Annotated in this window: 44 protein-coding genes and 1 pseudogene (2 of these 45 only partly in view); 13 read left to right on the top strand and 32 right to left on the bottom strand. The window is 34.0% G+C overall.

The features are described from left to right. From BN4220_RS12995 to BN4220_RS12930, 14 genes are all read right to left on the bottom strand, one after another. On the bottom strand, positions 1-92 hold the 5' portion of the coding sequence (locus BN4220_RS12995) for a glycosyl hydrolase family 8 (protein ID WP_197467936.1). It extends 1,033 nt beyond the left edge of the window; the window shows 92 of its 1,125 coding nt (coding positions 1-92); its start codon is at positions 90-92; the stop codon falls past the left edge of the window. 22 nt (positions 93-114) lie between these two features. Continuing rightward, positions 115-1,578, bottom strand: a complete 1,464-nt coding sequence (locus tag BN4220_RS12990) for an SGNH/GDSL hydrolase family protein (protein ID WP_066717027.1) — start codon at positions 1,576-1,578, stop codon at positions 115-117. Beyond that, positions 1,575-3,161, bottom strand: a complete 1,587-nt coding sequence (locus tag BN4220_RS12985; RefSeq protein ID WP_066717025.1) for a glycoside hydrolase family 43 protein — start codon at positions 3,159-3,161, stop codon at positions 1,575-1,577. Before BN4220_RS12985 ends, BN4220_RS12990 begins: the two co-directional genes overlap by 4 nt. 78 nt (positions 3,162-3,239) lie before the next feature. Beyond that, a complete protein-coding gene (locus BN4220_RS12980) occupies positions 3,240-4,898 on the bottom strand; it encodes a glycoside hydrolase family 43 protein (RefSeq protein WP_066717017.1) in 1,659 nt (552 codons plus the stop codon). Positions 4,899-5,022: 124 nt separating this feature from the next. Next, complete coding sequence (locus tag BN4220_RS12975; protein ID WP_066717015.1) at positions 5,023-6,315, bottom strand: endo-1,4-beta-xylanase; 1,293 nt, start codon at positions 6,313-6,315, stop codon at positions 5,023-5,025. A 96-nt stretch (positions 6,316-6,411) separates the two neighbouring features. Further along, positions 6,412-7,839 (bottom strand): ABC transporter substrate-binding protein, encoded by a 1,428-nt coding sequence (locus BN4220_RS12970; protein ID WP_066717013.1) that lies wholly within the window; start codon positions 7,837-7,839, stop codon positions 6,412-6,414. Positions 7,840-7,899: 60 nt separating this feature from the next. Next, positions 7,900-8,901: a carbohydrate ABC transporter permease gene (locus BN4220_RS12965; RefSeq protein WP_066717010.1), complete on the bottom strand. Its 1,002-nt coding sequence runs from the start codon at positions 8,899-8,901 to the stop codon at positions 7,900-7,902. Then, positions 8,894-9,802, bottom strand: coding sequence for a carbohydrate ABC transporter permease (locus BN4220_RS12960; RefSeq protein WP_066717008.1), 909 nt, complete (start codon positions 9,800-9,802; stop codon positions 8,894-8,896). The genes BN4220_RS12965 and BN4220_RS12960 overlap by 8 nt, the downstream gene beginning before the upstream one ends. A 4-nt stretch (positions 9,803-9,806) precedes the next feature. Beyond that, positions 9,807-12,329 carry a DUF5696 domain-containing protein gene (locus tag BN4220_RS12955; protein WP_066717006.1) on the bottom strand — a complete coding sequence of 841 codons (2,523 nt, stop codon included), beginning with the start codon at positions 12,327-12,329 and terminating at the stop codon, positions 9,807-9,809. Positions 12,330-12,343: 14 nt separating this feature from the next. Continuing rightward, positions 12,344-13,006: a Yip1 family protein gene (locus tag BN4220_RS12950; RefSeq protein ID WP_066717003.1), complete on the bottom strand. Its 663-nt coding sequence runs from the start codon at positions 13,004-13,006 to the stop codon at positions 12,344-12,346. Next, on the bottom strand, positions 13,003-14,478 hold the full coding sequence (locus BN4220_RS12945) for a hypothetical protein (RefSeq protein WP_066717001.1): 1,476 nt from the start codon (positions 14,476-14,478) through the stop codon (positions 13,003-13,005). Before BN4220_RS12945 ends, BN4220_RS12950 begins: the two co-directional genes overlap by 4 nt. Before the next feature lie 10 nt (positions 14,479-14,488). Beyond that, positions 14,489-15,355 carry a carbohydrate ABC transporter permease gene (locus BN4220_RS12940; protein WP_066716999.1) on the bottom strand — a complete coding sequence of 289 codons (867 nt, stop codon included), beginning with the start codon at positions 15,353-15,355 and terminating at the stop codon, positions 14,489-14,491. A gap of 25 nt (positions 15,356-15,380) precedes the next feature. Continuing rightward, complete coding sequence (locus tag BN4220_RS12935; protein WP_242867793.1) at positions 15,381-16,319, bottom strand: carbohydrate ABC transporter permease; 939 nt, start codon at positions 16,317-16,319, stop codon at positions 15,381-15,383. An 11-nt stretch (positions 16,320-16,330) separates the two neighbouring features. After that, the gene (locus BN4220_RS12930) at positions 16,331-19,240 is read right to left on the bottom strand and encodes an extracellular solute-binding protein (protein WP_066716996.1); all 2,910 of its coding nucleotides are present in this window, start codon (positions 19,238-19,240) and stop codon (positions 16,331-16,333) included. A gap of 451 nt (positions 19,241-19,691) precedes the next feature. Here BN4220_RS12930 and BN4220_RS12925 point away from each other — a divergent pair, with 451 nt between their 5' ends. Then, positions 19,692-20,648 (top strand): helix-turn-helix transcriptional regulator, encoded by a 957-nt coding sequence (locus BN4220_RS12925; protein ID WP_066716993.1) that lies wholly within the window; start codon positions 19,692-19,694, stop codon positions 20,646-20,648. Positions 20,649-20,785: 137 nt separating this feature from the next. Here the strand turns inward: BN4220_RS12925 and BN4220_RS12920 are convergent, their stop codons facing one another. From BN4220_RS12920 to BN4220_RS12910, 3 genes are all read right to left on the bottom strand, one after another. Further along, on the bottom strand, positions 20,786-22,525 hold the full coding sequence (locus BN4220_RS12920; RefSeq protein WP_148401741.1) for a sugar ABC transporter substrate-binding protein: 1,740 nt from the start codon (positions 22,523-22,525) through the stop codon (positions 20,786-20,788). Between the two features lie 70 nt (positions 22,526-22,595). After that, complete coding sequence (locus tag BN4220_RS12915) at positions 22,596-23,519, bottom strand: carbohydrate ABC transporter permease (RefSeq protein ID WP_197467935.1); 924 nt, start codon at positions 23,517-23,519, stop codon at positions 22,596-22,598. Between the two features lie 12 nt (positions 23,520-23,531). Then, positions 23,532-24,479, bottom strand: a complete 948-nt coding sequence (locus BN4220_RS12910; RefSeq protein ID WP_066716987.1) for an ABC transporter permease — start codon at positions 24,477-24,479, stop codon at positions 23,532-23,534. 371 nt (positions 24,480-24,850) lie between these two features. Between BN4220_RS12910 and BN4220_RS12905 the strand changes: the two genes are divergently transcribed. Further along, entirely contained in the window at positions 24,851-25,807 is a 957-nt protein-coding gene (locus BN4220_RS12905; RefSeq protein ID WP_066716977.1) for an AraC family transcriptional regulator, read from the top strand. Positions 25,808-25,927: 120 nt separating this feature from the next. On the opposite strand, the gene BN4220_RS12900 is transcribed toward BN4220_RS12905, so the two are convergent. The 3 genes from BN4220_RS12900 to BN4220_RS12890 form a co-directional block, all read right to left on the bottom strand. Next, entirely contained in the window at positions 25,928-29,506 is a 3,579-nt protein-coding gene (locus BN4220_RS12900) for a glycoside hydrolase family 2 TIM barrel-domain containing protein (RefSeq protein WP_066716974.1), read from the bottom strand. Between the two features lie 216 nt (positions 29,507-29,722). Next, positions 29,723-31,711 (bottom strand): alpha-glucuronidase, encoded by a 1,989-nt coding sequence (locus BN4220_RS12895; RefSeq protein WP_066716971.1) that lies wholly within the window; start codon positions 31,709-31,711, stop codon positions 29,723-29,725. A gap of 92 nt (positions 31,712-31,803) precedes the next feature. After that, the gene (locus BN4220_RS12890) at positions 31,804-33,954 is read right to left on the bottom strand and encodes a glycoside hydrolase family 3 C-terminal domain-containing protein (protein WP_066716968.1); all 2,151 of its coding nucleotides are present in this window, start codon (positions 33,952-33,954) and stop codon (positions 31,804-31,806) included. Positions 33,955-34,143: 189 nt separating this feature from the next. On the opposite strand from BN4220_RS12890, the pseudogene BN4220_RS20515 reads away from it, so the two are divergent. Together BN4220_RS20515 and BN4220_RS20510 are read left to right on the top strand one after the other, a co-directional pair. Then, positions 34,144-35,049: pseudogene (locus BN4220_RS20515) on the top strand (glycoside hydrolase family 43 protein); the annotation flags it as partial. Positions 35,050-35,085: 36 nt separating this feature from the next. Then, positions 35,086-35,814, top strand: coding sequence for a beta-xylosidase family glycoside hydrolase (locus BN4220_RS20510; RefSeq protein WP_242867838.1), 729 nt, complete (start codon positions 35,086-35,088; stop codon positions 35,812-35,814). 292 nt (positions 35,815-36,106) lie between these two features. On the opposite strand, the gene BN4220_RS12875 is transcribed toward BN4220_RS20510, so the two are convergent. Beyond that, entirely contained in the window at positions 36,107-36,892 is a 786-nt protein-coding gene (locus BN4220_RS12875) for a helix-turn-helix domain-containing protein (protein ID WP_066716956.1), read from the bottom strand. Between the two features lie 326 nt (positions 36,893-37,218). Here BN4220_RS12875 and BN4220_RS12870 point away from each other — a divergent pair, with 326 nt between their 5' ends. The 3 genes from BN4220_RS12870 (at position 37,219) to BN4220_RS12860 (ending at position 40,218) form a co-directional block, all read left to right on the top strand. Continuing rightward, positions 37,219-38,274, top strand: a complete 1,056-nt coding sequence (locus BN4220_RS12870; RefSeq protein ID WP_066716954.1) for a Gfo/Idh/MocA family protein — start codon at positions 37,219-37,221, stop codon at positions 38,272-38,274. A 135-nt stretch (positions 38,275-38,409) separates the two neighbouring features. Further along, positions 38,410-39,135 carry a ThuA domain-containing protein gene (locus BN4220_RS12865; protein WP_066716951.1) on the top strand — a complete coding sequence of 242 codons (726 nt, stop codon included), beginning with the start codon at positions 38,410-38,412 and terminating at the stop codon, positions 39,133-39,135. 12 nt (positions 39,136-39,147) lie between these two features. Beyond that, entirely contained in the window at positions 39,148-40,218 is a 1,071-nt protein-coding gene (locus tag BN4220_RS12860; RefSeq protein ID WP_066716948.1) for a Gfo/Idh/MocA family protein, read from the top strand. A gap of 111 nt (positions 40,219-40,329) precedes the next feature. On the opposite strand, the gene BN4220_RS12855 is transcribed toward BN4220_RS12860, so the two are convergent. Then, positions 40,330-41,103 (bottom strand): EFR1 family ferrodoxin, encoded by a 774-nt coding sequence (locus BN4220_RS12855; protein ID WP_066716945.1) that lies wholly within the window; start codon positions 41,101-41,103, stop codon positions 40,330-40,332. 437 nt (positions 41,104-41,540) lie between these two features. On the opposite strand from BN4220_RS12855, the gene BN4220_RS12850 reads away from it, so the two are divergent. From BN4220_RS12850 to BN4220_RS12835, 4 genes are all read left to right on the top strand, one after another. Continuing rightward, positions 41,541-41,996 carry a CopY/TcrY family copper transport repressor gene (locus tag BN4220_RS12850; RefSeq protein WP_066716942.1) on the top strand — a complete coding sequence of 152 codons (456 nt, stop codon included), beginning with the start codon at positions 41,541-41,543 and terminating at the stop codon, positions 41,994-41,996. Positions 41,997-42,211: 215 nt separating this feature from the next. Then, entirely contained in the window at positions 42,212-44,674 is a 2,463-nt protein-coding gene (locus BN4220_RS12845) for a heavy metal translocating P-type ATPase (RefSeq protein WP_066716939.1), read from the top strand. A gap of 40 nt (positions 44,675-44,714) precedes the next feature. Beyond that, positions 44,715-44,918 carry a heavy-metal-associated domain-containing protein gene (locus BN4220_RS12840; RefSeq protein WP_066716937.1) on the top strand — a complete coding sequence of 68 codons (204 nt, stop codon included), beginning with the start codon at positions 44,715-44,717 and terminating at the stop codon, positions 44,916-44,918. Between the two features lie 299 nt (positions 44,919-45,217). After that, entirely contained in the window at positions 45,218-45,694 is a 477-nt protein-coding gene (locus BN4220_RS12835) for a hypothetical protein (RefSeq protein ID WP_066720939.1), read from the top strand. A 170-nt stretch (positions 45,695-45,864) separates the two neighbouring features. Here BN4220_RS12835 and prs read toward each other — a convergent pair whose 3' ends face one another. The 10 genes from prs to BN4220_RS12785 all read right to left on the bottom strand — a co-directional run bounded on the left by prs (position 45,865) and on the right by BN4220_RS12785 (position 55,843). Further along, positions 45,865-46,968, bottom strand: coding sequence for a ribose-phosphate diphosphokinase (prs, locus tag BN4220_RS12830; RefSeq protein ID WP_066716934.1), 1,104 nt, complete (start codon positions 46,966-46,968; stop codon positions 45,865-45,867). 327 nt (positions 46,969-47,295) lie between these two features. Beyond that, entirely contained in the window at positions 47,296-47,556 is a 261-nt protein-coding gene (locus BN4220_RS12825) for a DUF3781 domain-containing protein (protein ID WP_066716931.1), read from the bottom strand. Beyond that, positions 47,546-49,042 (bottom strand): carboxypeptidase M32, encoded by a 1,497-nt coding sequence (locus BN4220_RS12820; RefSeq protein WP_066716928.1) that lies wholly within the window; start codon positions 49,040-49,042, stop codon positions 47,546-47,548. Before BN4220_RS12820 ends, BN4220_RS12825 begins: the two co-directional genes overlap by 11 nt. A 311-nt stretch (positions 49,043-49,353) precedes the next feature. Further along, a complete protein-coding gene (nudC, locus tag BN4220_RS12815) occupies positions 49,354-50,226 on the bottom strand; it encodes an NAD(+) diphosphatase (RefSeq protein WP_347477092.1) in 873 nt (290 codons plus the stop codon). Position 50,227: 1 nt separating this feature from the next. Continuing rightward, a complete protein-coding gene (locus BN4220_RS12810; RefSeq protein WP_066716923.1) occupies positions 50,228-50,671 on the bottom strand; it encodes a bacteriohemerythrin in 444 nt (147 codons plus the stop codon). A 65-nt stretch (positions 50,672-50,736) separates the two neighbouring features. Continuing rightward, positions 50,737-51,414: a DNA alkylation repair protein gene (locus BN4220_RS12805; RefSeq protein WP_066716921.1), complete on the bottom strand. Its 678-nt coding sequence runs from the start codon at positions 51,412-51,414 to the stop codon at positions 50,737-50,739. A gap of 69 nt (positions 51,415-51,483) precedes the next feature. Beyond that, positions 51,484-52,629: an alanyl-tRNA editing protein gene (locus tag BN4220_RS12800; protein WP_066716918.1), complete on the bottom strand. Its 1,146-nt coding sequence runs from the start codon at positions 52,627-52,629 to the stop codon at positions 51,484-51,486. Between the two features lie 471 nt (positions 52,630-53,100). After that, positions 53,101-54,588, bottom strand: coding sequence for a UxaA family hydrolase (locus BN4220_RS12795; RefSeq protein ID WP_066716915.1), 1,488 nt, complete (start codon positions 54,586-54,588; stop codon positions 53,101-53,103). Positions 54,589-54,858: 270 nt separating this feature from the next. Next, positions 54,859-55,248 (bottom strand): hypothetical protein, encoded by a 390-nt coding sequence (locus tag BN4220_RS12790; RefSeq protein WP_066716912.1) that lies wholly within the window; start codon positions 55,246-55,248, stop codon positions 54,859-54,861. A 121-nt stretch (positions 55,249-55,369) separates the two neighbouring features. Then, positions 55,370-55,843 carry an NUDIX hydrolase gene (locus tag BN4220_RS12785; protein WP_066716910.1) on the bottom strand — a complete coding sequence of 158 codons (474 nt, stop codon included), beginning with the start codon at positions 55,841-55,843 and terminating at the stop codon, positions 55,370-55,372. Between the two features lie 343 nt (positions 55,844-56,186). On the opposite strand from BN4220_RS12785, the gene BN4220_RS12780 reads away from it, so the two are divergent. Beyond that, complete coding sequence (locus BN4220_RS12780; RefSeq protein ID WP_066716906.1) at positions 56,187-56,819, top strand: TrkA C-terminal domain-containing protein; 633 nt, start codon at positions 56,187-56,189, stop codon at positions 56,817-56,819. A gap of 173 nt (positions 56,820-56,992) precedes the next feature. Next, positions 56,993-57,671: the 5' portion of an ABC transporter ATP-binding protein gene (locus tag BN4220_RS12775; protein WP_066716903.1), read on the top strand. It continues 446 nt past the right edge of the window; the window shows 679 of its 1,125 coding nt (coding positions 1-679); it begins with the start codon at positions 56,993-56,995; its stop codon lies off the right edge, out of view.

Genomic DNA, 57,671 nt, shown 5'->3' with positions numbered 1-57,671 from the left:
ACATCTTGTATTCTTTTCTCAATTTCTTCTTCCGAAATCCCAAACTCACTGATAAGATTAGGATATGTTCCAGTATAAAATGCACCATCCATCCTTTTATTACTCCTTTTTATCTTACTTTGAATAACCAAACGCTAGAATCGTAAAACTTTTATCTAAACTATCCTTTGACATTTTAATCTTGACACAATGATTATCTGCAATTTTTTCGTTTATTAAAGATACCGTGATTGGATTATTCCATCCCCCACTTTGGTAACCATCAATACTCATTACTAATTTGGAATCCACGTATATCTCTGCAGTTCCATACGAAGTATCTGAACTTGCCTTATAGACGATTAGAAGGTTTTTGCAATTTAAATTCATTATTAATTTCTCATCTTCTTGCTCCTTATCCTTCATCCAATTCTCTGGAAATGTTGGTTTATTGCCCATAAATCTTCCTATCTTTTCATCAAATGCAGAAAAACCACCAGGAATAATCTCAATCTCATCCCCTTTATAAGAACGATCAACCATTTGGATTTTTTCATAAGCTTTACCAATCTTAGCTTCCAATGGAATTGTAATATCTTCACTATGTTTCTCCATTTCATCAATTGCATTAAAGTAATTCTTTATACAATTGGCCATTATCGTATGCCCATAGGTCGTTGGGTGATATTGATCTGCAAAAAATAATGCATCCGTCATTCTCCCTTCTTCTAATTCAGGAACAACTGCATCTTTTATACTAATCATTGGAAGCTCATAATACTCCCCTACTGGAATATAAAGATTCTGCATATTCCACTTTGATTGAAACACACTAAACATTAGGACCACAGCAGGTCTGTTTTTTGATGAAAGTACTTTTCTAACCAAACTTTCATAAGCCTCACCATTCGTTGGTTCTTGATAATCATTTACTGCAAACTCAATAAAAACGATGTCTGGTTCAATGTTTCCATATTCAGTAACATCTCTATCATACCTTAAAATTCCAAGGGTAGATGGCGTACCCCCCATACCAGCATTTACAAATGAAACATTGCTACCATCGCCCTGCCCGTAGGTATCTTTAAAATATTCATATGTCTGATATGCATAACTTTTACTAGCACTGGATGCACCTGCGCCCTCGGTTATCGATCCCCCAATATATGCAATCGTAACTTTCTCTCCTTGTTTCGCTTTTTCAATTGCCGTTTTCATGCGATAAGTATTTCCCGTAGATACCAATGATCGTTTCAACATTGTATTATAAACCTCTTTTTTTTCAGTCTTCTTATTTTCATCCTTCTTACCTACTGATTGTGGTAATGCTTCCTGATTCTTATCTTTCTGTTCTAAATCTATCTGATCTATTTCTTCCTGTTTCGCTTCTTCCTGAATCGTGTCTTCCTGATCCTTGACTAACTCACTTTTTAAGTCTTTACTTTTTTCGTTTTTACCCAAATCATTCTCTACTATATTTAAATCATATTGGTTTGTCTTATCTTGTACTGTTTCACCTAACTTCCTTTTACTACACCCAGAAAAAGAAAGAATGACTAGTATAAAGCTTAAGAGTATAATTCCCCAATTATATTTCATTCCAATACCTCTAATTCATACTCGATATGAAAATCTTTAACTTCTAATGTATTTTTTGTTTTCCGCCCACATGAGCTTGCGTAAACTCCTATTGTATTACCAACAAATCCACCAGCTACTTCTGTGCTCATTTCATGAATGTCTACATCCTTTAGCACCTGATAATCCACTTGATTATATTGAAAAATAAAATCAGCCCTTTGACCGTGTCCTATTATTTTAAATCCAATGATATGATCCTGTGAATCTGTCATAAAATCGGATAATAATCGTTCCGCTAAAAGTTGCTCTTTTTCTTTTATACATTTTACAAGTTGAATCCTACAATGATTAAATTCACACTCTTCACATTGCTTTATTCGAAACAAGATGTAGTATTCATTACTCTGTAATATTGCAATCCCTGCCTCTTCCTCAGCAAGCAACCTATCTAACTCAATCGTCAGATTCGCACTATAAAAGTATTCCAGTTGACGAAATCCAAGATACGCTGGGCTTTTCAGTTCTTTTAACGTCTCAGGAAGTAATTTCATCATAATCTTATCTTTTTCCAGTGTATAAAAATCACTACTTGGATTCCGTAGCATTAGCACATCCTGCTTATTAGTTAAGGATTCTAGTAAAGATTGTTTTTTAATCTTTTCTTTTTCGTTACATGGATAAGGTAGGGAAACCCAATCTTCTAGTTTACCAATTCCTGGGTTTACCACTGGCCATCCGTCCTCCCACACTACCTTAGCAAGGAATGTTTCTCTACCCAAGCCTATGTAGCCCTCGCAACGTCTGCTTGCTAACATAACCACATACCAATTGCCATCAGCATCATCTACGAGATCTCCGTGTCCTACATATACAACAGGATAATCTTTTCCTAAGTGTCTATGTGTTAGAATTGGATTCTTCGGATTGTTTTCATATGGTCCTAAAATATGTCTACTACGTGCAACTGTAACTGCATGATCTGGTCCCGTACCACCTTCTGCATTTAATACATAATAATAACCATCTTTATGATAAATGTGGGGACCTTCCGGCCATATCACATCTTTTAATGCACCTTTCCAAATCGCGTAGCTCTCACCTACCAATTGCATGTGATTCAAATCAAGCTCTTGCACCCATATTTCCCAATCTCCATTGTATTGAACTCCAGTAGGATTTGGTCTAGTACCAACATAATAACAAGTTCCATCTTCGTCAAAGAATAAGCTAGGATCGATGCCAATCGCCTTCTCACCTAAATAATAAGGTTCTGACCATGGTCCCCTTGGATTTGTTGCTGTAACAATAAAATTACCACCACCTGAAACATTCGTTGTAATCATATAGTAGGTATTCTCATGATAACGTATTGTTGGTGCAAAAATACCACCTGAGTGCTTACTGTTTTTTAATGGAAGCTGTGATTTGCGATTTAATATATTTCCTATTTGCGTCCAATCCGCTAAGTTTTTACTATGAAAAATAGGAACACCTGGAAAATAAGCGAAGCTTGAGTGAACCAGATAAAAATCATTTTCTACTCTGCAAATCGATGGATCTGGGTAAAAACCAGATAATATTGGATTCTTTACAACGTTCATATGGATTACCTCTCTATCATACATGTAGTTTTTTCAAGAAACATTTTACATTAACTTTAAAATTTTATCCCATAATTCCTATTGATGAAATGTCCAGGAATGAATTCGATATCCAGAACCAGAAAAAACAAAATAAAGATCATGAACTCCTGTTAACTCTGCTACTGAAACCGTTACTTCCATCACCTTATCAAAGCTTCCCGTTTCACTAATCTTTGCGAAAGTTATTGCTTTGCCATTTAGTTTATCTGCGCAAACCTTCACGGCACCAGAACCTTCACTTGCAAAGCGTATGGTTAATTCTTTTGCTCCCTTATCTCCAAAATCCAGACCACTAATCTTTAACCAGTCACCACTATCAATGTCAGAAACCGTAACTTTCGTAGTTTCTTTGAAGCTTTTTTTCTTTTCTTCTGCTATAGATATTCCAGAAGAATTTGACATCGTCGTAGCTAATATTTCCTCATAAGGATTTAGTGTTGACAATTGTTTTACTCCATTTTTATCTGCTTGAACTGGACTTATTGTTCCATCTTCATTCAAAGTGACTGCATTAACACTTGTACTACGATAACCACCGGTTAGTTTTTGTGAATCTTGTAATATCTGAGTGTGATAAAATATATACCACTGACCTTTAAACTCAACCATACTATGATGATTATTTCCCCCCGTTCCAAAAAAATGTCCCGGGTTCTTTAATATAGACCCTTGATAATCCCATGGGCCAAGTGGCGATTTGCTTGTCATATAAATAATTTCACCAGCAATAGGAATATGTTCGCCCGTTGCGTTTGCCCTGCTACTAAAATTCGAACAATAGGAATAATAATAAGTATCACCTATCTTGTTAATGCCCGAGTCCTCAAATAAAAATGGGGCATCGATTACAACAGCATCACCAACCGTGCTTATCATATCCTCTCCTAATTCAATAACTCTCGCTGTTTTTGGTGACTCCTCAAGACCTTCTGGTACTCCACCTCCAAAATATAAATAGGAGCTTCCATCGTCATCATTTAATACTGCTGGATCAAACATCCATGCTACTCCTTCACAGTTTGGAGTTTCTCTCGTTATGAAAGGTTTTCCAATTGGGTCTCGAAACGGACCGATTGGACTATCTGCCGTTAATACACCAATACCCCTTGCACTATCTGCAAAATAAACAAAAAATTGTTCTTTTCCATCAATTACTTTCCAGGTTGCAGCAGGTGCCCATGAATTTTTCGCCCATGTGCTCACACCTTGTATACCACCAATATGGATCCAACCATGATCTGTCCAATTTACTAAATCAGCAGAGGATATACACCGCAAACTATTGATATTAGCATACGTGTTTTGAGAAAGATTTCCTGCAGCATCGTACATGTACACATCTTGAGTCATATATACATACACGCGGTCATTGTAAACCATTGCAAATGGATCTGCTCCATAATCCTGTGCAATCAATGGGTTATTCTCCCATAATTGTTTGATCGCCTCTTTAACTTCTACATCATGAAATAATACTTCTAAATCTTCTTGAATCATATCTTCTTTTTCCTCTCCATTATTTTCTTCCTGTGTTGTTCCGTCTTGATTAAATTCCTTTGCATCTGAATTCTCCTCTATAACCTTTATCCCTTCCGTAGTTTTTAATTCGTTTTTATTACTACATCCAATTAAAATAATTGCTATAAAAAAGCTTATGAATAAAAACGATCGTTGGAACAAATGTGAATGACTCATAATTTGTTCATGCCTACTACACAAATTATCTCTAACGTGTCGGCATGGATTTAGGCCCCCTTTGTTCATTTATTTTTAAACTGTAATGGCTATCCCGTTATCCCTATTCTGGATGAATTACCTATTAATATTTCTTAACTGATGGATCTAACAATGCACCGAAAAATGCTCTCTTAGGTTTTAAATTTTTATCAAATAGCAAAGGGTAACTAGGTTTATCCGGTTTATTAATCCAAGAACGATCGTCAGATAATCCCCATACCGTAACACCTGTTATATTTGCTTTTCCTTTATTTAAGCAATTAAGCAATATTGAAAATATAGTGCGATATCTAGTAGCTAATTTCTCCTGTGCTTCCTCCGTATCTTCCGGACATGCAATATCAAGCTCTGTAATCTGTATCTCTAAACCTAGTTCTGAATATTTATTAATTGCATACTGGTAATCAAGAGTCGTTGGATAGTCAATTTGTATGTGATCTTGCAAACCAACACCATCAATGATTCCTTTTTCTTTTAATTTATTTACTAATTCACATATTGCGAAGAGTTTACTTTTTTCATAAGTTCCATAATCGTTATAGAACAATTTCTGATTCTTATCCGTATATTTCCTAGCAAAAGTAAAGGCCTGTTCAATATAATCATCACCAATTACTTCATACCAATAATTGTTTTTTATACGAATACCATCTTTATGGCCATCCCCAATTTCAATAGCCTCATTCACTACATCCCATGCGTAAACAACGCCCTCATAATTTGTATTGACATACTCCATCTCTTGCTTAATATAATTTTCCATTCTTGCTAACATTACTTCTCTTGTTACAAACGGAGCATCTTCACTCTTATCAAAACCTTCTGTAAATAACCACCTTGGAGTCTGGGAATGCCAAACTAAAGTATGAGCACGCATTTTAATATCATTTTCTTTTGCAAAATTTAATGCAACAACAGCGTTTTTCATATTTACAACCGGATATTCCTCATCACCTTGTTCCAGTGTTGCAGCATAATCCAATGTAAAGTCTGCCTTCATTTCATTTTCACATGTTATACTACTAAACTGAGATGTAACGAAATCGGCTTTTATCTTGTTTTCAATATCCGGTTTCGCTAATGCTACTCCAATATGAAACTTGTCTTTATATACATCTTTTATACTTGCTAAGGCCCCTGTCTTAGTATAATTTTCATAGTAAGCGTTATCTTCCATTGTAGAGGCTACGTTATCTTTCTCTTTCTCCTTCCCATCCTCAGGGGCGGCTGTAATCCCTTGACTTACGGCTTGTGTAGGCTCAACGGAAGTATCCTTTGTATTTTGTTCCTTTTTATCACATGACATGAATACAAAACCACAACATAACACGGAATATAACAGTATTAGGTTTCTATATTTTAAAAAAAGTTTCATTTCCCCCTCCTAGCAGTTGAAATCACTTATATTTAGATAAAACAGGGGAGTTATAGCTATCTCCCCTGTTTTCTTAGGAATTCCTATGTAATACTTTTATTTATTTGCATCGTTTAATAACGCTTCCCATGTTCCGGATATTTCTTCCGCTTTTTCAGCAGGAGTCTTACCTAATGCATAAACATCGTATGCAATATCTCCGAAGCTAGTACCGTAAACAAACTGCAAGTAATCATTATTTATAATTGCACCATCATACATCATAGCTAATGTTTCATCAACTGCTCTTTCATCACGGAATCTAGTATAATAATAGTCTTTCCAGGAATCTGCATCCTCTTCATATCCTGGTGTAGGATTCGTCCATAAATTATAAGCAAATGCTATCTTTTCAGCAGTTTCTTTATCATAGCAGGATGGAATCACTGCTATATTATCACTAAAGTATGCAGCGTATCCTTCACTCTTAGGTCCCTTTGGAAATAATACAAAACCGAAATCGTCTGTCATGTCTTCCCATGTTCCAGTTCTATATTGCTCACCAACTTGCATAGCTACCTTAGCATCGTGGAATGCTGAAATGAACCAGTCCCAGTTTGCATCTGGTGATGGTACAGGCATTTCATAACCTTTTTGAATCAATCCTACCGCCCATTGCATTGCTTCTACCCAGTTCGGTTCTAATGTTCCATTGTAGAATTTACCTTGTGCATCTTTACCGATGAAACGAGCATCGTTACTAGTTACCGCTCCTCTAAAGAAGTCTACTGAGAAACTTACCATTGCATAACTATCCATAATACCATCGTTATTGTTATCAATTGTTAACTTCTTGCAAAGTTCTTCAAACTTTTCCCAAGTCCAATCACCACTTGCTTGCAAATCATAAGGAAGATTTGGATCTAAACCTGCTTCTTCGAATAATCTCTTATTCCAATATACACCAAGTTTTGGCTCTGCTCTTCCTGAAGCCATACCATAAATTGAATTACCATATGTCATGGTACTAATAACTGATGGATTCCACTTACTTTCCTTAAAATCAAAGCTCTCAAGTGTTGCTAAGTCATATAATAATCCGTTTGAAAGTGGTTGAGCAATCCAGTTTGGTGCCATAATAAATACATCCGCTGCAGGATCTTCTGCCATAATAGAGGTTGTAAGTACTTCTTGGTAAGTATCCCAATCACCAACCGCGATTTGAGTCATTTTGAAGTTATACTTTTTCTGAATCATTTCACGGTATTCTTGAGTCGCTTCTTCTTGAGCAGTTGTTGGTGGTGTTGCTTCCCCAGTAGACCACCAATCACCAATTGTTATTTCCATACCTCCAAGATCCATTTCTGGTTCTGGTTCACTGGTTGGAGTAACTTCTTGCGTCGGTGTAGCTTCAGCAGCTGCTTCCGTTGGTGTTACATTTGAATTTGTTTTCTCAACTTCTTTTCCCCCACAAGCAGTTAACATAGCCATACTCAAAGCTGCAACTAATGTTATGGCTACTTTTTTCTTTAACTTTTTCATCATAATACGTATCCTCCTTTAAATAATCTTTCTATAGAAAGTGTCGTACACTTTGCTATCTTGCTACATCTTAATTCCCGTTTGACTTAAACTTTCAACGAATCCCTTTTGTGCAACAATATAAATTAATAAAAGTGGTATAATCGCCATAATCATTCCTGTTGATATCATCATCTGTCCATAAGCAATGGATGGTTTAGTTCCTGTTCCATTAATTGCTGTTAAATAGTCCGATAATAGCCCAGTAATGGCTGTTAGTTTACTTGATAATAATGATATTTTTCCTAAAAACATCTTCGAATAGAATGAGTCAGTCCATTGCCAAACAAATGCAAATAAAAAGCAGGAAGTTAATATTGGAGTTGCATCTGGCAACATGATACGTACGAACGTTGAAAAATTACCACAACCATCTACATAAGCTGCTTCTTCCAATTCTTTTGGAACCCCTCTAAAATATTGACGTATTAAAAATATGTACAATCCACTCTTTAGCCCCATACAAGTCATACATAATAAAATATAAGGGATCATGGAATTTTGTAAGTTCATAGTCTTTCCAGTCGTTGCTTTCATCACTCCAAAGAAATCAAAGAATCTGAAATTTAAGTAAAGTGAGGACATAATTGTCTGTGGTGGAACAATGATTACCAACAACACACAGGCAAACCAAAATCTTTTTAAAGGGAACTGGAATCTTGCAAACCCGTATCCAACAAGTGTACAAAATGTAACTTGTAATAAGCTTGACATAACTGATACACCCAGTGAATTTCTCAAAGCCTTCCAGTAACCAATCAGTGAATTCACTAATTTATAGTTCTCTGTTGTGAAATTCCTAGGTATTACTATGATCGTCGGATCATATAAGTCCTTCTCTTGCATAAAACTCAAAGAGATCTTATTGAAAATTGGCTGTAAGATTAAAAAGCATAAGCCAAATAATAATATTGCCCGAATTAGTTTATACGCTTTATTCGCTATTACTTTTTTCAGGAGATAACCACCGGATTGTTGATTTCGCCTTTTAAAATCGTTCCATTTTTCTTTTTGGTTTTTATTCATAATAATACACCCACCTTGAAGTAATGGCACTGAAAATACCAATGATTAGCATGACTGATACAAAATAGATCCATGCCATAGCAGAGCTAAATCCATAATCCATTTTTGATATCATAGTTTCTGAGATTTTACTCATAACCTCGCTGTCAGTCCTTGTAAAGAAATCAACAATTGTATAGATTACATTTACAAGAATAACAGGACTTACAAGTGGTAATGTAATCTTCCAAAAACTTTCCCATGAAGTACATCCTTCAATGGTTGCTGCTTCATACATACTTTTTGATATCGTTTGAAGCCCTGAAAGGAATATGATAATTTGGATACCAGAAGCAATAACAACATCATAAACATTGTTTACAACATTATAAACGGTCTCCAAAAATCGATCTCCAAAACCACTGTTCGCTAAGATGTCTTCTAGTACTGCGGTTATATTCGAAGTTTGTGAATTTGCTTGTATGTATTCCTGCATTCCGGATAATAAGCTATTATTAAACTCTAGTCCAACTAAAACCCCCGAGGAGAGTATAACTGGAAGGAAAAATATAGCACGAACAACTCCTCTCCCTTTAAATGTTTGATTTAATAATAAAGCCATGAAAAAACTAACAATCAATGTAGTGGGAACCTGAGTTGCCATACGTGTTAACTCTTCTGTTAAAAATCTAGTATATTCAGGATCAACCGTTAAGGCTTTTTTAATATTTGCTAAACCGGTAAACTCCAATAAAAATCCACCATTTCCTACACCTATTACTACGTTACTAAAACTCATCCTTAGTGACTCAAACAATGGAACAACCATAAAGGCTAAAAAACCTATGATAAATGGAGAGATGAATAAATATCCTGCAATTGCTTTTCTTTTACGCATATTTTTTTGTTTCTTTTTTGCCATGTTACTACCTCCTCTCCACTTTATAGTCTCTTGCTGGTATACTTAGGTCATCAACTTTATAAGCATCATAGTTATAATTCGTATATACTTTTGTACCATCTTCATAAGTAGTAACGAATACTCCTGGAGATAAGATCTCGTGTGTTGTTATAAACTGATTAAAACAATGCCCTAGTTCTTCATTGTATCTACTATATAATCGATAAGCCTCTTCTTTCCACTTGCTATAATCGCAACCAAACAAGTAGGTATATAGTGTATCTTGTAATACATTGGAGCTCTCCTTCATAAATGTAAAGGAAAGGCCTGCTCCCGTTTCCGCACTTTTTAAAATCTGCTCCTCATAATCTCCAGAAAGGTTAATGGATGAACCAGTATAATTTACTAAACCATGGATTGCTATGGAATAGAACGGAACCATCGAATCAATGATTTGGAATTGGTTACCCTTTAACTCCATGTCTGTTACCAGAGTTGCATATGGAAGTGCATAATCATTTCCATATTTTATCATTACATTAACATTTTCTTGTTGTATCTCACTTAATTTTTCCTGTTGCATATGGATTACTTCTTCTCTCGTAGTAAGGTTTTTCGGATTATAATCCGCACTTACTACATAACCAATATCAGAAAATGCTACATTCGTTCCATATTCCTTTGCCTTTGTTTTTAAATTCTCCATGTAAGTAATTATTCTCTGTGGTTTCAGTAAATAAAAGGCATCTTTCCAATCCTCAATTCCATAATAAACAGGTGAAAACGAATATAGTTTTATCACTTCACGACTTGAATATTTTGCAACATCTTTACTGATGCTAAAACCATTGAATCCACTCTGTGGAAAAGCATAGGTAACAGTGCCTTCTAAGTAAAGATCAACTCCCTGTTCTTTAGAGAAATTTATTAACTTCTTTAAATCCTTCTCACTTCCAAGCTGCGAAATTGTTTTAACATTATCGAGAACTTTTTGCTTAATTCCATTATTCGTCCATCCACTATAACGTATGGAGAGATTCTTATATCCTCTACTTATAAAATCTTTCACCATTTCTTGTGCTTCCGTATAGGAAGTTAAGGATGTTGGTACCGAGACTGGAAATCCAAGACGTTGTTTAATGGTGTCAATCGCTCCAATCAACGTTATATTTACTGGTGTATTACTATCGTCACGTTTTACTAATTGGTTGTGTTTGCTCATTAAATACTCTCGATATGCAACTGCCATATCTGTGTAAGTATCTGACTCTAAAAAGCAATATCTTTGTTTGATGGATCCAGTTGGTTTTTTTGCTTCAAATACCATTACGGATTTGTCTGTTTTTGCTGATACATTCAGTGAAGATGCATGCAGTACAGTATACGTAGCTCCAATGTAGTTATAGCTATGAGAACGTCCACTAATGTCTGCTTCTATGGATGCAACTGATGCGTAATCTTCTAAAATACCAATCATTGAACTACCATTTTGGGAGATACCAAATACCGGGAAAGAGCTTCGTCTCTCATCAATGACTGCATCTCTTTTAATTCCTTCATCCCATCCATATACTTCATTGTAGTAGGAACTTTGTTCTACTTTCCCATTATTAAACTGAATAATTCCACCATTACCTTCTGGAACCAATAAAAATCCTTGATCTACTGTACTTCCTGCACCAAAATAAGGTAGTAATTTTACTTTCGTTAATGGAAATGTTTTGGTCCACATCATATCTTCAAATGGTAACTCAATTACTAATTCATTGTCTTCCAAACGATAAACAATGGACAAATTAAAATATGGTTTGTTTTCTCCACTTTCACCAGAGTACCTTTTGTTGTCAGCTTCAAAATCTTCTCTCGTATATCCAGCCGCAGCAAAGATTTCTTCTATTTTAACCTTCAAATACTCCTGTATTCCTTCTCTTATAACATAAACATTTTCCTGCTCTAAATCGGGATATAATTCTAAAAGCTCCGCTTTGTTGTCGGTAGGACGTAAATTATTGATGTCTAATTTACGATAGTAAGAATTTATTTTCTTTTTCGCACTTGCATCCATTTTATCCATAAATGTTGTTATTCTAGATTCTGAAATTGCTTGTGGAAATATGTACTCTTTCTGAACATCACCAATAGTGTAATTTACCTTTACATAATCCTGCTCTTGAATTATCTGAAAATTATTCTTACTGATGCTATACTCAAAATTATTAAACAATGTATTTATACCAGCATCATTGCTATATTCTAATAGCAGTGTAGACTGTAGATATTTTTTACTCTTGGCATCTGCGCTAGGATCATTTTCAGCATCCACTGGATTCGAATTCCATACAGAATTATCCTTCTTGTTTCGTACTTCAAAATACGTAGTGTTGGGATCTAGCGTAAATACTAACGAATCATTTTCAAGTACATAAGTACTATTATCCTCTACATAACTATAGGTATCCATGATATCATCTTGCGCAATTTCTTTTGTACAACCGACCAATAGCACCGATGATATCAGGATTAATCCTATTTTAATAAAATGTTTCATCACTTGCCTCCTAATCAGTAAAATCGAAAAACTACTTCCTTGTACAAAGAAATAAAGTAAGCTGCAGCATCTGTTACTAAACTAAAGAATAAAAGGAACACAAAGATAATTACCATAATACCAATTGCCGTTGCAATTAAAGTTAACACCGTCTTTCCTAAAGTGTAATCATGTATCATCATGGTAGCGCAAACAATTAAAAATGCACACCAGATATTAGAAAACGATGTTAGATAAAAATAAAATGCCCCTTCCTGAACTGTCATCAAATTACTGATAAAAATCATTGGTAATTGTATAATTACATATGGTGTTAACGCATAGCCAATCGCCATATATATTTGTTTCATTGTACCTTTTCCATTAAAAAGTGTAGTCAATGCCCAATTTGCTACGCATCCTAAAATTATTGGTAATATAAATCCTAAGATTATTTCAATTATGTTAACATATTCCCATATTACTTTATTGAATATAAAACTTGTAAATTGAAGTTTAAAGACTGTTGTTAATAATGAAACAGCAATTATTATATTGGCAGCTGCAACAGATCCTCTCTTTTCATGAGTTAAATCCCAAAAACCATCCAGTGGATGAGTTATTACATATAAGGAATAACGCAATGTTTTTCCTACATGTGTTACCTTGTTTTTATCGAATACACTATTTAATTTCACGCCTCATCCACCTCTCTCTTTATTTTTTTCAACTTTCCTATAAGAGGAGGAATTGCAATGATTGCAAAGAATCCACATGCAATCCAAGCGATATGCTCTTCAATCCACTCTTTTCGGTATAATTGGAATGCTTTCGAATAATTTTCATCGTCTAATTTTATTTTAAAATATTCCATTGCTTCCTTATAATTTTCTTGTCTTAACAACGCTCTTCCTATTCCAATATAGGCAAGATCATAATTACCATTTTGCATTAATACCTGTCTCCAATAATCCGCAGAGATATCGTAATTCCCTTTTTCATACTCTGCCAATGCATCATAAATTAATTGACCATATTGAGTCATTTTTAGAATTGTAATACCAGCAGATTTAGAGTCTAGAACGACTAAATCATTGCCCATATGATCAATCGCAGTTGGATACTGAAAATATCCCTGTTTATTACCTAAACTACCAAATGCATATAGTAAATTTCCTTGAGAATCATATCCAAAAATTCTACCTCTTGTACGATCAATTGCATAATATGTACCATTGTCAAGGGCTGTAATATCGATTAATTTTGAAGCACCAGAGATGCCAGCTGCATTTCCCCACCAAAGGTCACCAATTGGAGGATACTCACCGTTTTTGATTAAAATATCCGCTCCCATCGCATTCAATTTACGAATAGGCTTCGCTTTATCATTTTTCAATTGATATTCTTCAAAAACGGATGTTGTGCAATAAATAAAATCTTCTTTATCAAGAGCGAGATTGTTATATTCTGTAGGAACAAATTGCTGCAATTGTTCTCTTTGTTTCTTCGTAGAAATCATTTTCCACAAATAATCTCTGATATTGAACTTCACTTCATTCGCTCCAATGTAGCCACCAAATTCTCCATTGTTTTTATAGGTAACGAAACCTTTATTATAATTTTTAACTAGTACGATTGCTCTACCGGACCCATCAGTAACAACTTTCATTGGAAGAAAGTCTGAGGAAGTAGCCACCGTTTCATCCACTGGTCTCTCCATCTGTTTCACAAATTGCAGGTCTTTCGTTATATGTACTACTCTTTGATTATTCGTGTCGCAAATGTACATGTCACCATTTAGCGAAACGTATATATCTTGAGGACCAGAAAATGTTAATATATTGCTATCTCCGGAAAACTCACTAAACTCATTCTCTAAGTTTATCTGATCTCCTTGTCGTTCTAATATAACGATTCTGTTATTTCCAGTATCACACACATAAATACGATTATCTCGAACAAAAATTCCTTGTGGATCTTTAAAATCACCGACTCCAAAGTCGCTCCCTGTCAGTAAACGCTCTGCGGTATAAGCATCTGGAGATTCTCTATTTTCTCCCCAGTAATCATAGGTATAGGTATATGTAGTGCCTGCTGCATGTACTGTGATTGTTGGAAACAACAGTAATGCAACGCATAGTAGTATGAATGCAAAACTTTTTTTCTTCATTGTTTCCTCCTTAATCTTTAATTCCAGAACTAGCCATTGTTTCTATAATATTACTTTCAGATATAATAAAGATTGCAATCGGTACAATCATCATAACCAAAGTAACCGCAGCACCAACACCAGCTCTTGAAACACCACCATTGATAATTTGTTGTAATGCATATGGTAGGGTTTTTAACTCCTCCGAGTAAATAAAGTTGGATGCCTTTGTATTCCACAAATTTTGAACAGAAAGTATTAATAATGTTAACCAAGCTGGCTTCACCATTGGTATTACAATTCTTGTAAACACTCTCCATTCCTTAGCACCATCGATCTTTGCAGCCTCTAACAGTGCATCTGGTATCCCCTCCATATATTGTTTCATAAGGAATAATCCCATAGGAGCTGCAAATGCAGGTATGACAACTGCCCATACCGTATCTACCCATCCTATCTTTGACATTATTAAATAATTTGGAATAGCAGTTACATACCCATTAAACATAAGGGCTGTTATTACTATATTAAAGAACGTCTTTCCTCCTGGTATATCATATTTTGCAAGTACATAAGCTCCCATAGAAGCTATAAGTAAGTGTCCCCCTGTACCAACTGTAGTAATAAATACCGTATTAAATAAGTATCTTGTAAAAGGAATCCAAGATTTTCCCATAATTACAAACAAATCTTGAAAATTATCCATGGTAGGATTTTTCACAAATAATCTTGGAGGAAAGACAAATATTTCATCCAACGGTTTAAACGCACTGTTGATTGCATATACCAATGGAAATGCCATAAATAAGCCAAAAAGTATTAATATGAACCAGATACCGATATCTCCTGCAAGTGATCGATTCGGCTTATTCCGTTTTAAATGTTTTCTACTTTTCATACCTTTATCTCCATCTTCTACGAACTTAAGTTCCTACTCGTCTTAACATCGCTTGTATTAGCTTATTGCAAAGTATCATAGTAATAAATAGCAACGTCGCTATCGCCGATGCATACCCCATTTCAAATCGTATTGAGCCATAGTCAATCAAGTGCGTTACTACTGTTTGTGTTGCATAATCTGTACTTGGAAAACCTGTCAAAGCAATCGGCACATCCGCAATTCCAAAAGATTGTGTTATGGTCATTACAGCACCAAACAAAAGCATTGGTTTCATACTTGGTAACGTAATATACCACAATTCCTGCCATCTGTTTTTTACTCCATCAATATATCCAGCCTCATATTGTTCTCGATCAACGCCCTGCAAACCTGCAACGAAAGCGAGGAAGCCTGTTCCCAAACTCATCCATAAAGTAACTATTAAAACTACTTGTAACATGTAAGCAGGATTCGTCAACCATAAGATTGGTGCATTCGTGATACCAAATTTCATCAGAAATGCATTAATATACCCATAGGCATCCCCTGAAAACATGATCGCCCATATCAAATATACCTGACCTGATATTGTGGGTGCATAAAAGATAACAACTGCAAATGCACGTAACATTTTTGGTAATTCATTAATAAACCATGCAAATAAAAATGCGGCCATATATCCAATCGGTCCTGTAATTGCTGCAAGTATAAATGTATTTTTTACAGCAGTTAAAAACACATCGTCTGCCAGAATTAAATTAATATAATTTTGAAGTCCAATAAATTTAGGAGGTTCTAAAACATTGAAATATGTAAAACTTAAAATTAAGGAGGTGAGTACTGGAATTACATAAAACAGGGTAAATAAAACGGCATAGGGCGCTAAGAACAAATAATATGTTTTACACTTCTTCGCTTTTTTCCATGCAATGATTGCATTTTTCTTTTTTAACATAAAATATTTCTTAATAAACTGAACCAACTCAATCCCCCCTATCTCTCATCCAGTCCAAATTCTAAACGCTTTTTACTTATTTCTTCGTTGATTGTTCTAGCATAATCTAGAAGTGTTTCTCTCGTATCTTCCTTTTTATTAATGATTCTACGTATTGCATTGGTGATATGCCTTCCAGTGTAATAACCTCCAGCTATCTCTCTAATGCCTACGGTGTATGTTCTTTGCTCTTTTAATACTTCTTGCTGTTCTTTGCTCCATGATAATTGCTCAAACGCATTCACATTCGCAGTTGCATATCTAGCAGAAGCTCCCATTACGCTTTCCATTTCTTGACCAAAACGAACCTGTGTTTCGGTACTTACCCACCACTTCATAAACTCCCATGCATTTGCTTTTTTAATCTCATTCTCCTGAGCCAGCATCATAGTTCCACTTCCGCTGGTATGACAAGAGCGGTCAATTGTACCATCTTCTTTTAATGTTCCTGGTATTAGTGTAAAATCCCAAAGGCCCCTGATTTCAGGTGCAAAAACAACAAGGGTGTTAAATGCACTATAGTCTTGAATTCCAATTGGCATTTCACCAGATCGAAATCGATTTACAAAATCATAAATGGTTGGTAATTTATAATGTGTAAAGAATTTTGTAAATGTACTAAATGCTTGAACCCCACTTTCTTCATCAATTAATGTAGAACGTCCATCCTTACTATATAAGGCCCCTCCATTTTGATATAACAACGCAAAAAAGCTTGATAAATCAGGAGAAGAAGTGTTACCGATGACACGCTCAGTTGTAGGTATTGCTACCGACATATTATTCTGCTGAATGATTGGAAGTATAGCGATTAATTCATCCCAGGTATTAGGTACATCTATCTTTAATTCTTTTAATATATCTTTTCGGTAAAACATAACGTTAAAATTCTGTGTTTCTGGTAACGCATAAATACCGTCTTCAAACTTAAATGGTTCATATGCACTTTTATAGAAATTCTCTAACACTTCTTCATAATCAGAAAACTGAGTTAGATCCTCTACTGCATTTCTTAAAGCATAATTTACTGGTTCTCCCTGACCAACAGATAATACGACGTCAGGTCCTGTACCTGCGATTACGGCATTGAGTAATGTTCCCGCTTCTACAAGTTTTACGTTTACTTTAATATCTGTTTTTGGTATAAATGTATCATCAATCATTGCCTTTAAAATAGTACTTTGATCACGCCCCGATAATATCCATACCTCAATTGCCTCATCTTTCTCATAAACATCACCAACCGCATTGTAGTCCTCGGTAAAGGACGCTACAAATGATCGAACTTCATGAATTACCTTATCAAACAAGTTCTCTTTTACGACGTTTGGTTCTGCATCTAATCCAGTGATTGTGATATAGTCAATATCAAGTGGCGCTTCACTCATAGTTAATATAGAAGTTCCTAGCGCACTAATGTTGTCTCTAAAGTTAGTAAAACTTTTTGGTATTTTATCGGGATTCTTAACAAACCGTTCTAATTGTTGCGCTAAGGTAAGTGCCGCTGCAACCTGACTTGCCTTCTGCCCAGTGTAATTAACGATTTCATCCACTATTTTGTATAAACGTTTGCTTTCTAATTCCATTGCTTCGATAATTTCTGGGTATACCTGATCAATTTTATAATCTCTATATTTATCTGGAGTAGTTCCTGTTAGTATCAATATTTTTCGATACATTTCATTCAGACGATACACAGACTCTTCCATCTGATTTAATATAAGCCCAAGATCACCAAGCGTAACTTCTAATTTTATAGAATGCTTACCTTGTGTTAAATAAAATTGATATGGAATGCCATCTTTATCTTCCAAGTTTAATGACTCCCATTTATTATTGTAACGAAAACTAATTTCGTTTAACTCTGAAAAAGGTATCTCCCCATCAATATAAATCGATCGATTGGATACAAATCCACGATTATAATTCTGTCGTCCTTTTAGGGCTATATTGTAGTAACCTTCTTGTGGTACTTCAAATTCCCACTCTATCCATTGTCCAGCAACTCTCCAAGCATTGCCTCCAATCATATTTAATTTTATCTTTGAAACGCTATATGGTACTGTATTAGAGGAAGAACGATCATAGATCGCGTAAAGGGATGGTGAAGATCGAAGTGTAGCAGTCTCTCCCTGTACCACTTGAATATAATTTTTTGCTTCTTCTGATTCAGCAACCGTAGGTAAACTTTGTTTATATGCTTCATAGTTTTTATTCTGATCTACACTTTTTAATGTTAATGACTTAATAATCACCGGTTCATTTACTGATTCTAATCCAATAGTATTATTACCTTCGTTAAAATAAAAAGTATAAGGTTCCGCGTAATATCCTGAGTGATCTTTAAAAAATCCTCCAATCCAATTTGGAACATCTACCTGACTTGGACGAATATCATTTCCTTGATTATCCTGTTTGACTTCATTTTTATCTGTCCATAGTCTTGTAAAACTAAGAGTATCTGCACCTAAGAATGGAACTTCTCCATTTATATATAACTTTCTTTCAATATCTACGCCTCTTGATTGTACTGGATAATATTCCATATATATTTGATAAAATCCTGCCTGTGGTACCTCAACTTCCCACTCCACATAAGATTCATCAGAAGTCGAGATAACATTCGTTACCCCTTCAAAATTATCTAGTATTTCTACATCGTTTCCTTTTACATAATCCTTAATAGTTACAGAAACATCCGTATCTGGGTAAGATATCCCCTCATACACCTGTAGGTATTTTAAGTATGTATTTTCACGTCCAATTCCTTCAATATCGCTACTTAAATTTACTTCATTTGCATACTTGTGTTGATAGTTTACATCTCGCTCTTGTGAAAAAATGATAAATAGAATTGCTATTGTGATTACGATTAATAAAGCAAATAAATATTTTTTCTTCGACTTCATACCTACCTCTCCTGTTAATTAAATTGTTAGTTACGTGCTAACTTAAGTTCTTTCGTGTTTTCCAATAAAAATCAATTAACTTTTTTGTCTTTTATATATATATTTTACGTATATTTTCCTTTATTTTCTTATTGAGTATTGCTAAATATTGACCAGATATTGCTATATTAAAAATTAATTAGAAAATCCATTGCATTTTATCCATATTTACTCCAATTTTTTTAATATATTGTCATTTATATTTTAATATGATATCATCATTTATAACAACATGCTGTGCTTAACGTAATTTTTCGTGATTTTATTGTGCATTTTCTATACTTTATACAAATTCACTTTACTTTACATTAGCAATAAAAGTGTCTATCTTCAAACTTAGCAATCTGCACTCAGCAAGTTGTATTCTTTAAATGTGTACCTTCAAAAGCATATCTTATGAAAGGAGGCTATAATGGAAGCTAATCTTCACCATATCTTAGACGATGATTTACTTATAAGATATCGACAACAACCAGTACCCGAAGAATTTTTGCGAGTGGTCGAAGGCGACTACGAAGTTGTAAACTACCTTCCTGGTTCTACCATCCGCTTTTGGGTGAATAAAGAAGTTGCCAATTTCTCAACTCATTGGCATCCAGCACTTGAAATTATTATGCCTTTGGAAAATGGCTATACCGTAATCGTTGGGCAAAATGAATATATTCTTAAACCAGGCGATATTTTTATAATTCCAGCAGGAGAACTTCATCATTTAATAGCTCCATCTTCAGGAACTAGACTCATATTTTTGTTTGACGTTTCCATGCTTACTAAAATAAAGGGATTTTCTTACCTTACACCATATTTATCACAAGCTATCATTATTAATAAACAAGATTATGGTTCTATTTATGACAAAGAGGCATTTTTACTGACACAGATGTGTAATGATTATTTTAGCCAAGATAGCTTTCGAGAGTTACTTATATACTCCCACTTATTAGAATTTTTTGTTTATTTAGGAAATTTTAAGATATCAATAGAAAATATCAATAATATCCAAGGCCTTAATATGTTTAAGCAAAAATACCTTATAGAAAGATTAAATAAGGTATTTGATTTCCTTGATGAACATTATATGGACCCTATTACACTTGAAATGGTTTCTGACATTGCTGGTTTTTCAAAGTATCACTTTTCCAGACTCTTTAAGCAATGTTCTGGATATAATTTCTATGATTATCTATGTTACCTAAGGATTAAATCTGCTGAAAACTTACTTATTCACCCTGGAGTTACAATTACTGAAATTGCTTTACAATCTGGTTTTTCAAGCCTATCAACATTTAATCGTATCTTTAAAAAGATCAAAAATTGTACACCATCGGAATATAGGAATCTTTATAATATAAGCCTGCACTCTCAATAAAGCGCAGGCTTATGTTATTTAAATATTCATCCAGTGTGAGTTGATTGGCTTTTGGTACTTGCTTTCCCATTTCGTATGAGCCAAATTAAAGTTTTTTTAGACCTGTTTGAACTCCTTTTTGATTTAAAAGTTTGTATCTATCTCTTATATATTTCATTATATAAGTTTGCTAACTGATCACACATTAAGTTCTTACAACTACTTACATAAGCATCCCAGTCCGCTTCAATATCTTTTTGTCCTGTTGCAAACTGTAAGCTCCAACTATTAACGTTGTCAATTAACGGAGTTTTCCAAAGATTCATTTGTTCATTTTCATCCTCTGTTCCAGCAAATGTAGGATCAAGTGGCTTTAACTCTCTGTATTCATTGCTTCTTCTAAAATAATCTTGTAATACAGGGTTATAAGCATCTGAAATCTGAGCTACTGTTCCTCCGTAATAGAATACGCCGCCTGCATAACCAAGTTCAATTCTCATATCTTTTTGATCATCTGAAGTTTGCGCAATTGCTAAACCACCACAATACCATTGTGGTAATAGTTTCTTAATATTCTTACCAGTAGTTTCATCCTTAACTACCTCATAAGTTTCTCCTTCTACACCCCATTTTCTAAGGTCATAGGAAACCTCTGAGTAGAATAACCAATCCACAAATCGAATGAATTTTATAAATCCTTCTTCTCCAAGATCCTTAAGTGCTTTCGATGCAATCATAACACCATTTTCAAGACGATAATTTTCAGAAGTATATGGCTTATTTCCCATTGGATAAACTGTAATATATAATTCGTACTTACCTTCACCCAAAGTACTATTTAAGTTTGCAATATAATCCGTATACACTGCTTTATTCGTTCCAAAGATAACTGTTTCGCCACGATAGAATTTTTGACAAGCCTGCTCATCTGTCTGAGTAAAGGATTCTGGATCTAAAAGTCCACCTTTAATGAATTTATTTAACATCGTAATAAATTCTTTATAATCCTCTGAAATAGAAGCAAAATACCATTCATCTTTTTCTGCGTTATATGCCATACCATTGCCAACTGCCCAACCTGCTGGTACTCCGTAGGAAGATCCCATTAGTTTTAGTAAGTTGCCACCAGAACCATCATCACCAGGCCATCTTTCTGACCAGATATAATCGCCTGCAGCACACATTCCCTTTGAAACCATATATTCTTTTACTTTAACTAACGCATCGTATAAATCATTCCATTTCCAATCTTTCTCTATAGCAGCAACATCAACACCCGCTGCATCAAAAATATCTTTCCTTATAATTAGAGTATAATCCTGTTCTGGTGCTTCTTTTAAACCAGGCAATCTATAATACTTTCCATCTGCCTTTTTTAATGTATCCAAATCTGGCTGTAGATTATATTTCTCAACAAAGGCTGTATAATTAGGCATATACTGAGTCCATTCAGAAACTGCCACAACTGCACCACCATCAACAAATGCAGACTCATCATAAGTTTTTGGGATAATATAAGCTGATTGCCCTGAATTAATCATCAAAGCTTTCTTTGCGTCATAATCGGTACGTGCAATAGAGTAATCTTTAAAATCTAAGGTTACATTTGTAACTTCCTTAATTTTATCAAAGATTTCCCAGGAATCCTGATAAGGATACATCTCATGGTCACTCCAAAACATTGTATAGCTTACTGGATCATCCGAATGAAAGTTTTCGCCAAAGGTATATCCGAGTTTCTCTTCTGTAGGCGTAACACTATTATCCACTTTTTCAACTGTAGAAGTATTACCACTATCCACTTTTTTACCTGTGTCATTTGACTTTCCTCCACAGCTTACAAGGGAAATCACCATAATAGCACATAGTAGCATACACAAAAACTTATTTTTCATCATACATCCTCCTTCTCTTATTACCATTCTCTTTATATTTCACCGGTCCCCACCGGAAATATAACAATATTATTTATTCCTTAACTCCACCAAGCATCATTCCTTGTACGAAGTATTTCTGTATAAATGGATATATACAGATGATAGGTAGTACCATTAGTACCATCGAGGTAGAACGTATATTAGCTGCGACCTGTGCCGCTCCTGCATCATTTGCACCAATTTCACTTGTTGTAGTTGCACCTTGTATGATTTGACGTATGTAATAAGCAACTGGCCATTTGGTTCTGTTTTCTAAGTATAAAAAGGCATTAAACCAGTTACTCCAATAGCTAGCTGCATAAAATAAGAGCATTGTTGCTGTTATTGGTTTTGATAGTGGAAAAATAATCTTAAAAAACACTCCAAATTTCGTTAACCCATCAATTTCTGCTGCTTCCTCTAATTCACGTGGAAGACCGATATAAAAAGAACGAATCAATAACACATAATAGGTTCCAATCATTCCTGGAAGAATAAATGCAGCCGTTGTATTTCGTAAACCAAGAGCATTCATTAATACGTAGTTTGGAATTAAACCTCCACCGAAATACATCGTAAATATAATAAATGGTCCGAAAAATTTATTTAACCGCAATTCTGGCTTAGATAAAGGATAAGCCAGCATGGAGGAAAGTAATACAGAAAGTGTAGTTCCTACCAAGGTATAAAGAATGGTATTGCCGTAATATTTTATAAAGTCTCCCTTTGATACCACGGATAGATAAGTAGCTATTGTAAAATCCACCGGATAAAAAGTAATTTTACCTGAGTATATTGCAGCCTCTGATGAGAACGATTGTGCTACTAAATAAAGAAACGGATAAAAAGTCATAATCGCAATTAAGGCTAAGATAATCGTATTACATACGGTGAAAACCTTATATCCAGTAGACATCTTAAGCTTAGGTGCTGATGACATTAGATCAGCTTTTGATTCTTTTGCTCTTTTAAACATACGCACCCCTCCTTACCATAATCCACTGTCGGATACTTTTTTAGATGCTATATTAGCAATTGTCAGTAGCGTTAGACTTATTAATCCTTCAAACAAACCAACCGCTGTTGCATAACTATAATTTCCTGAACCTACACCCATTCGATAAACATATGTAGACACAATATCAGCACTTTCATAAATCATTGAATTATATAATAAAAATACCTTTTCAAATGCACCGCCTGAACCAACAAGTCCACCAATATCAAGAATTAATAAGGTTGTAATGGTAGGCATAATACAAGGTAATGTGATATGCCAAACTCGTTTAAAACGATTTGCTCCATCGATCTGTGCTGCCTCATAAAGATTCGGATTAATATTTGAAATGGCAGCCAAATAAAGGATTGTTCCCCATCCAAGTCCTTGCCAGATTCCAGATGTTACAAATATTGCTGGAAACCACTTTGGAATTGAGATAAAAGAGATTGTGTCCTTCCCTATTGCTTTAAGAAAAGCATTGATTGGACCATTGGCTGAAATAATTTCTTTTACCATACCTGCAACAACAACCATTGATATAAAATGTGGTAAATAAGAAACTGTTTGAACAAACTTTTTCCATGGTAAACGCCTTACCTCATTTAGCAAAAGTGCAAATATTAAAGTAGCTGGAAAGCGAACTAATAGGTAGGAAAAATTTAACGTTAATGTGTTCTTAAATGCTCTCCAAAAACTAAAATCTTTCAAAAATTGTCTAAAATACTTTAAACCACTCCATTCATCACCAAAAATATTACTTCCAGCGCGATATCTTCGAAATGCTATGATATTCCCAAACATAGGTATGTAACGAAAGACAATGTAATAAATAACTGGTATCACTAAAAATGCATAGAGACGCCAATTTTTCTTGATATGACGCACCAAAGGTTCTTGTTTTCTTTTTGGCATTTTCGTTCTATCTTTTTTGCTCATATTATGTACCTCCTCCTGTTTATTCCTGATAAAACGTTTGTTATTACTTTCATTATAATACCAGCCCAAATTATCTGCCTATCATATATTGCTATATCGTTTTACACTTTTTGCTATTTTTAAAACGTGAACTAATTATTTTTTCAACATATTGCCATTTAATTTTATTTATGCTATCATTGCTTATAAACAACATGTTGCAGTTACTATCATTTTTTACGTCATACTTGTGCATATTTTATATACTACTACATTTTACCATTTTTTATAATAGCAATAATGGTGTAGTATTTTATATGCTTACAACGAATAGTTTTTTTAGTTTAATATTAAAAAGGTCACCTCAGAAATTTTCTTTGGAGGGAGAAATTATGGAAGCTATTTTACAACATATTTTAGATGATGATTTACTTATTAGATATCGCCAACAACAAGAATACGAAGAATTTTTACGAGTAGTAGACGGTAATTATGAAGTTGTAAATTATCTTCCTGGATCTACAATCCGCTTTTGGGTGAACAAAGAAGCCCTTGATTACTCAACTCACTGGCACCCTGCAATAGAAATCATAATGCCACTAGAAAATGGATATACTGTTATCGTTGGCCAGAATACATATGTTCTAAAATCCGGAGATATTTTTATAATTCCAGCAGGAGAATTACATCATTTAATCGCACCATCTTATGGAACTAGACTCATATTTTTGTTTGACTTTTCTATACTTTCCAAAATAAAAGGCTTTTCCTACCTAACACCTTATTTATCGCAACCTATTATTATTAATAAAAATAACTATGGTTCTATTTACGATAAAGAGGCCTTTTTATTGGCACAGATGTGTAACGATTATTTTAGTCAAGACAGTCTGAGAGAGTTACTAATCTACTCAAATCTTTTAAACTTTTTTGCTTACCTAGGAAAATTTCGAATGTCAATGGAGGATACCAAAGCCTATGCAGGACTTAATACTAGTAAGCAAAAATATCTAATTGAAAAATTAAATAAGGTATTTGATTACTTAGATGAGCATTATATGGACCCTATTACACTTGAAATGGTTTCTGATATTGCTGGCTTTTCAAAGTTTCACTTTTCCAGACTCTTTAAACAATGTTCTGGTTATAACTTTTATGATTATCTATGTTATCTAAGGATTAAATCCGCAGAAAACTTACTCCTTAATCCTGAGATAACAATTACAGAAATCGCATTACAATCTGGCTTTTCTAGTCTATCTACATTTAACCGTACCTTTAAAAAAATTAAAAACTGTACTCCTTCCGAATACAGGAATCTCTATAACATAAGCCTGCACTCACTATAAAGTGCAGGCTATTATTAAACCTTATAAATCAGATGACATGGACGATTATTTACTACCTGATAACCAAAAAATAGGATGAGTTTTACTACCTGATAAACAAAAACGATGGATGAGCTTTTACTACCTGATAAATTGAAAGGAATTAAAGTCAAAATTACTTCCTGGTAAGAATACAAATGCTACCGTTCCTTTTCCTTCTAATTTATCGATTTCAAACAACTGACTTACATAATCAAGGTTTGTAGAATTTTCATTCCTCTTATCAAATTCTACGATGCAATTTTGTTTTGTTCCATCCTCTTTCGTGAAATGAATATGTATTGTATTTACGGATAGAGGTGTTCTTCCAGTAATCTCAATTTTACTTACTCCTTCGCTTCCAAAATCCATATTCTCATATTCTAATGTAACGTTATTTCCAATACCTGTGACTGCCTCTGATTCAATGATAAAGTCATCTCCATATACTCGGTTGCATTCTGCTGCATTAACTTTGCTAATTGCCTTATTCAGCTTACGAAACTTAAATCCTTTTATATGTACTTTTTCCTTTAACATAAATGCAATCGTAGCGATTCCTTTGATTCTACGAGGTAACAAATAAGTCTCTTCTTGATAGGTATTCCAAATAGACTCTTTTTGATAAGTTACTGTCGTTAATTTTTCACTACCTAACTCATTCGGGCTTCCTTGCCATATCTCGATTTCATATTCATCGCTAGTTAAAGCAAAAATTGGTATGGTGATTTCATCAGATCCATAATCCCCAAAATCGAGGTTTTTATATATGACACCACTTATCCCGTCTCTAGAAGTTGAAATTCCTTTTTCATTCCCATTTCCAATGTCACCAATTGTATCTGTACATAGTCCTGCATAAATAAATTCGTAAGGATTTAAGAACGCTCGCCCTATCCCTTTTGCATGAAAATTCATGGAAGATATAATTCTTATCTTATCCGTTCCGCTTTTTGACATACATCTTACATAAAAATCTCCATCTCCAATCGCTTTCACCTTTGCTATATGAACGTTACCCTCATTTTTAATTTCTTCTACTTGTGCATAGGATATTTCTATTCCAGAGTCATTTACTACTTTCCAAATCAAGTTTGTATCAGAAGCATCCTCCGGATAAATATATGCTTTGCACATCAGCTCTTTTACATTTTCATTTAGTTCATTTCCTTCTTTAAGAGATAGTTCTATTTTTCTAACAGGGATAATCGGATGCCCTTTTTCACTTCTATCATAACTCCGAAAATCCTCCCTTGCACAGATTTCTTCCCTTATCTTAGATTCTACCAAAGTAAGAGTAATGGTGCTACTTTTTAGGCCTTCTCCTGATAAAGTAACTTTGATTTCTCCAGCTTTACATGTTGTTCCAATCACTGCCAGTAACTTTCCATTAAAAAGTTTTCTTACATTACTTTTATATTCGTCATAATCTGTACTGTCTCCATTGTCTAATCCCAGCAATCTACCTGGTCCATCAAGGGTTACCGTTACATAATTCATTGCATTTTCCACAGGATTCATGAATTCATCTTCCACTGCGATTGTAAGGAAACATAAATCTTCTCCATTAGCTAGCAATTTTGTTTTATCCGCAGACAGAGTAATCTGTTTTGCGTCTAGGAATGAATTTCTCACTTCTTCTGCAATTGGTTCTCCATCAATGTCATAGGCAATTGCCTTTATAGTTCCAGGGGAATAAGGAACCTTCCATTCACCTAATAATTTTTTACCAGTTTCATGATTAATTGCCTGACATCCATATGAAATATCATTTACAAAAAGCTCAACTGCTGCCCCGTTGGTACATGCACGCACATCAATTAACTGCCCCTCATTAAAATCCCAATACGGAAATACATGTACCATTGGGTTCTTCTTTGCATCCGTCCACTCTGCTTTAAAAATATAATACGCATCTTTTGGAAATCCAGCCGTATCTAGCTGACCAAAATAAGAGTTTTTCGTGTGATATGGTGTCGGCTCACCGATGTAATCAAATCCAGTCCATATAAATTGACCAAAACAAAATTTAGCATCACGGTCATCTATAATGCATTGCTCTGCATTTTTTGTCCCCCAACTCGTGGTGGAATTTCCCAATGCTGAACATTGCTCATCTTCATCTGATAAAATTGGTTTTGACAATGGAAATTTATATACTCCTCTGCTTTGTACAAGTGATGCAGTTTCACTTCCATAAATCACCCAATCCTTGTACTCCTTATGATGAGCCTCATAATATTTTTCCGCATAATTATAACCTGCAATTTTAACAATATCGGCACACTTTCTTGCATTTTCCCAAGGCATATAATTTGAACCAATTGTTATTAATGCATTTTCTTTCGGATCATGTTCACGTACTAGCCAGACTAGCCTTTCCGTTATTTCCTGGCCATGCTCATCCACATGTGTATCATAGATTTCATTTCCAATGGACCATAACATTAAACTTGGATGATTTCTGTCACGGCGAATCCAACTCTTCACATCTTCCTTTGCCCATTCTATAAAGAAACGTGCATAATCGTATTCTGTTTTATTTCTCTCCCACATATCAAAAGCTTCATTTACAATTAAAAAACCCATTTCATCGGCTAATTCCATAACTTCTTTTGCAGGCATATTATGACTTGTTCTAAGAGCATTTACGCCCATTTCACGAAGTATTTTAAACTTCCTTCGCATTGCTTCTTTATAAAATGCCGCTCCAAGGCATCCAAAATCATGGTGCTCACATACCCCATGAACTTTTAATTGTCGTCCATTTAAGATAAATCCTAGTTCTGGATTAAATTTCATTGATCGAAATCCTATGGTAATCCTCTCAGAATCTAGACATTCATTGCAGGATGTATCATATAATTCCACTTGTAGTTCATAACATTGGGGAGAATCAACATCCCAAATTCTCGGATTTTTTATTATCTCCTTTAATGACGCAAATTTACTACCATTTATATTACTACTGTCCTTCAATGACGCAGATTCACTGCCATTAACTTCACTACTTTCCTTTAATACTGCAGAATTACTATCATTAACATTGCTACTTTCCTTTAACATAGACACTTTCTGCATCCCAAAGTCCTGAATCATTTCATTCTCAAACCATAAAGAATAGTGACACATAATGTCTTCAGTGATTTGTCCCTCTACTTCGGTTTCAACCTCTAAGAGATAATCCTCTCCTTGCTCATTGATAGAGATATACGTTCCATCCAATGGTAGAAATGCTCTGCTACATTCTTTGATATAAACATTACGAAAAATACCTGCACCAGAATACCATCGACTGTTTGGCGATTGAAATCTAACCTGTACAAGTACCTCATTTTCACCATTTCTTAACGCTTTGGTGATATCATGTGTAATAGCAGAATACCCGTATTTCCAATCACCGACTTTTTGATTGTTGACATATACCGTTGAGTCCATATAAACCCCATCAAATCGAAGAAAAACACTTCCCAATGACTCTAATGTAGAACTTAAATTAAATTTTTTATAATACCAACCACAACTATCTTCATACAAATTATGTACATTATAAATCAGCCAATCATGAGGAATATCAACTTGTCTAAATTGCTCCAAATTAGCAAGTGCCTCTTCTTTCGTGACATCAAGTTTCGTCTTTAAAAAAGTCCATTCGTCATTAAATAATCTTATACTTCCCATAAGTACCTCCTTTTGATTTAGATATAAAAAGTTCACTGTTTGAAGAACAAAGTGAGGATTTTGAACTTTTTATATCTGTTTTTGTCAAAGTTATAAGTCATTAGTAGCTTCCAAATGAGGAATCGGAACAAAAATGAAAAAGTTTTAATCATGGTAATATAGATAAATTAAATTCTGAATTTATCAAATATTCATTTACTAATTGCAAAGTTTAAGTTAATAAATCTTTCTACCTTTTTCATCAGCAATTCCACTCTTTCGATAAAAATAGGAATTTACCTGATCTCTCCATTCTTTTGCATTATCTAATTGTTTCATAAAACGATTACTTACAAGCTCATAAATCGGTTGAGGTAATTTCTCCTTTAATTTCTCCCAGGAAGCAATCATTGCTTCTACTTCATTTACTCCATCAAAATGACTATCATAAATATGCTGTATTAAAGTCTTTCCACTAGATAATTGATAGGTATAAGGAACATGATGAAAGAATAACAACAATTCTTCTGGACAAGTCTTAATGTCATTATACATAGAAGCATTTGGCTCATAATACTGACTCACATAATCAGTTCCATTTATCGTTCTATCAACCCCAATACCAAGGTGATCCGCTCTATGATAGGTACCCCATCTAGAATACTCATAACCGTCCACACTTGGTCCGTAATGTGTATGAGGTGTCACCATCCATCCAATACCTAATGGTGCCGTATAACTTTCATATACTTCCCTAGACTTCAATAAAATTTCCTTAATTGTGTTTACGACCTCTTCATCATTGGATATTAACATCCTTATAAATTCCTCAGCAATTTCTTCTGCTGTTAATGATGTCTGAAACGCTAGACGACCAAATCCATATAGATTTGCTGCTGCCAAATCATTTCCTGTCCAGTTTTCATCATTGCCTGTATTCGTCACTGCTGCAATTCCAGTATTTAATTTTCCAAAGGTTCTTCCACTAATTATGTCTGCAACTGTATCCTCCGTATCTTTGCAATACGTCTTAAAATCTAATACTTCTTTAAACATAGGTATCAGATAACAAATATCGATTTGATGACCAGTATACTCTTGTGCCACTTGTACCTCTAGCATTTGATTCGTATTCTTAAGCCCTCCAAGTAACGGAGAAACTGGTTCTCTTACCTGAAAATCCATTGGTCCATTTTTTATTTGTAATATAACATTCTTATGATAATCTCCATCCATTTTAATAAAATTATCATAGCCAGCTCTTGCTCGATCCGTTTTATAATCTCTCCAGTCTTGTGTGCAATTGTAAACAAAACATCTCCATATAATGATGGCTCCATATTCGTCTACGATATCCGCAAGCATATTGGCTCCATCTGCCTGTGTTCTACCATAGGTAAAGGGTCCAGGTCTACCTTCGGAATCTGCCTTCACTAAAAAACCACCTAGATTCGGAATGTTTTTAAACACCTCCGCCATCTTTTCTTTCCACCAAAGAATTACCTTTTGATCAAGTGGATCTGCACTCCCCACATCCCCTAACTCAATTGGAGATGCAAAGTTTAGACTAAGAAAAAGTCGAATTCCATAGCCAGAAAAAATTTCAGATAGTTTCGCAAGTTGGTTAAAATACTTTGAAGTAATTAGTTTTGTTGCTGCATCCTTTACATTGACATTATTAATAACAACGCCATTGATTCCTACACTTGCTGCCATCCTTGCATAATCTAACACTCGCTCATCAACTAGAATTTCATTATTTTTAAAGAAAAAAGAGTGTCCCGAATATCCTCGTTCAATGCTTCCATCCATATTGTCCCAATGATTAAACATACGTAACGGATTATCGGGGCTTTGATTTTCCTTAATGCCCTTAAGATTTTTCTCCATGGCTATGTATCGTAATATATAAAAAACACCATATAATAATCCATTTTCATCCGTAGCCTCTAAATTCAAAACCCCATCTACTTCTTTTAACGTAAAACACTCTTTCTTAGAAGCTTCGTTATTACGGATTATCTTAATTCCTTCCTGAAGCATATCAAAATCTACTTCTACAGGATTAATATGTAACATTTTACATGCTCCAACTTTAAGTTCTCTGATCGCATTTTTAACAATTGGATGTTCCCGATCAAACCCACGAATCGCTATACTTGAAATATATGTACTATTCCCGCAATCATTTCTTTTCTCATAATTAAGCCACAACTGTGTCCACATAAATACCCTCCTTATAACAGCGAAAACTCTTGCATTTATAAAAAGGAAAGGCTGCCATGGGAAGATCTTCTTCCACTAGCAGCTCCCCTCTTTTATTGTATATCATTTCCAATCATTAATTCAATGGTTTTTACTTTCTTTCCTGTCAATTGTTCACTTCTACTATCTGGCGCTTGGCCACCAATATATACGCAAACTTTCCCCTGCTTGATTCGGAATTTTCCATCCTCATCGTACAATCCGAATGCTTCTACAGGGAGATGAATTACGATTTCTTTTTCTTCTCCAGGCTTTAGTTCTACTTTCTTAATACCTTTTAGTTGAGCATTTGGAGTGTTCTCTTCACACACTTTGACATAGGCTTGAACCGTCTCTACTCCCTGCATTGAGCCAACATTTTTTATGATAGCCCTAATATCGATTCCATCCATTTTGATATCTGTTTGATTTGCTTCAACATTACTAATTTCAAAATTCGTATAAGATAAGCCATAACCAAATGGGTATAATGCCTCCTGTTTCATATAACGATAAGTTCTTCCTGCCATGTTATAATCAGTAAAATCCGGAAGTTCCTCACTGGAATGATAGAAGGTTACTGGAAGTCTACCTTCTGGGCTCTTTTCTCCAAATAGAATCTCTGCGATAGCTCTTCCACCTTGTGCCCCAGGGTACCATCCCTGTAAAATAGCTGGGATATGCTCCTGTGCCCAATTAACCGCTAATGCACTACCAGAAAGTAGCACTAATACTACAGGCTTTCCAGATTGATTAATCGTCTCTAATACCTCTTGTTGAATTCCTGGAAGATTTAAGTTTGGTTTATCACCACTGGCAAATTCATTGCCACGATCACCTTCTTCTCCTTCCAAGCTAGAATCCAGTCCCATACATGCGATAATAACATCACTATCTTCACAAATCCCCTTAACTTCTGCGATACGGTCATTTGGTTTTCCTAAGCCTTGGATTCTATTATGACATAAATGACATCCATCCGATGCCATAACTCTAACTTCATCACCTAAATATTCTTGAATTCCTTCAAGAATTGTCCAATATCTAGAAGCGGTTCCTTCGTAATTTCCAACCAATGCTTTACGATTATTTGCGTTTGGTCCAATTACCCCAAGGGTTTTAATCTTACTTTTATTCAGTGGTAAAAGATTATGTTCATTTCTTAACAATACGACACATTTTGAAGCAGCTTCAAGGTTCAGCTCTTGCATCTGCTTACTATCTACAACAGAATACGGAATCTTATCAAATGGATTTACTCCTTTTTCATCAAACACTCCTAATTTCATTCTGGTTGTAAATAAATTAATTAATGCCTCATCAAGACGCTCTTCTTTTACCTTACCCTCCAAAACTGCTTGCTTTAGATAATAAAATAAATTTCCACAATTTAAATCGCAACCATTATTCATTGCCATAGAAACAGATTCCACTGGTGTATTTGTCACCTGGTGTCCTTCATGAAAATCTTTTATCGCCCAGCAATCACTAACTACATGACCTTCAAATCCCCATTCTTTTCTTAAAATATCAATAAGAAGCGCCTTACTTCCACAACAAGGCTCTCCATTGGTTCTGTTATAGGCACCCATCACTGCCTCAACTTTTGCTTCCTGTACACAAGCTTTAAAGGCTGGTAAATATGTTTCATATAGATCCTGTTTATTAACAACAGCGTTAAAACTATGTCTTACATCCTCAGGCCCACTATGAACTGCGAAATGCTTTGCACAGGCCGCTGCTTTTAAATAATTTTCATCATGACCTTGTAACCCCTTAACAAAGCGTACTCCTAATCGTGAGGTTAAATATGGGTCTTCACCAAACGTTTCATGACCTCTTCCCCATCTAGGATCGCGAAATATATTTACATTTGGAGACCAGAAAGTCAAACCTTTATATATGTCAGTATCTTCAAACCTTTGCTGCATATTGAATTTTGCTCTACCTTCTGTAGAAATTGCATCTGCTACTTTTTCTATAAAATCCTCATCAAATGTTGCAGCTAATCCTATTGCTTGAGGAAATACAGTGGCAACTCCTGCTCTTGCTACCCCATGCAAAGCTTCACTCCACCAATTATATGCCTTTATACCTAAGCGTTCTATTGCTGGTGCACTATGTAATGTTTGATCCACTTTTTCTTCTAGGCTCATTTTAGCCACTAGCTCTTTTGCACGCTCCTGATACTGCTTAATCTTAACTATGTTATTTGTAATATCCATAAAGACCTCCTCATCACGAAGTATTTCAATTTTAGTTCATACTAGCTGATTCTTATTATATTTCTCTTTTTCTTTCTACGCTCCCTATTCGTTGCGTTTATATAGTCATTTCTTGCTATTTTCATCAATATTCATAATTTAAAAATCATATATTATAATCCATTTACAAATATAGTTAATCATTCTACAATGGAATTAAACTTTGAAATAACTGTAAAAGGAGGAGCTGTAATGTCAATTTCTATTTACCAAAACCCAATCCTTCCCGGATTTCATCCCGACCCATCCATTTGTAGGGTTGGTGAAGATTACTATTTAGTTAATTCAACCTTTTCATACTTCCCTGGTGTTCCTATCTTTCATAGCAAAGATTTAATTCACTGGACGCAGATTGGTAATATTCTTGACCGTGAAGAACAGCTTAACCTATCAGAAACAGAACATAGTGGAGGAATCTTTGCTCCTACCATACGCTACTATCAAGGTACATATTATATGATTACTACAAATGTAACCCATGGAGGAAATTTTATTGTAACAGCTCAAAAACCTACTGGTCCTTGGTCGAATCCGTATTTTCTTGAGGATGCGGACGGAATCGATCCTTCTCTCTTTTTTGATGATGATGGACGTTGTTATTATTGCGGTACAAAAGGAAGAAGGGAAGGCGGTGCTTTTTAGGGAGATAATGAAATATATATTCAGGAATTAGATTTAAAAACGATGAAACTGATTGGACCTTCCTATGCAGCTTGGCATGGAGCTCTTAGAGACGGTGAATGGCAAGAAGGGCCTCATATCTATAAAAAAGATGGTTATTATTATTTGATGATTGCAGAGGGTGGCACTGGTCTAAACCACGCAGTAACAATCGCTAGAAGCAAAAGTCTAACAACACCTTTTGAAGGTTGTAAGAGAAATCCTATTCTTACCCATAGACATCTTGGTAAGAATTATCCAATTATCAATACTGGGCATGCAGATCTTGTAGAAACTTCAACAGGGGAATGGTTTATGGTTCTTCTTGCTTCAAGACCTTGTGACGGCTTTTGTAATCTTGGACGGGAAACGTTTCTTGTACCTGTTACTTGGGAGGACGGTTGGCCTGTTGTTAATTATGGAATTGGATTAGTGGAGGAAAAATCCTTCGATGATTCCGTAAAACGCCATTCTATTGTTGAACATTTTGAAACAGATGAATTACCACCTTATTTTTTATACCTTCGTAACCCAATAAAAGAAAACTATAGTTTAAAAGACAATCCTAGTCATTTAAGGCTATATTCTTCACCAATAAGACTCGTAGATAAAAATAGTCCAACCGCCGTTTTCATTCGTCAAACGAACTTTTGTTATTCCTTAGAAGCCAAGCTATTACTCTCTCCATTTGCAGATTCTGTAGAAACGGGCATTGTTTTAATGCAAAGTAATGAATTTCACTATCGCTTTTTTATAACTCCTTTAAAAGAGAATGAGAAAAATCATCTTAGTCTTCAACTCATAGAGTGTAAAAATGGTATCGAAACGATAATTGCGAAAGAAAATATTATAACTTTTAATAATCCAAACTCAGGCGAGAGAACTAATAAAGATTATATCTATTTAAAGGTTTTATCCCAAAGACAACAATTAAGCTTTTCATACTCTTTTAACGAAACGGAATATCATTACTTAACGCAGAATATTGATGCAAGTATATTAAGTACAGAACGTGCTGGAGGATTTGTAGGTACTTGTCTCGGTGTATATATTGGGGATGTTCACAAGGAAGATGGTAAAACAGAGTTTAGAAGTTTTGACTCACAAAAAGAAAATAATTATGCAGATTTCGATTGGATTTCTTATGAAAGTTATTTATAAATTTAAAAAAGGCTGTCGCAAAATAAAATTGTTTCATATGTTTGTTCCATGATTTTCTGTTACGTAACAAACTTGTATTATATACGATGACTTAAAGGCAAAATGACCAATTCTTGACCTTTTCTTTCGTATAAAATACAAGTTTGTTTCTTCTTCGAAAAACATTTGGATGTACATAGTAAAACTTTATTTTGTGATACCCCCTTTATTCTAAGAATAATTACTCCAATTTTTTACCTTACAAAGAATTTTATAACATACACATAAAACTATACGTAACAGACCTTCCATACTATATTTTATTAACATTCCGATAATCTCTTGGACTACAGCCGCATATTTTTTTAAATTCTCGATTAAAAGTTCTTGGAGTTTCATAACCACAAGTCATACTAATACTAAGTATGCTATCCTGTGTTCCTCGTAGCAAACTTTTAGCAAAATCAATCCTTAGCATATTCACATAGTCGCTTAAACTAACTTTAAGCTTTTCATTAAAAATTCTTGATACACTATACTTACTGATTCCCAAATATTCTGCTAATAAATCAAGAGATATCATTTCTGTAAAATGTTCAGATAAATACATAATTAATCGTTCCATTCTCCCAGGTGGCTGGATATCTGTATTCTTAACTAATTTTAAATATGGCAACACCAATGCTAAAATTAATTGAATATATGCTTTCATAAGTGATACATTCTCTGCTGAAACATTTAACGCCATAATGGAATTAATTAAATACGGTACATCCTTATGTACTATCTCTGAATGTAGCAATGGTACCTCTGGATGACTTTTTATTAAAACAGAATGATAATCCCCCGCCATTTCTAACGGACACAATATAAGAATTGCTTTAGAAGCATCAAAGGTTTCATAGCTATGAATTCTATTTGGAAACACAATAGCAAAATCACCCTTCCTTAACTGATATTCTCTCCCATCAATGCCAACGAAAAGTCCATTTCCAATACCATAAATAATTTCAATGTAGGTGTGCAAGTGTGATGGAAATGTTAAATTCTCAATGTTAAAAGCGCTAAATAACTCCGAACGATTTTCATAATTAAGCATAGTCCCTCCTATTTAACGTAATGGCTGCTCATAGTCCGAGAAAAAACACATGTACGGTACCATATAAATATGATTTTACTTATATAGTCCCAAATCACTAATAGTGCAAGAAATGTCCAATTTTATATATCTTATGTCACGTATTATATATTAACTCGTGCTACAATACAATTATGAATGTTAAATAAATCCAGAAAGTGTAAAGTCAAGCTAGTAACAACTAACTAAGGTAGTGTGAAAATCAAAAAAAATTTCACATACAAGTTTGTGTTTGCGCACCACAAACTTTTTATACACAATACACGTGCGCAAGAATGGGGATTCGTATGAAACATTATATGGCTATTATTGGATATGGTGGCATGGGAGCATGGCATGTTAAGAATGTCTTATCTAGAATACCAGAAATTCATGTAAAAGGAGTCTTTGATATTCGAGAGGAAGCCTTAGAAAAAGCGAAAGAAAACGGATTACATATTTATTCAAATGTAAATGAATTGTTGAATGATGATGAGTTAGACATTGTTACAATCGCAACCCCAAACAATTTTCACAAAGATTATGTGATTCGTTGTTTAAAAGCCCAAAAACATGTGGTATGCGAAAAGCCAGTCACAATGAATGTAGCAGAATTAGAGGAAATTTTAGAAGTGGCAAATGCTGAAGATAGAGTTTTCTCCGTTCATCAAAACCGTAGATGGGATAAAGATTATGTTATAGTGAAGCAACTATTGTCTGAAAATCAACTTGGAAAACCTTATTTTATAGAAAGTCGAGTTCAAGGTTCTAGACGGGCTATGCATGGTTGGCGAGGTCACAAAATCAATGGCGGTGGCATGGTTCTAGACTGGGGTGTTCATTTAATTGATCAAATTTTAAATTTAATTGATTCAAAGGTAGTTTCCATTACAGCTCATTTATTTAATTTATATTCCGACGAAGTTGATGATAATATTAAAATTCTACTTCGTTTTGAAAATGGAGTTTCTGCCTTGTGCGAAATGTCCACCAATTGTCTGATTAATTTACCAAGATGGCATGTTACCTGTACCGATGGTACTTTCGTTATAGATGATTGGAGTTGCAATGGTAAGGTTGTAAAATTAAATACAGATACCAATATGGAGTGGTCCGATGATATTGTTTATACGAAAGCCGGCCCAACCAGAACCATGGCTCCACGTCCAGTGCATACAACCGATGTATTAGAGCTACCAGAAGTAACAACTGACTGGTCGGATTATTATAAAAATTTTGTAAATGTAATTGAGGGAAAGGAAGAACTCATTGTTAAGCCAGAACAATCACTTCGAGTAATGAAAGTAATTGAACAAGTATATTTATCTGAAGAAGAAAAACGTGGTGTTTCATGCTTTATATAATTTTGATAATGGATTATTAGTTTCCTTTACTATTAATCCCTATTAGGGGGGTATTGTTGCTTGTAAGGCTAGTGCTTTTTAAGGTGGTTTTCTTAGTTTCCTGTAATGTTAATTCCTATAAAGGAGGATTTATCAATGAGTAAAAAAGCTCTTATTTTTCAAGGCGGTTGGGATGGTCATGAGCCTAAATTAACCTCAAAGCGATTTGCAAACATGCTAATAAAAAATGGTTATGAAGTTACTATTTCAGATACTTTAGATTGTCTTTCAGATGTCAATGAACTAAAAAAGCTAGAGTTAATTGTTGCTTGTTGGACAATGGACCAAATTAATCATGAATATGTAAAAAATGTTTCAGAAGCAGTTGGAACTGGTGTTGGTCTTGCTGGTTGCCATGGTGGAATGTGTGATTCCTTCCGTCAAGATACAGAATGGCAGTTTATAACTGGTGGACAATGGGTCAGCCATCCAGGAGGCGATGGAATTAAATATACAGTAAACATTTGTCATAACTCAAGCGTAATTACAGAAGGGCTTTCAGATTTTGAAGTTTGCAGCGAGCACTATTATTTACATATCGATCCTGCGATTGAAGTTCTTGCTACCACCCGTTTCCCATCTATAAATTACTATCATATCTCAAATAAACCAATCGATATGCCTGTTGCCTGGACAAAATACTGGGGAAATGGTCGAGTATTTTATACCTCTCTTGGTCATCATGATGATGTATTTGATCATTCGCCAAACGCAGCAATAATCATGGAACGTGGAATGCTATGGGCTGGGGAAGGAAAGCAATTTGCGATAGAGCACAACTTAACAACCGATTGTTTTATAAACGATGCAAAGATGTATTAGGAGGATGTTTCTATGATAAAGATTGGTATGGTTGGCGTTGGTGATATTAGTGGCATTTATCTTAAGAATTTTAAGAAAAAATTTCATAATATGAAACTGATCGCTGTTTGTGACCTTATACGTGAGAAGGCAGAAAAGGCAAAAGAAATCTATGACATTCCAAAAATCTATGACACAATGCATGAGATGTTTGCTGATAAGGAAATAGATATTATCCTTAATTTAACTAGACCCTATGAACATTTTGAAGTAAGTAAAGCAGCACTTTTAGCTGGTAAGCATGTATACTCTGAAAAACCTCTCGCTGCTTCTTATGAAGAAGGTTTAAAACTTGTGGAATTAGCAAAAGAAAAAAAGTTAATGCTTGGTGGCGCTCCAGATACCTTTTTAGGCTCAGGAATACAAACCTGTAAAAAATTAATTGAAGATGATTTCATTGGTCAGCCAATTGGTGCAGCTGCATTTATGATTTGTCGCGGGCATGAAAGCTGGCATCCAGATCCAGAATTTTATTATAAATATGGTGGTGGACCTATGATGGATATGGGGCCATATTATATTACTGCTCTCATAAATTTACTAGGTGGGATAAAAAGCGTAACTGGGATTGCAAGAACTCCTTTCAAACAAAGAACAATCACCAGTACCCCAAAGAAAGGACAAATAATTGATGTTGACGTTTCCACCTATGTTTCAGGTCTAATGGAATTTGAAAGTGGAGCAATTGGAACATTATTTACAACCTTTGATGTTTATTATCCTGGACAGGCGAGATTTGAAATCTATGGCTCCAAAGGTACATTATTCGTACCTGATCCAAATACCTTTAGTGGACCAATTAAGTTACTACGTCCAGAAGATGGTGAAATTAAGGAAATGCCTTTATTGTTTGACTACTCAGATAATAGTAGAGGATTAGGATTGATGGATATGGTTACAGCAATAGAAACTGCTACCCCATTTCGTGCTTCATATAACCAAACACTGCATGTTCTTGAAGTAATGAACGCTTTTCAAAAAAGTAGCGAGGCGAAAAGTGCAATACAGATTAAAAATAAATTTACATTATTTCCACCAAGATAAATTCAAATTTAGTCTATTCATCAAATTTATGTATGTCCCAAAATTCTCATTTAATCAAATTAATTTGCGCAAGAAAGAGACATTATAACTCTCTTACTTGCGCTCTTATTCTTATTTACAGCCCTGATCATTTTTTTGATACCCTGCATTGTAATATCTATGCCTATTTTTCGTCTTATTCTTATATTCAATTGCAACTTTTGGGCATCTACATATGCAAGCCATACAATGTGTACAATCATTCCCCCACTTCGGTCTTTTATCAACAATCTTAATATTGTTAATAGGGCATACAGCTTCGCATTTTCCACAACCAATACAGTCATTTGTTGAATAAAATCCCTTTGATTTAACAAAGAAGGAGTAAAACATCGGATTCACAAATCCACTTTTTACTTTATCAAGAAAAACGCCTTTTCCATTTGGCAACAATTGCCCCTTTTTAATGTATTCTGAAATCTCATACAAAGTCTCATCTGCTTTTTCCATTAGCTTCTTTGCTGTTTCATCATCCTGTACCTCATACATGACAATATAATTATCAGGCATAACCACACCTGCAATTCCTTGAAACTTCATTTTTCTATCATTACAAATCTTCTTTACATGCTCAATGGAATTTCCTATATCAGCACCACAAGTTAATACAAAATATACTTTATTACTCCCACTAAACTGGGTTTCATTCATAAATGTTTCAACGATTCTAGGTACTCTCCATGCATATGTTGGACAGACAATGACAAATGGTTTATCCGAATGTAGCTTCTCTTGCTTTGATTTTTTTATTAACGCGTTCATAGAAACAATTTCATCCCCAATTACACTTCCAATTAGTTGCGCTGCATAGCGGCTATTCCCCGTTCCACTAAAATATAAAATCATATCCTATTCTCTACCTTTCTAACTTCATTTTTATATCAGCTATTTCTAATTCATTACAACATAAGTTATGCTCTTAATATTCTTTAACACAAGCATTATTTCAAATTATACCATATAAGCAGTTTAATATAATAGCGCATTATTTACATGGGAATCCTTACAATAAAATTTTTTAAAAAAGTATTTGACAAATTAAAATAAAGGGTATATGATTAAGGCAAATAAAACGACTACATTTGTAGACGATATAAGGAGGCAGTAATATGATAAACTAATGATTTATGTACATCCTAATATACATAGCCAATGCGATTCTATTTTATTTACATATTGGCTAAAAACAATATTGTTTTAATCAAAGTTACGGACTTTAATATATCATCGTTCGTTTATTATAAATGATATGTTTGACGTATTAATTTAAAGGAGTTGGTACTATGGAGGATCAAGGCAAAAAAAGAAACATTACCCCAACGGAATGGGAAGTTATGAGAGTCGTTTGGGCGCAAGGGGAAACAACAAGTAAAGATGTCTTTACTGTATTAAATGAAAAAAATGACTGGAAATCAACTACAGTAAAAACTTTATTGGGGCGCTTGGTTGATAAAGGAATGCTTTCCACAAAAAAAGTTGGAAATAAATTTCTTTATACTCCTTTGGTGGAACAAAGAAAAAGTGTTCAATACATTGCCGATGACTTATTATCAAGAATTTGTTCTACTAAAGTAGGAAGTTTAATTGAAACCATAATTACAGAGAGTGAATTAAGCTTTGATGATATCGATCGATTAGAGGCAATGCTAAAAGAAAAAAGAAAGACAGCAGTTGACGAAGTTAAGTGCAATTGCACCCCTGGACAATGTCAATGCCATATGGTTGACGAGGTGCACTAGCACTATGCAATTGCACCCCTGGACAGTGTCAATGTCATATGGTTGACGAGGTGCAGAAGCATTATGCAATTGCACCCCCGGACAATGACAATGTCATATGGTTGACGAGGTGCCGTTGCAAAATGCAACTGCACTATGCAATTGCACCCCCGGACATTGTCAATGCCATATGGTTGATGAGGTGCACTTTAAATAATAAGTAAGGAGATGATTTTATGGAAAATAAAGTATTTAATATCGAAGGTATGTCCTGCGCTTCTTGCGCTGCGGCTGTCGAAAAAGCTACTTCGAAATTATCTGGTGTCTCGAAGGCTTCTGTTAACTTAGCGACTGAAAAGTTAACGGTAGAATTTGATAAAAGCCAAACATCCGAAAAGGATATTCAAAAAGCTGTTGCAGACGCTGGCTTTAAGGCAATTATAAATGTACAACATAAAACTTTTTCTATCGATGGTATGTCTTGTGCTTCTTGTTCTCAGGCAGTTGAAAAAGCAGTCAATAAGTTATCTGGTATTACAACTGCAAGTGTAAACTTAGCAACGGAAAAGATGTTTGTAGAATATGATCCATCTGTACTAAATGTAGCTGATATTACAAAGGCAGTTACTGATGCTGGTTATACAGCAACTGAAGAAATTGATTCCACAAGCACAGTAGATAAGGATAGGGAAAAGAAACAACAGCATATCAAAGAAATGTGGAACCGTTTCTGGCTATCTGCAGTCTTTGCAATTCCATTACTCTATGTTGCAATGGGACATATGATTGGTTTACCACTACCTAGCATTATCGATCCTATGATGCATTCTAGTAATTTTGCATTATTACAATTGGCATTAACAATTCCTATTATATATTTAGGTAGAAGTTTCTTTATCGTTGGATATAAATCACTATTTAGAGGACATCCAAATATGGATTCCTTAGTTGCATTAGGAACAAGTGCAGCCGTAGTTTATAGTTTGTATGGTACAATTATGGTAGTAAGTGGTGACCATCATTTTTCAATGGAACTTTACTATGAATCTGCTGGTGTTATCTTAACTCTTATTACTTTAGGTAAATATTTTGAAGCAGTTTCCAAAGGTAAAACCTCTGAAGCCATTAAAAAATTAATGGGCCTTACTCCAAAAAACGCTATTGTTATTCGTAATAATGAAGAAGTTGAAATACCAGTGGATGCGGTTTTAGTAGATGATATTATTGTTGTTCGACCTGGTGAGAAAATTCCAGTAGATGGTGTTATAACAGAAGGAAGTACCTCCATTGATGAATCTATGTTAACTGGTGAAAGTATTCCAGTGGAGAAAAAGATAGGCGATAATGTAATTGGCGCAAGTATTAATAAAAATGGTAGTTTTAAATTTAGAGCAACTAAAATAGGTAAAGATACTACTTTATCTCAGATTATTAAATTAGTTGAAGATGCTCAAGGTTCCAAAGCTCCAATCGCTAAAATGGCAGATAAAATTTCAGGAGTATTTGTACCAATCGTAATTGTTTTAGCAATCCTTTCTGGTCTTGCATGGTTCTTCATTGGTGGAGAATCTTGGATTTTCGCACTTACCATTACTATTTCAGTATTAGTAATTGCTTGCCCTTGTGCTCTTGGTTTAGCTACTCCTACTGCTATCATGGTTGGTACAGGAAAAGGTGCTGAAAACGGTGTTTTAATTAAGAGTGGTGACGCATTAGAAACTACTCATAAAATTAAAACAATTGTATTTGATAAAACAGGTACAATCACAGAAGGTAAACCAAAGGTAACCGATATTATTACTTCACAAAATATTTCACAGGATGAATTACTAAGATTGGCTGCTTCTGCAGAAAAAGGCTCTGAACATCCTCTTGGAGAAGCAATTGTAAATGGTGCAGTTGAAAGAAATCTAGACCTTTCTAAAACAGATTCATTTGAAGCAATTCCTGGTCATGGAATTGAAGTTTCCATTGAAGGAAGTACTCTTTTACTTGGAAATAAAAAATTAATGGATGATAAAAAAATAGATTTAGGAAATCTTGCATCCGTTTCAGATAACCTTGCTGAACAAGGTAAAACTCCAATGTACATTGCAAAAGATGGTCAAATCGCAGGTATTATAGCCGTTGCAGATACAATCAAACAAAGTAGTGCGATGGCAATTAAAAAACTTCACAAGATGGGTATTGAAGTTGCAATGATTACAGGTGATAATAAACGTACTGCGGATGCAATTGCAAAACAAGTTGGAATTGATAGAGTCCTTAGTGAAGTTTTACCAGAAGACAAAGCTTCTGAAGTTAAAAAACTGCAAGCAGAAGGCAAAAAAGTTGCCATGGTTGGTGATGGTATCAACGATGCTCCTGCTCTTGCACAAGCAGACATTGGTATCGCCATTGGTTCTGGAACAGATGTTGCCATGGAATCTGCGGATATCGTATTAATGAGAAGTGATTTAATGGATGTTCCAACTGCTGTTGAATTAAGTAAGTCAACCATTAAAAATATTAAAGAAAACTTATTCTGGGCATTTGCTTATAATACCTTAGGTATCCCAGTAGCAATGGGTGTATTACATTTATTTGGTGGCCCATTATTAAACCCAATGATCGCCGGTGCAGCAATGAGTTTTAGTTCTGTATCCGTATTATTAAATGCATTACGTTTAAAGAGATTTAAACCTTCTTCTATTAAATAACAGTTGAAGTTTAAAAATAAATTATAAAGGAGATTTTATTATGAATAAAACAGTTTTTATTGAAGGCATGAAATGCCAAGGATGTGTAGATTCCATTAAGGAAAGATTTGAAGCGATCGCAGGAGTTGATGCTGCAGAAGTTGATTTAGCAAATAAGAAAGCTACTATCACTGGTAGTAAAGACGTATCTCTTGATGAATTAAGAAAATCATTAGAGGGAACAAAGTTTACTATATCTGAATAATTAACAAAAATGTATCTAATGCAGTCAAATTTATAGTTTAATAAAAGAAACTGCAACTAGACAACTTCAAATTTAAATTAAAAGAGACTGTCTTATAATAGTAATTTAAAATGATCAATATTGGATCCTTTCTCTACTTTACTATTCTAAGGCAGTCTTTTAGTAATCTACTGTTTTAGGTGCAATCCATAAATACTATTTGCTAACCGTAGAGCTTGGCTTAAAAACATATCGCTCTTATCTAGAGTGGTGTGAAGAAGCTAAAAAACTTTTAGAAAATAATGGAGAGTAAGCAGATGTTGGGACATATTGGTTTTTCATATATAGGATTAATATTTCTGTTGTTGCTGTTCATCCCAAACCTAATTTGGACGAAAAAAACACCGAAAGGATATACCTCTGAAAATGAAAATAAAGTACTTCTGATTTTTGAGAGGGCCGGTGAAGTATTAACTAGTGGTTGTGCTTTGTTATTTACTGATTTCAATCTACATAAGTGGTCAAGTTGGTCTTGGTGGCTGATTACAGCTTTTATACTAATGATAATGTATGAATTTTGGTGGGTACGCTATTTTGGTAGTAATCGAGAATTAGTAGATTTTTATAGCAGTTTTTTAGGTATCCCTGTTGCGGGAGCAACATTGCCTGTGCTTGCCTTTTTCCTACTTGGCATATATGGTAAAGTTGTCTGGATGCTAATTGCAACTATAGTCTTGGGGATTGGACATATAGGAATACATAAGCAGCATTATAATGAAATAAGCGCTTTAAAGTAAAAAGAGGTGCCAAAGGATATACAGACAAAGAGCCGATAACTTGCTATTTAAATGCGGTTATCGGCTCTTTCCCTTTTAACAAAACATTCTTCCTATGCGATTGTTGAAAGATAAAAGCAACTACTACATAGCTATTTCGTGCTATTGTGCTGAATACGGTTCCCATAGGATTACTTCTTTTTCGATAATAAAGCTTGGATTTTTATATGTGGATCTAAAATATTTGAAATTGATTTTCCTGAATTTACACAATATATGTAATAAGCAATATATTTTGAGATGTCTACTCCTTTATACCAAGGTGCATTCAACACTTCCTCACTACGATATGTTGCATTGGTAATAAAGACTGCTTCGATTACCCCTTCATCATAGGCTTTATTATATTGACTAACCCCTTCAGTAAATAATCCAAAGGTTACTGCAATAAAAATACGATTAGCTCCAAGCTCTTTCATTCTTTTTGCTACATCTAAAATTGTTTCCCCCGAAGCAATAATGTCATCTGCAATTAGTATGTCTTTATTACTTACATCTGGTCCAATATATTTATGCTCCTTTACTGGGTATTTACCATGTACCATTTTACGAGATCTTCTCTTATAAAATAATCCCATATCTAAACCCAATTCATTTGCATACAAAAGATTACGGTTTGTACCTCCAAGGTCTGGGCTAACAACTAACATGTTTTCTTCATTTAAGAAAATGTCAGGATAATGTTTATTCATTGCTTTAATCACTTGATATACAGGCATGAGATTATCAAACCCCATAAATGGAACGGCGTTTTGAACTCTATCATCGTGCATGTCAAATGCCATAATATTCTTAACACCAATAGATTCTAGTTCTTTTAAAGCAACTGCACAATCCAAAGATTCCCTTGATATTCTTCGATCTTGCCTTGCTGCATATAACATAGGGGAAATAACAGAAATACGATTTGCTTTACCACCAATGGCAGAGATTACTCTTTTTAGGTTTTGAAAATGTTCATCTGGAGACATAATAACTTCTCTTCCATACATATTGAATTTACAACTATAATTGCCTACATCCATGATAATATAGACATCCATGCCTCTAACTGTACTTTCAAGAATTGCTTTTGCATCCCCAGTTGCAAAGCGTAAAAGCTTCGTATCTATAATCCGACTATCACTAGAATTATAAATACTTTCCAAATAGTAACTAATCTTTTGTGTAAGTTCTTCTGTTCCATACAATGGAATAATAGCTATTGGGACTGTTTCATTATACTTATCGCACATTTAAAACACCTCCTATATTTTCCATTATATATTACTTATTAAATAATTCAATCCGTATGTAAATTTTATACATAATTAAACTATACACTACCCCTCTCTTCAGCTACTTCTCTACAAACTCTTTTTAATCACTTATTTAATAGCTTCTTAATAAATATTATTTTCTATAAGAAAAAAAGTATGAATTTGAATATAAAGATAAAACACCTAAAAAATACCTCGGCTAAAAGTATTTTTAGGTGTTTTATAAATAATGTAATAAATGAACTTAATATACTTATTAATTAATGATCTTTAATAACCGACTAAATTTTTTTATAATTAGATCTATGATTTGATTTTATGTGCAGTTATTATCGTGTAACTGTAAGCATTTACTGTAATTTCACAATTATCTAAAACGATATACCAGTTTTTGCCCCGCCTAATTATGGATGCATCTGGATTTTTTATTATTTCTTTACACCATATAACAACATCATCCACTACCAAAGATAGATTCCTTTTAATTCGTTCTATTCCTAAAACAGTTGTATGCAACTGATCTATATTTAATATCAGTTCACATTCATGGTTATTATAGCTCATAAATTCTTGTAAATTTCTCCTTTAAATAATCAACATAATATGTTGGGTTAAAGGATTCATTCATAATTTCCATTAAGAAATCATCCGTTTTCTTTAACTTACCATATTGATGGATATGCTCTCTTAAGAAAGCAACAATCTTAGAAACTTCACCTTTACGTAAAATTTCATCAATATCCATTTGTTTATCCATATATGCGTAAAGTTGCGCAGCAATTGCATTACCAAGTGCATAAGATGGGAAATAACCAAAGCTACCACCAGACCAGTGAGTATCTTGTAAAATACCTTCCGCATCTGTCTTTGGGCGGATTCCTAAGTACTCTTCATATTTTGCATTCCATAATTCTGGTAATTCTTTTGTTGTAACTTTACCTTCAAAAATAAGCTTTTCAATTTCATAACGAACCATAATATGAAGACAATAGGTTAATTCATCTGCTTCTGTACGGATAAGCCCTGGCTCAACTTTATTAATACCTTTGATAAAATTATCAAGTGATAAATCTTTTAATTCTTCAAAAAATGTTGCTTTTAATCTACCAAAGATAGGTCTCCAAAAAGCTTCACTACGACCAATTACATTTTCAAAAAATCTAGATTGAGATTCGTGCATTCCCATAGAAGCACCACCACCAGCTAATGTTTGAGTAAGTTCATCGGATACACCCATTTCATAAAGTGCATGGCCAGTCTCATGAATAGTGGAAAACATAGCGCTTTCTAAATTATTTTCATAATAATGAGTTGTGATACGAACATCATGATTATGTAATTCTGTTGTAAATGGATGTTCACTCTCTGCAATTACACCTTTATTAAAATCAAATCCTAAGTATGCAGCAATCCATCGATTAAAAGAATCTTGTTTCTTCGTATCAAATGATCTATAGTTATAGCTCTTATCAATCATGTTATTCTTTACAACAACTGCTTTTAATAATGGAACAATTTCTTCCTTTAATTTAGCAAAGAATTCATCTAGTTTTTCAGTTGTAAAGCCTTCTTCAAAATCATCAAGCAATACATCATATAATTTCTGACCTTCTTTTGCTCGATATCCAGCAAAACGTTTGTTAAAATCTATTAATTTATCAAGGTATGGCTCAAACATACTGTAATCATTGGCAGCTTTTGCTTTCTGCCATATCATACCGGATTTAGCTGTTAATTCAGAATACTCTTGATATTCATCTTTTGGAATCTTTTCTAAAGACTGGAATTCTTTTGACCAAATCTTTACGATTCCCTTTTCTTTCTCTGATAAATCAGTTTCACTTTCTAATTCCTTTAAAATTGCTCTTACATCATCGTTCATGATTGTGCCATATAATTCACCAGATAGGCTTCCCATAGCCTTTGCTGTATTGTCGACACCACCCTTTGGCGCTAATGTTTCAAGATCCCAATTTAAAATAGTTAAGGCAGTTGATAACCCCGTTATCTTATCCATATATGGTTGTAGTTTCTGAAAAGTTTCGTTCATAAATACCTCCTTCATATTGTTTCATTTCCTTGTATACTAATTTTAAAAACCTTAATACACAATGATTTGCCATTCCATTCTCATTATATCATGAACAAAGGCAGTTCATGATCTTGTTGCTCCAATCGGTACCCGCAAGCGAGCTTGCGTCTACCTCACTCCGTTCTCATTATATCATGAACAAAAAACGTTCATGATCTTGTCACTCCGATCGGCATCCACAAGCGAGCTTGTGTCTGCCTCACTCCGTTCTCATTATATCATAAAAGCTAATACTCTGAAATAATATATGTAGAAGCTTCATTAAATTTTTATATTTTAGGTTCTAAGCCATTTTTAAATACGTCTATCATTTCATTTGACAAACTGATTTTTATAGGGTTTTCAGGTATCTCTTCCCTTGTTACCCAAACAGCTTCTGCCAATTCATTTTCATCTAATCTTACTTCTGAAGAGCCATCTAAATCTGCAAAGAAACCAACTAGCAAGGAAGAAGAAAATGCCCAAGGCTGATTTTTATAATAACGAATATTTTTAACTTTTAATCCGACCTCTTCCATTACTTCTCTCTCAATCGTTTGCTCTAATGTCTCCCCGATTTCAACAAATCCGGCGACCAAACCATATCTTTTATAAATACCCTTAGAATATTTCGTTAATAAAATTTTATCTCCATCTGTAATAGCAACCATTATTGCTGGTGAAATCTTAGGATACACAATATTATGACAAGAGTCACAGCATAATGCGCGTTCTTTCTGACTTTTTCTCATTTCTTTTCCACAACGTCCACAATATCGATTGTCCTGATAGAAGTGGAAAAGATGCTTACCAGTAATCGCTGCAAATGCTAACCACATTGGTTCAAATGTACGTAGTATTTGTGTATCATACATCTGATAAGAGCTTGATTCCTTTATATCCAAATTCCTAACTAAAAAGAAACAGTTTCCATCAATATGAAAAAGATAATCACTCTTTTCATAAATTAAAGCATCTAATTTTTCAAGATCATGGAATGTTGGTATGCTAGGTTCCTCATCGTTTTTTAACAGGATTTCATTATTTTTATAATATAAAACATAGTCAGTGCTTTTTGGTGCACGGATCTCAAATTCATTTCTAAATCTTAATGGTGTTATATCTTGTATCATTTTAAAAGACCTTTCTAACTTTTTTCTCATTTTATTTCTTCGGCGCACTGGTAGAACTTAATCTTATTCGAATTTCTTCTGCCATCTTTCTATCATGTTCCATTATGTGCATAAAAACATGATTTTGAATCATATCCTTGATTTTAGACAACTCTTCATATGGATGCTTTGATAAATTAGGAACATCTATGCTAAGAACTTCACTTCGAAAAGTTGCATGTTCCTTAACATGTTCCTCTAATTGTGAATACTGCGTTAATTCCATTAGCTTTTCTTCTTCATAAAAATGATAAGCTGTATAATCTCTTAAATCACCCACAATTTTTAAAAGTTGTTCCGATTTAACACCAATACAATGAATCATTAATAGTTGTTCTATATCTCGTCCAATACGAAATAGTTCCTTGTGTTGTTCATCAATATCATTAATATGGATTCGTAATTCATCATTCCAATCAAACTTAAAATCAAACATTTTTATCTCCCCGTTTACTACATTTTATCTTTTGCATTGTTAATTAAACTCGCTTTGATCTCTAATTAACGTTTCATATTTCTAATCATCTGCTTTGTTTCTTTATCAACTCGTAGCGATTCAGTGATTTTTTGTAAAGCTTTATTATAAGTAAAATCATCCAGTGAATTATATTTTAGATACTCCAATGTACGTTCTGGTAATTTGATATAATAAATCGATATTGCCCATGCCACAGCCATTTTTACATAGTATGCATCATGTTTTATTTGATCTAGGGCTTGTAGTGCTTCTGCAATATGCTCTTCATCAACATAGTAATTTAATAACATAACTACTGCAAATCGAATAAAATATTCCCTATCATCTTTTAAATAAGGCTGTATAAATTGCCACATTTCCTTTGGATACTTTTTAGAAATCTTAAGTCCCGCGCAAAAGCTATCACATACAGACCAATTATTGATTTTAGGAAGAAACTCTTCAATATAATGAAACACTAAATCAATATCTTTTAAACCACCAATGACCATGCCCTGCAACATAATTTCTTCAAAGGAATCCTCTGTTGCATTCTCCAAATATTCCATAGGATTATCTTTTAAAATATCCTTCGCAAGCTTGCGTAATGCCGGTAGTCGAACCCCTAAAATATTATCAATTCCCGGTAATAGCTTACTAGTAAATTCTTGATATTTTGGTTCTGCAAGTTCCAATAAATCTTGTTTTATTGATTGTACCATTTAACCCTCTTTCATTATATTTTATATTTGTAGTTCTCTTATTTCAAAATTCTCTTATCTCATGATTCTCTAGCTAAGCAACTGCTCAATATTTGCTTTTGTTCCATGTAAGGATCCTTGCACCATTTCAGGCTTACCGCCACCTTTTCCACTAAAAGCTTCATTTAACATTTTTGCAGTATCTCGCACATCAATTGTTTTACTTCCAAGAATGTATCGATATCCCTCTAAATCATTTCCAACAAAGGCTCCGCAAAGTCCCTTGCACTTTTCCATTGCTCCATTTACAAATTTACGCATTGCATTATTATCAAGTTCTTCATCGAAAAGTATCGCTAATGTAGCATCTTCTTTAATTTGATTTATTGCCTCTGCTACTTGTTTTTCTTGTAATGCAAAGATGCGACCTTTTAAAATACTAATCTCATTCTTTAAGTTCTCAACTGACACGGATATTTTTTCTGGTTTTGCAGATAATAATACTGAGATTTTATTTACGTTTTGTTCTTTCATGTTGTAATCTTCAAGAGCGCGAAAACCACATAACATGCTTACACGAATACCGCCTTTGTATTTTTCAGAATCAATTATTTTAATAATGCCAATTTCACCAGTGTATTTCACGTGTGGAGCACAACATGCACAGCAATCAATCCCTGGAATTTCAACAATACGAACTTGTCCCTCAATCTCTATTTTGCTGCGATACTGGATATTCTTAAGTTCTTCTTTGCTTGGATATAAGACTTCAATTTTAAGATTTCTCGCAACAACTTCATTGGCCTCTAATTCTATCTTTCTTAAATCTTCAGAAGTTAAATCTCCATTAAAATCCATCGTCACTTTTTCTTTTCCCAAATGGAAGCCTACATTGTCATACCCAAAATAGCGATTCACAAGTCCAGATATAATGTGTTCTCCTGTATGCTGTTGCATCTTAGAGAATCGCTCTTTATAATCTATAACTCCTACCACACTTTGTCCTACGATAAGAGGTTCTTTTGTATAATGATAAATAACATCATCTTTTTCACGAACATCATATACTTCTATATCCAAAATTCGTCCAGTATCACTTGTCTGTCCACCACCTTCTGGGAAAAAAGCGGTTTGATCTAATATAATTTGATAAGCATCGTTATCTTTAATACAATCTATCACTTTTGCCTCAAATTCTTTTATATGGCTATCTTCATAGAATAATTTTCTTGTCATTATACTCTCCATTCTTACGCTCACTTTTTGCGTTTGTTGAAGTTTTATTCCTAATGGATCTAGGATATAAGCCTTGTCTGGTTAAGGCTTATCTAGCTTAAGACTTATCTGATTTATTTCTTACCTGGATTAAGACTTATCGTGTTTAAGACTTATCGTGTTTAAGTCTTATCGTGTTTAAGTCTTATCGTGTTTAAGTCTTATCGTGTTTAAGTCTTATCGTATCTAAGTCTTATCGTATCTAAGTCTTATATACTAACTTTATAATATTACCACGAAATTTCAAACATGAGAAGTTTTTTAAATAATTCGTATACACTTCTTAGAAAATAAATAAAAACAAAAGGTACTGTTTCAAAAGGAACTGACTACCTTAATATGTCATACACTAAAAACTCCTACAAAAAAACGAGAAAGACTCCTACTAATAGTAGAGTATCTTTCTCGCTTTATTATTTCACATAATTATACTTATTCAGTTACACCATCTTTAAAGATAGCCATTTCATGAATTCCATTTTTCTCATTGTTTGTAAGCTCACCATTTGCAACACTTACAATGTATTCAAAGAATTCTGCACACAATTCATCCATTGGCTTATCATCCAATAATTGACCAGCATTAAAATCCATCCATCTTGGTTTCTTCTTAAAGATATTATCATTGGTAGCAATTTTAATGGTTGGAACAAGGCTACCAAAAGGAGTTCCTCTACCTGTTGAGAATAACACTAACTGGCAACCAGCAGAACCAAGTGCAGTTGTAGATACTAAATCGTTACCAGGTGCTTGTAACAAATGGAATCCATTATGCTGTAAGCGGTCTCCATATCCTAAAACTCCACTTACCTTACTATGTCCACCTTTTTGTGTACAACCAAGGGATTTTTCCTCTAATGTACTAATACCACCCTCTTTATTTCCTGGTGATGGATTTTCATAAATTGGTTGATTATACTGTTCAAAATAATCTTTAAAGTTATTAATTAAATGTACCACATCTTCAAATGTTGCTTCATCTTTCGCACGGCCCATTAAAATAGTTTCTGCACCAAACATTTCAGGTACTTCTGTTAAAATTGTTGTACCACCATTGGATACTAAATAATCTGAGAACTTACCGATTAATGGATTTGCTGTTATTCCTGAGAATCCATCAGATCCGCCACATTTTAAACCAACTCTTAATTCAGAAATTGGAACTTCTTCTCTAACATCCTTCTTCATTACTTCATAAATTTCTTTTAAAAGATTTTTACCAATCTCAACTTCATCGCCTACTTGCTGAGTTACAAGGAATTTGACTCTTTCCTCATCTATTTCACCAAGAACTTCTTTAAAAGAATCCATTGTATTGTTTTCACAACCTAATCCAAGTACAAGAATACCACCTGCATTTGGATGTTTTACTAAATCCGCTAAAATTTTTCTTGTATTATGTAAGTCATCACCTAATTGTGAGCAACCATAATTATGCTTAAATACACCTACATGATCAATTTTTAAATCTCCAACTTCTGCTTTAAATTCATTGATAATAATATCAGCAATTCCGTTTACACATCCAACTGTAGGTACTATCCATAATTCATTACGAACACCTACCTCACCATTTTTTCTGCGAAATCCACGGAAACTCTTTGGTCCATTGATTGTATTGATATCATGGAATTTTGGAGAATATGTATATTCTAATTTTTCAGAAAGATTTGTCTGAATGTTATGTGTATGTACCCAAGCTCCTTTTTTAATATCCATAATCGCATTACCAATTGGATATCCATATTTTATTACATTCTCACTTTTCTTAATCTCAGTAAGGGCAATTTTATGGCCAGCTTTTATGTCTTCTAATAATGTTAATTGATTGCCATCTACGTCAAGTGTCTTACCAGCTGGCAAACTTTTTAATGCTACTACAACATTATCGTTTTGATTAATTCTTAAAAATTCATTCATAATCAAACTTCATCCTTTCTATTCTTATGTATAATCATCCAATATACATCTTTTATAATAAAGTTCTATTTTTATTACTCTTTTAATATTCATCGAATTTTATTATTAATATATAATATTCTAGTATTATTATATATATTTGTCAATCTTTCTAAACATTTTACAAAATTGCAATATAATTTCAGGCGATTAAAATAGTTATAGGACAAAGCAATTAGGATAAATAAAAAATCAGCATATTTTGAAACATAAATGCTGATTTTTATTTCTCTATTCTTTTTTGTTAGGGCTTTTAAATAAAACTCTACATACCAAAGCAAGACCGCCGAAAATAAAAACTAAGTATAATAACCACTCATATAAAGTTATGCTTGATAAACGCATTGTTGTAGACGAAATTATTGAAACAATAATTAAAAGGAAGCCTAAACACGCTACAAGTTTTGATAGAAATGATTCTGGTTTTATAAATATCATAATGATTCCAATAATAAAAGGAACAACTATTAGTCCTGTATTCACATGAATTCCACCTAAATTAAAACTTCCTTGAAAGAATCCAGTTGAAACTGTTACTTTTTGCATAAACAAATACAAACCAACCACAAGCATTGCCAAACCGACTACAAACTCAGCTAATTCATTTCTTGCCTTTTTCATAGAGCCCCCCAATATTCTTTTATTCAAATCATTCACATATTTCGTACATTACAGATAATAGCTTTATTATATCTTGAAATGTAAATATTTTCAAGGAGAACTATATTTCCTATTACGATCATTATCTTTCCAGAATATCCTTCCCATCAAGGTAAGCTTGAACTAAATTATTACCTTCGTATTTTAGTTTTAAAGAAAAGAACGGACTTTCCTCTTTCAAAAGTTTTAAAAATATCTTATCTCCTTCCCAAAGATTTAACTCTAAAATCTTATCTTTATCTACCCATTCTAGAACTCCTTCATCACAAGGAATCATTTCACCAGTAAACTCATCTGCAGTATAAAGGCACATGTATTCGGTTTCCCAGCCTTCTGCTATAAATGTTACCAATCCGCGGAAACGATATGAAGTTAAATCTAACCCTGTCTCTTCTTTTACTTCTCTAAGTAAACATTCTTCTGGACTTTCATCTTTTTCAAAATGCCCACCAACACCAATCCATTTATCTTTATTTACATCATTTTTCTTGATGATTCGATGTAACATCAAGTACTGATTCTCTTTTTCTATATAGCATAATGTTGAAAGTTTCATAACTACCTCCATGCCACCGAAAAGAGTGGCTTATCTCATTTGATTTTATCTTAAAATGATAACAAAGGAATGCTAAGATATCAAGTCTAAGGTTATTGTAATTATATCACCGAATCTGTCTTGCATTTTAAGAAAGTTACTCTATAATAGTAGTTGATTCTAAAAATATATATAACAATACGAATTTAGAACTTTTTAAAATTAACCACATTCAATATCCCATTACCATAGAGATTTGAATGAATGAAAATTAGGATAAAAAAGCATAACAAGAATCCATTATCACATTCGATGCTTTTTACACATAAAATGATTCGCCTTTCGGCAACATGGAGGTAACAAAATGGAGAATAAAAATAAAATACAAACACCAAGATATCAAAAAATTGCAGTTGATATCGCATCCAAAATAGCAAATGGAAAATATAACATTGGTGATAAAATATATGCAAGATCTTCACTTGCGAGTCAATATGGTGTTTCTTCTGAAACAGCGAGAAGGGCTATCTGTGTTCTATCGGATCTTGACATTGTTACCTCCGAAAAAGGTAGTGGTGTAACTATTAAATCTTACGAAAATGCTGTTCGTTTTGTAAAACAGTATCAAGATGTACAAACCATACATGATATTAAGAAGAATATCCTTGATAGCGTCGATCGACAGAAAAAAGAACTGGAATTCTTCGACCACTGTCTCACCGAATTGATTGCTAAGACAGATCGATTCCGTTCGTTAAACCCTTTTATGCCTTATCAAATTACAATCACTTCTGAAACCCCATTTTTAAATAAAAATATTTCAGATTTAAATTTTTGGCAAAATACAGGGGCTACTGTTATCGGTATTAAGCGCAACGATGAATTATTAATTTCACCTGGTCCATATGCTAGTATGCACGAACGAGATGTGTTGTACTTTATAGGTGAAGATATTTGTTTAGAGCGAGTTACAAACTTTTTATATCCCGAAAAATAACGCATATTCCACTGGTTTTATACTAGTTTTTTAAGAGATAATTTGATTCAGATTATCTCTTTTTTTTATTTTTTTCTTGACTAAGTAACAACTTTGTAATATTATTGGATTGTTACTTCTGACAACTTCAAATCTTAAACAAGTTGTTATTAACCAATAATTAGGAGGTTGTTATGATAAAATTTGAACATATTTCTAAAAAATTTAAGGGTAATGTCATCCTTAAGGACCTATCATTTGAAATTGAAAGTGGCAAGCTTGTTGCTATTATCGGTGCCAGTGGCTGTGGAAAAACTACTACGCTTAAGATGATTAATCGATTAATAAAGCCAAGCTCTGGAACTATTTCTATTGATGGAATTAATATAGAGCAAACTGATGAAATCGAATTACGAAGAAAAATAGGTTATGTTATTCAACAAACAGGACTATTTCCACATATGACAATACGTGAGAATATTGAACTTATACCAAAGGTTGAAAAATTAGAGAAAGAAAAGATCGCACAAAATACAATTCGTTTAATGAAAATGGTTGGTCTTGACCCAGATGCTTACCTTGATCGCTATCCAACTGAATTAAGTGGTGGTCAACAACAACGTATTGGTGTTGCAAGAGCCTTCGCAAATGACCCTGATATTATTTTAATGGACGAGCCTTTTTCAGCACTTGACCCTATCACAAGATCTGATTTACAAGAAGAACTTATTAATTTACAAGCTAAAATGAACAAAACTATCGTATTTGTTACCCATGATATGAGTGAGGCAATTAAGATTGCAGATATGATTTGTATCATGAAAGATGGTGAAATCGTGCAATACGATACACCTGAGAATATCTTAAAAAATC

Source organism: Clostridium sp. Marseille-P299, from assembly GCF_900078195.1.
GTDB lineage: Bacteria > Bacillota > Clostridia > Lachnospirales > Lachnospiraceae > Lachnoclostridium.
Note: the sequence above shows the minus strand (reverse complement) of the source record. Positions and strands in the feature narration are given on the sequence as shown.

Coding starts and splice junctions, on each gene's coding strand:
- nudC (WP_347477092.1), bottom strand. CDS start 50,226: ATGAGAAAAAAGTTAGAAAGGTCTTTTAAAATGATACAAGATATAACA.
- BN4220_RS12860 (WP_066716948.1), top strand. CDS start 39,148: ATGATAAAGATTGGTATGGTTGGCGTTGGTGATATTAGTGGCATTTAT.
- BN4220_RS12795 (WP_066716915.1), bottom strand. CDS start 54,588: ATGAATGAATTTTTAAGAATTAATCAAAACGATAATGTTGTAGTAGCA.
- BN4220_RS12975 (WP_066717015.1), bottom strand. CDS start 6,315: ATGAAACTTTTTTTAAAATATAGAAACCTAATACTGTTATATTCCGTG.
- prs (WP_066716934.1), bottom strand. CDS start 46,968: ATGTGCGATAAGTATAATGAAACAGTCCCAATAGCTATTATTCCATTG.
- BN4220_RS12985 (WP_066717025.1), bottom strand. CDS start 3,161: ATGAACGTTGTAAAGAATCCAATATTATCTGGTTTTTACCCAGATCCA.
- BN4220_RS12845 (WP_066716939.1), top strand. CDS start 42,212: ATGGAAAATAAAGTATTTAATATCGAAGGTATGTCCTGCGCTTCTTGC.
- BN4220_RS12895 (WP_066716971.1), bottom strand. CDS start 31,711: ATGTGGACACAGTTGTGGCTTAATTATGAGAAAAGAAATGATTGCGGG.
- BN4220_RS12785 (WP_066716910.1), bottom strand. CDS start 55,843: ATGAAACTTTCAACATTATGCTATATAGAAAAAGAGAATCAGTACTTG.
- BN4220_RS12890 (WP_066716968.1), bottom strand. CDS start 33,954: ATGGATATTACAAATAACATAGTTAAGATTAAGCAGTATCAGGAGCGT.
- BN4220_RS12805 (WP_066716921.1), bottom strand. CDS start 51,414: ATGGTACAATCAATAAAACAAGATTTATTGGAACTTGCAGAACCAAAA.
- BN4220_RS12980 (WP_066717017.1), bottom strand. CDS start 4,898: ATGAGTCATTCACATTTGTTCCAACGATCGTTTTTATTCATAAGCTTT.
- BN4220_RS12810 (WP_066716923.1), bottom strand. CDS start 50,671: ATGTTTGATTTTAAGTTTGATTGGAATGATGAATTACGAATCCATATT.
- BN4220_RS12825 (WP_066716931.1), bottom strand. CDS start 47,556: ATGAGCTATAATAACCATGAATGTGAACTGATATTAAATATAGATCAG.
- BN4220_RS12850 (WP_066716942.1), top strand. CDS start 41,541: ATGGAGGATCAAGGCAAAAAAAGAAACATTACCCCAACGGAATGGGAA.
- BN4220_RS12925 (WP_066716993.1), top strand. CDS start 19,692: ATGGAAGCTAATCTTCACCATATCTTAGACGATGATTTACTTATAAGA.
- BN4220_RS12990 (WP_066717027.1), bottom strand. CDS start 1,578: ATGAAATATAATTGGGGAATTATACTCTTAAGCTTTATACTAGTCATT.
- BN4220_RS12940 (WP_066716999.1), bottom strand. CDS start 15,355: ATGAAAAGTAGAAAACATTTAAAACGGAATAAGCCGAATCGATCACTT.
- BN4220_RS12780 (WP_066716906.1), top strand. CDS start 56,187: ATGGAGAATAAAAATAAAATACAAACACCAAGATATCAAAAAATTGCA.
- BN4220_RS12800 (WP_066716918.1), bottom strand. CDS start 52,629: ATGACAAGAAAATTATTCTATGAAGATAGCCATATAAAAGAATTTGAG.
- BN4220_RS12930 (WP_066716996.1), bottom strand. CDS start 19,240: ATGAAGTCGAAGAAAAAATATTTATTTGCTTTATTAATCGTAATCACA.
- BN4220_RS12790 (WP_066716912.1), bottom strand. CDS start 55,248: ATGAAAAAGGCAAGAAATGAATTAGCTGAGTTTGTAGTCGGTTTGGCA.
- BN4220_RS12900 (WP_066716974.1), bottom strand. CDS start 29,506: ATGGGAAGTATAAGATTATTTAATGACGAATGGACTTTTTTAAAGACG.
- BN4220_RS12960 (WP_066717008.1), bottom strand. CDS start 9,802: ATGGCAAAAAAGAAACAAAAAAATATGCGTAAAAGAAAAGCAATTGCA.
- BN4220_RS12970 (WP_066717013.1), bottom strand. CDS start 7,839: ATGATGAAAAAGTTAAAGAAAAAAGTAGCCATAACATTAGTTGCAGCT.
- BN4220_RS12915 (WP_197467935.1), bottom strand. CDS start 23,519: ATGTTTAAAAGAGCAAAAGAATCAAAAGCTGATCTAATGTCATCAGCA.
- BN4220_RS12920 (WP_148401741.1), bottom strand. CDS start 22,525: ATGATGAAAAATAAGTTTTTGTGTATGCTACTATGTGCTATTATGGTG.
- BN4220_RS12840 (WP_066716937.1), top strand. CDS start 44,715: ATGAATAAAACAGTTTTTATTGAAGGCATGAAATGCCAAGGATGTGTA.
- BN4220_RS12905 (WP_066716977.1), top strand. CDS start 24,851: ATGGAAGCTATTTTACAACATATTTTAGATGATGATTTACTTATTAGA.
- BN4220_RS12910 (WP_066716987.1), bottom strand. CDS start 24,479: ATGAGCAAAAAAGATAGAACGAAAATGCCAAAAAGAAAACAAGAACCT.
- BN4220_RS12945 (WP_066717001.1), bottom strand. CDS start 14,478: ATGAAGAAAAAAAGTTTTGCATTCATACTACTATGCGTTGCATTACTG.
- BN4220_RS12865 (WP_066716951.1), top strand. CDS start 38,410: ATGAGTAAAAAAGCTCTTATTTTTCAAGGCGGTTGGGATGGTCATGAG.
- BN4220_RS12875 (WP_066716956.1), bottom strand. CDS start 36,892: ATGCTTAATTATGAAAATCGTTCGGAGTTATTTAGCGCTTTTAACATT.
- BN4220_RS12855 (WP_066716945.1), bottom strand. CDS start 41,103: ATGATTTTATATTTTAGTGGAACGGGGAATAGCCGCTATGCAGCGCAA.
- BN4220_RS12870 (WP_066716954.1), top strand. CDS start 37,219: ATGAAACATTATATGGCTATTATTGGATATGGTGGCATGGGAGCATGG.
- BN4220_RS12820 (WP_066716928.1), bottom strand. CDS start 49,042: ATGAACGAAACTTTTCAGAAACTACAACCATATATGGATAAGATAACG.
- BN4220_RS12955 (WP_066717006.1), bottom strand. CDS start 12,329: ATGAAACATTTTATTAAAATAGGATTAATCCTGATATCATCGGTGCTA.
- BN4220_RS12965 (WP_066717010.1), bottom strand. CDS start 8,901: ATGAATAAAAACCAAAAAGAAAAATGGAACGATTTTAAAAGGCGAAAT.